The following is a 56,073-nucleotide window of genomic DNA, read 5'->3' as shown; positions in this document are numbered from 1 at the left end:
TGGAAGTTACATAGCATTATGCTACACTGCGAGCCGGTGTTGCCATGAGATCATATTTAGTATGTCGACAGAATTATTAGTAAGCCGGGCTAAAATCATTTGTGATAAGAATGGCGCGCGCTTTACCTCTATCCGGGAAAAAGTGTTTCGGTTAATGGCTGAGACTGACGGCGGCATGGGAGCTTATGACTTGCTGGAGCGATTAAAACTGACCGAGCCAGCCGCAAAACCCGCCACTATTTATCGTGCACTTGAGTTTTTAACCGAACAGGGGTTTATTCATAAAATTGAATCCAGCAACGCCTTTATGTTGTGCCACCACTTTGGCCATCACCATCCGGCTCAGTTACTGATCTGTGACAAATGCGGCAGCGTTAACGAATTACATTCTGACGTCTTGCAACAGGAGTTTGGTACCCTTGCCAAGAAACAGGGTTTTCAAATTAAGCACCAGACCATTGAAGCCCATGGTTTTTGTCATAAATGCCAGCAAGTTTGATAAACTATAGTAAAGTCATCAGCTGGCTTGTAGGATCATTCAATTTCTCCTAATCTTATAATGGCTTGCTGGAATAATCCATCGAACAACTAACAGGCGCGCTCCATGAATGTTGAGTATATAAACCCGTTTCTTTCTTCTCTTGTTAATGTTTTAGCAACGATGGCTAATACCACCATTGTGCCGGGTCAGCCTCGAATAAAGAAAGACGAAATAGCACGTGGAGATGTGTCAGGGTTAATTGGCATGGTTGGTACCGATATAAAAGGCTCTTTTTCAGTCAGTTTTGAAGAAAATCTGGCATTAGAAGTGATGTACCGGATGCTGGGTGAAAAGCCTCAAACCATTAATGCCGATGTTACCGATATGGTGGGTGAGATAACCAATATGGTCACCGGTGGTGCCAAACGTATTTTAGGCGATAAAGGCTACGAGTTTTCGATGGCAACACCGATAGTCGTGTCGGGTAAAGCTCACACTATTACGCATAAATGTGAGGGCCCAACTATTTTAATGCCTTTCGATTCAGAATTTGGCAAAGTGCATATTGAAGTTAGTTTTGATAAATAGCCCCTGTAGCAGACGCCTGTTTCAGTTTGCTACGTTTGTAACATACTGATAATCAACTCGTGGCGTAATATTGCAAAGCAGCTCATAAGGAATAGTATCAGCGCATTCAGCCACTCGCTCAATTGCCAACTCCGGGCCCCATAGTACTGCTTCGGCGCCAAGATTTTCAGTGGGGCTCTGACCTAAATCTACCGTAATCATGTCCATTGATACCCGGCCAACCAGCTTTACTTCCCGCCCTTCCAGCCATACTGGGGTATTGTTTCTGGCATGACGAGGATAACCATCACCATAACCAATGGCAATAACACCGATCCAGGTCGCAGTTGACGCTCGCCAGTGGCCACCATAACCTACGGTTTCGCCTTGCTTAACCTGCCGCATAGCAATCAATCTGCTGCTTAAGCGCATGACAGGTTGCAGTAAATGCAGCTGACCATGTTGTTGTGGCAGCGGCGAAATGCCATGTAGCATTAAGCCTGGCCGCACCCAGTCACCATGGCTTTGTGGCAAGCTGATAATCGCTGCACTATTGGCCAGACTTTGTTGCTCAGCCTTGTCAGCACACAGCTGCTTAAATAATGTTAATTGTTGCACGGTCTCTGCTGAGCCAGGGAAATCAGCACAACTAAAGTGGCTCATTATCCGAATGCCTGGCTGAACTGCAGAGCACTGCCATAAACGACGGTAAAATTCAGCAAATTGTTCCGGCGCAACACCCAGCCGATGCATGCCAGTATCAATTTTTAACCAGATTTTAAGCTGGCCCTCTAATTCGGCTTGCTCCAGTGCTTGCAACTGCAATTCGTTGTGTACCACGGTCTGCAGATTATTAGCCAGCAAAACGGGTAACTCCGCAGCTTCGTAAAAGCCTTCCAGCAATACTATCGGTTTAACAACACCTGCAGTACGCAAGGCCAACGCTTCATCAATTCTCGCCACAGCAAACGCATCGGCTTCAGCTAAGGCCTGAGCCACCCGTACCAGGCCATGTCCATAAGCATTGGCCTTGAGTACTGCCAACACTTTACTGGCCGGTGCCAATTGCTGTACCCGTCGCAAATTATGAGCAAGCGCCGCCAGATTTATCTGGGCTACCGGCCGCCGTGACATTAATACTCATCCTCAAAGCGGGCACTGCCAGCATAGTTATCAAAGCGTGAGAAATGGCCATGGAAGGTTAATCGCACTTTACCGATGGGCCCATTACGCTGCTTACCGATGATAATTTCGGCCAGGCCCTTTTCGGCACTGTCTTCGTGGTACACCTCGTCGCGATAAATGAACATGATTAAATCGGCGTCCTGCTCTATTGAGCCCGACTCCCGTAAATCCGAGTTAACCGGCCGTTTATCGGCCCGTTGTTCCAGACCACGGTTTAGCTGCGATAAGGCAATAACCGGCACTTTCAGCTCTTTGGCCAACGATTTTAACGAGCGGGAAATTTCAGCAATTTCCAGGGTTCGGTTTTCACTTAAGCCCGGCACGGTCATTAACTGTAAATAGTCGACCATGATCATACTCAGGCCACCATGCTCACGCGCGACCCGTCTTGCACGAGACCTCACTTCGGTCGGGGTAAGACCAGAAGCATCATCGATATACATCTTGCCTTTGCTGTTTAACAGCTCAATGGCGGAGGATAACCGCGCCCAGTCTTCATCTTCCAGCTGGCCAGTGCGTACCTTAGTCTGGTTAATCCGGCCAAGTGAGGCCAGCATCCGCATCATAATCTGATCAGAGGGCATCTCGAGGCTGAATATCAGTACCGGCTTGTCGCTGGTAATAGCCGCATGTTCACACAGGTTCATGGCAAAGGTGGTTTTACCCATCGACGGTCGGGCGGCGACGATAATTAAATCGGATGGCTGAAAGCCGTTGGTCATCTTATCCAGATCCATATAGCCGGAAGACAAACCGGTAATACCGGTTTGTGGTGAGCGGAACAAGGCATCAATTTTATCGATAGTTTTTGCCAGAATATTATTAATCGGCTCCGGGCCTTCATTGGCGTTGGCCCGCTGCTCGGCAATTTTAAACACCTTACTCTCGGCAAAATCTAACAGCTCTGCTGACGTGCGACCCTGGGTATCATAACCCGCATCGGCAATGTCATGGGCCACGGCTATCATATCGCGCACCACAGCGCGCTCACGCACGATATCGGCATACGCCATAATATTGGCAGCGCTAGGCGTGTTTTTAGCTATTTCACCTAAATAAGCAAAGCCGCCAATATCGTCTAATTGCTGGTTTGCTTCTAAGGCTTCGGAAACAGTTATTAAATCAATTGGCTGATTCGCTTCGGCAATTCTGGCCATGGCACTGAAAATAAAGCGGTGTGAGCGCAGGTAAAAATCCTGCTCCACCACTTTTTCTGACACCCGGTCCCAGGCCTGATTATCCAGCATTAAACCGCCCAGCACAGATTGCTCAGCTTCGATAGAGTGCGGGGGCATTTTCAGGCCGGCGACCTGCTTGTCTTTATTACTGCTCATAACACCTGACAGAGTTGGAAATAACTGTGCAATGCTACCTTGCAAGCGGCAGAATAAAAAGCAACGTTGAGGATTTTTTTAAAACAAGTGGAGCAGGCTGGAAGAAAAACAAAAAAGAGGGTGTCCGGAATAACAGGATGGCGCACTGCAAGGCAGTGCGCCAATAGCCTTAAGCTTCTGCAATAATAACAACTTTAACGGTCGCTACTACTTCAGCGTGCAACTGCAGATCGATATCGAACTCGCCAGTTTCACGTAAAGTACCATTTGGTAACTTCACTTCAGCTTTAGTCACTTTAACGCCAGCTTCAGTAATGGCATCTGCGATATCGCGGGTACCTACTGAACCGAACAGCTTACCTTCATCACCGGCTTTAGAAGCGATAGTCACTTCAGCCAGCTCTGCCAGCTTAGCAGCGCGGTCGTTAGCGGCAGCTAAATCAGCAGCCAACTTGGCTTCTAATTCAGCGCGACGCTGTTCAAACTTTTCGGTGTTAGCTTTGTTAGCCGGAACTGCTTTACCCTGTGGGAATAAGAAGTTACGAGCATAACCAGACTTAACAGTAACATTGTCACCTAAACCACCAAGGTTTGAGACTTTGTCTAACAGAATTACTTGCATACTTATACCCCTTCTGTATTAGCTGTGTGAGTCGCTGTACGGCAACAAGGCCAGGTAGCGAGCGCGCTTGATAGCACGAGCCAGCTGACGCTGATACTTAGCGCTGGTACCAGTAATACGGCTAGGTACGATTTTGCCGCTTTCTGTAACATAGTTCTTCAGAACAGCGGTATCTTTGTAATCAATCTCTACAGTGCCTTCTGCAGAAAAACGGCAGAATTTACGGCGACGGAAAAAACGTGACATTTGTCTGTCTCCTAACTTATTTGTTCAATCTGCTGGGCGTGCAGTACCAGTTTTGCCTGACCACTGCGGTTCTGGTGCCGGTTTAAAAACCCGCTGACCTTTACCATGCTACCCAACGTCAAAGTTTGAGCTTGCTGATGTAACACTGTGCCACTTAACACTGCTTGCATCCTGACATAAGCCTGACGGTTTAAGCCGGCTTCCTGCTGGTTACTGCGATGTTCAATAGTGATAACAGTGTGCGGGATACCCGCCGGACTCTCACTGCGTTCAGGGTGCCGGCATACGGCACCGCTAAGCACGATGATATTGTCCATCAAACTTACTCTTCGTTTTCTACCTGCTCTTCTGATTCACGAGGAGCACGGTCACGAGGACGCTCGTCACGTGAACGCTCTTCACGTACCTTAGCCATTGGTGATGGCTCAACTACGGCACCGTTAGTGCGCATAATCAGGTTACGTAATACAGCATCGTTGTAACGGAAGTTAGTTTCCAGCTCATCAATCACTGTTTGTGGTGCTTCCACGTTAAGCAACACATAGTGTGCTTTGTGCAGTTTCTGGATTGGGTAAGCCAGTTGACGACGACCCCAATCTTCCAAACGGTGGATAGTACCGCCCGCTTCTTTGATAGAGCCAGTGTAACGCTCAATCATGCCAGGCACTTGTTCACTCTGATCAGGGTGAACCATAAAAACGATTTCGTAATGACGCATTGTAGCTCCTTACGGTTAGTAAGCCTCGGGTGAGCTCGGCCGGGCTCGCATAGAGGCAAGGAACGTGAGTGTATGGCCGAAGGTCGCGTATTTTACGGAGTTAGCGGGTAAATAACAAGCAGAATATACGGCAAAGAATTTATAACCTAAACTAGTTGAAACATTTTAACTGCGCTGGCGTACTGCTTCGAATAGACAGATCCCGGCAGCAACAGACACATTGAGACTGGAAACAGAGCCAAACATCGGAATTTTCACCAGGCTGTCACAGGTTTCCCGGGTTAACCGGCGCAGGCCCTCACCTTCAGCGCCTAATACCAACGCTAATGGCCCTTTAAAGTCTGCCTGATAAATCGTCGTGTCAGTCTCGCCGGCAGCGCCGACTACCCATACCCCGGCGTCCTGTAATTCGCGCAGGGTACGGGCTAAATTAGTTACGGTAATAAAAGGCACGGCTTCGGCCGCACCACAAGCAACTTTACGCACGACCGACGTTAACTTTGCTGAACGGTCTTTGGGTGAGATCACGGCATGCACGCCAGCGGCATCGGCACTGCGTAAAATAGCGCCTAAGTTATGCGGATCGGTGACGCCATCAAGCACTAATAAAAACGGCTTATCTTTTTGCTCCAATAAGGTAGCCAGGTCGCTTTCATTACCGCTGCTGGCTAAGCGGGCTTTGGCAACAATACCCTGATGCTGGCCGCTGACCATGTCATCCAGGGTTCTTCTGTTGCAAAATTGAATAGAGATACCGTTTTGCCGTGCCTGCTGAATAAGGGGTTGCATCCGCTTATCTTCGCGATCCTTCATGATAAACAGCTCTAAAATATCCTGCGGTGCCCGTTCCAGCAGGGCATTAACGGCATGAATACCAAATACAAAATCTGCGTTCATTGTTAATTATTTCTCATTATTATCGTCATCTGCCGCAACTAAGATTTTTTAGCTTTGCGCCGTGGTTTTTTAACCGCACTTTTCGCTGCTTTAGGTTTATCCGCTTTTTTGGCTGCCGGTTTGGCAGAGGACTTAGCAGCACCTTTTGCACTACGCCTGGATGCGCCAGCGGTATTTGCCTCTTTCTCCGCAAAAGCAGCATTACGGCTGGCTTTCACCGCCCGTCCTGAAACATTATGTTTAGGCTCACCCACCACGGCCAGGTCAATTTTGCGTGACTCGAGACTCACCGCCAGTACTTTCACCTTAACCTGATCACCCATCCGGTAACTGACACCGCTGTGTTCGCCAAGTAATACCTGGCGCTGCGCATCAAACCGATAGTAGTCGTTTTGCAAGGAGGTGACGTGTACCAGGCCTTCTATATATAAATCGCTAAGCCGGACAAACAAACCAAAATTGGTGACCGTCGACACAACGCCGTCAAATTCGGTGCCCAGATGGTCCTGCATATATTCGCATTTTAACCAGTCAGATACTTCACGCGTGGCATCGTCGGCACGGCGTTCAGTCATCGAGCACTGCTCGCCAAAATGGCTGATTTCTTTTTCGCTGTAAGCGCGCTCACCGTTTACTTTAAGATTTTGCTTAACCAGAATCGCTTTAATGGCCCGATGCAATACTAAATCCGGATAACGGCGGATAGGTGAGGTAAAGTGAGCATACGCCTCCAGCGCCAGACCAAAGTGGCCCTGATTATCACCCTGATACACAGCCTGTTTCATTGAGCGCAGCATGGTGGTTTCAATCAGTTCCCGATCAGGCCGGTCCGCCAGGCTGGCTAACACCTGCGTTAATTCCAATGGCGTAGGCTCACTGGAAAGATTTGCCTCAATACCTAATTCTGCTAAGAACCGCCTAAAGTTAGCAAAGCGGTCTCCGTCGGGGCGTTCGTGCACCCGAAATAGCGCATGCGCCTCATGTTTCTCAATAAAACGGGCAGAAGCAACGTTAGCCATAATCATACATTCTTCAATGATTTTATGTGCCTCGTTACGATGTACCGGTACTATCTGTTCAATCTTACGGTGGCTGTTGAAAACAAACCGGGTTTCTACCGTTTCAAACTCGATTGCGCCGCGCTGGCCCCGTACTTTAGCCAACTTTTTATACAGACTGTACAAGGTTTCCAGATTGTTCAGGTTTGCGTTATATTGCTTGCGAAGTTCTGGATCGCCTTGCAAAATAGCGTGTACTTTATTGTAGGTAAACCGTGCTGCAGAGTGCATTACGGCTTCATAAAACTGATAACTCTCCAGTTTACCACTGGCACTGATATGCATTTCGGCAACAAAACATAAACGATCAGTATGCGGGTTGAGTGAGCAAAGGCCATTTGACAACGCTTCAGGCAGCATCGGTACCACATGATCAGGGAAATACACCGAATTACCACGCTCCAACGCGCTGCGATCCAGTGGCGTATCAGGTTTGACATAAGCACTGACATCAGCGATTGCAACCCACAGTTTCCAGCCGCCATTTTCTTTGGTTTCTGCATAAACTGCATCGTCAAAATCACGGGCATCTTCACCATCAATGGTAACCAGTGGCAATTTAGTCAAATCAACCCGGCCCAGCTTCGCCTCTGCAGGAACCTGCTCGCCGTATTTAGACACTTGATCTAACACCGCCTGCGGGAATTCATGTGGAATTTGATGATTGCGAATGGCGACTTCAATTTCCATACCGGGCGCCATATGCTCACCCAATACCTCAGTCACTTTACCCACCGCACTAACCCGCTTCGAGGGGCGCTGAGTAATTTCTACCAGTACTATCTGGCCATGGCGTGCGGCACCCTGCTCGCCCTCCGGGATCATAATATCCTGGGTAATACGCGGATCATCCGGCACCACCACACACACAGCATGATCTTTATAATAACGGCCCACCACCGGCTCGGTACGAGGTTCGAGCACCCGTACCACGCGAGCTTCAATTTTATCTTTGCTTTTCATTGCTGCGGCGGTAGCCAGTACCTTGTCTCCCGGCAAAACCCGCTGCATTTCATGATAGGGCAGATACCAATCCGGCCCGCCCTGTTCCAGCTTCAAAAAACCAAACCCTTCCCGATGGCCGATTACTACGCCTTTCACCAAATCCATATGATCTACCAGACCATAGCGTTTACTCTTGGTAAAAATAAGCTGACCGTCACGTTCCATTGCCCGTAAGCGCTTTTTCAGGGCAAAGATGGCGTCGTCATCTGTCAGGCCTAGCTCGGTAACTAATTCATCGAAGTAGGCCGGTTGTTGCCGCTTTTCGATATGTTCCAGGATAAACTCCCGGCTGGGGATGGGGTTGTCGTATTTTTCTTGCTCACGCGCAAGATGCGGATCATTTACCGTCATTAATTAAACTTTAATTTCCTATTTTCATGTAATGAGTGTAACAGCTAAGCAGAAACATGGGATGAATTTCATTTGACAGGTCTTCTGGCGTTGGTCACCACCCGTTCAGGCATCTTCTTGGCAAGCTGTTGCAGCAATTTAGTTATTCTAGCATGAGTGTTGGCGTCTGCACTAATGGCATGATGTAACCAGCGATAACTTTGCTCGTAATCAACCGGCGAACCGTAACCGTCGACCAAAAGCTGGGCATAGCGCAGTTTAGCGTTTAAGTTACCCATCGCCGCGGCTTCATGTAAGTAAACCAGGGCTTTATCAATATCTACCTGGACAAAGCGACCAATATGATAATAGCGTCCTACCTGCTCCAGTGCTTCGGGTAGCCCTTGCGCTGCAGCCTGCAGCATTAAATCCCAGCCTCGCTCAACGTTACGTGGTACACAGACCGCGTACGCCAGCATATCGCCGTACAGAAATTGGTAGGCAGGTAGCTGCATAATATCTGCCCGCGCCTCAATATCCTGCACCAGCTGGCAATCATCTGCACGCACCTGGCGCAGGTGGCTATTGGTTTTAATTAAATCCAATAGTTCGTCCTGACTGTACAACTGAACAGCATCTACTTGCTGCGCCATAACAGGGACAGTGGCCAGTAAGCTCATCAGCAACGCAACGGAGAATATAAAAAACGTTTTCATAGGGCGTCAAATAACCATTTATTTATGCAGACCAATAATTTTTACGTGCAAAAAATACGCCATAGATACTTATTGCTCATGGTAACGCAGCCATTGTGGTTGCACTTGCTCCACAGTTCGCCGCTGCTGCAGGCTCTGACCACTAACCGCTACTGCGGAGCAACTGTCGTTATCCATATAGGCAAGAGCTTCGGCATACAGGGGGTCATCGCTTACCCCCCAGTCACCGGCAACCGAGGCGTTTACCGGACAATTCGGGCTAAGCCCGTTAAAGTAATCACCAAAATCTAACGCATTAATCGTTTGAAAATTAATAGCAAATAGCCGGTAATCGCCGACCCGGTCTGGCACCTGCCCCACCGGCTTACCACAGGTGGTTTCGCCAATTTGTACCACATCGATAAAGGGGTTCAGCGCATTGATGACCAGTTCACTCGATGAGCAACTACCCGCTGTGGTTAACACAAATACCCGCGGCAAATTCAAATTAGTGCGTCCGGCCCCCAGTGCAAAAGCAACTGTACTGTTTTTCCGGGTATTTTTATCGTTGTAGCGATACTTAACGAAAATATTGCCCTGCAATTTAGGTAAGGCAATATGCGAACTCAGCTGATTTGCCACCCGGATTAAGCCGCCGCCGTTGTAGCGTAAATCCAGCACCAATTCGTCAATATTCTGCTGCGCGAAAAAGCTGAATGCCTGTTCCAACTCAGTTTCCGATAATTCAATAAAAGTATTAAATACCAGATAGCCGACTTTTTTATCGCCCACCTGAGCGACCGAGCGGTGCATTACAGTGTTAGTGCTGACAGTGCTCTTTACAAAGTCAGCCTGACGCTGGCTGTTGTCCGGCTTACGCCAGACGAATTGCCGCACCACCCCTTCTTCGTTCGGACCGTAAATGTCATCATTGGTGGCAGTACCGGCATCCAGTCGCGTTAACCACTCAGCAACGCTGATACCATCAATTTCAATTATTTTATCGGCCCGGCGCAAGCCACGCTGGGCGGCAGAGCCGGCATCATAAACATAAAGCACCTGCAGCGCGGTATTGTTATCCGTACGTTGAGTGGCAAAACCATAGCCAAAAAACACCGCATTAATGTAACGGTCCTGATATTGCTGCTCAGTCATGATAAAACTATAACGATCACGCTCAGCAATTACCTGATTTAAGTAAGCCGAGGGGGTATTGAATGCAAGGGGATTAACTCCGCTCTTCAGCTCGTCGTACCACAGATAGTCTGCGGTTAATTTGCAGTACACCTGACTATTAATGTCACTGCGGTCACACTCTGCAATATTAATCGACGCACTGTCATCAGCGCTGTCAGACCCACCACAACCCGCTAGCAGTAAACTTAACATTAATACCAGAAGCTTGTTCATCAGATAACTCCCACCCTCGTAACGGCATCGTATAAAAAAACGCCACCAAATGGCAGCGTTATTTTATACGAGCGACTTAGGCAAACGGATGCGTTAACACTATGGTCTGCACCCGATCCGGCCCGGTAGACACAATGTCAATTGGCACTCCGGTTAGTTGCTCCAACCGGCTGATATAATTGCGCGCTGCCTGAGGTAGTTTTTCTAATTGCTGAATACCAAAGGTATTGTCAGTCCAGCCCGGCATGGTTTCATATACCGGGGTTACCTGTTCATAGCCTTCTGCAGCCAGCGGAGGAGTGTCAAGTACGGTGCCGTCAGGTTGTTGATACCCCACACAAATACTTAGGGTTTCCAGACCGTCCAACACGTCCAGTTTAGTCAAACAAAAACCTGAAATACTGTTCAGCTGCACGGCACGGCGCACCGCCACTGCATCGAACCAGCCGGTGCGGCGTTTACGACCCGTGGTAGCACCAAACTCATGACCTTTAACACCCAAATGTTCACCAACTTCGCAATTAAGTTCAGTAGGGAACGGGCCTGAGCCCACGCGGGTTGTATAGGCTTTGACAATACCCAGCACATAATCCAGGTAGCGCGGGCCAAAACCACAGCCCGTCGCTACACCACCGGCGGTGGTATTAGACGACGTTACATAAGGGTAGGTACCGTGATCAATGTCCAACAGGGTTCCTTGCGCACCTTCGAACATGATTTTGTCACCATTCTTGCGGGCTTTATCCAGCAAATCGGTTACATCTACCACCATCGATTTTAGCAAGTCAGCCATTGCCAGCGCGTTGTCCAGCGTGGTCTGATAATCTACCGCATCGACTTTATAATACTGGGTCAGCGTGAAGTTATGCAGCTCCATTACCACTTTGAGCTTCTCTGCAAACAACTCAGGATTAAATAAATCCCCCACCCGCAAACCACGGCGTGCCACCTTATCTTCATACGCCGGGCCGATACCACGACCGGTAGTGCCGATAGCTTTATCACCACGCGCTTTTTCCCGCGCCACATCAAGGGCAACGTGAAAGGGCAGGATTAAGGGGCAGGCTTCACTGAGCAGTAATCGCTCTTTTACCGGCACGCCACGCTGCTCGAGCATGGTCATTTCTTTTAAAAAAGCTTCAGGGGATAGTACAACACCATTACCGATTACACATTTTACATTCGCGCGTAAAATGCCTGAGGGAATTAAATGTAATACTGTTTTTTCACCGTCAATAACCAACGTATGGCCGGCATTGTGGCCGCCTTGATAACGCACCACATAACTGGCTTTGTCGGTTAATAAGTCAACGATTTTACCTTTTCCTTCGTCACCCCATTGAGTGCCGAGCACAACGACGTTTTTGGCCATGGTTCCTACATCATGGAAAAAATTAGGCGAGGATTCTATCAAATCGCTGACCAACTTACAGCTGTGTTGCGGAAAAAAAGCCGAATTTTTATCCGGCTCCAGTGTTCGATAGTGTTTTAATCATGTTTCAAACAGGATAAGTCAAATGCTTCGCTGTTATGATATAAACCAAACCCAAAGCGTAAACGGTCAGTGCGGTAATCGGTAATTATGCCTTTATTTTTCAAAAATGCTGCTAATTCAGCAACCTCACTGGTACTTGCCAGCTTAAAAGTATAAAAATGGCCATGCTGTTCAGGGTTATGTAACAGCAGGCTTTGCTGATTAAGCAGCGGGTGATGCTGCCGGCCTAATTCCGTCAGGAACGCCTGTTGCAGTTGCTTAACATACTGATGAATTCTACCAACGGTGATACCCTGTTTTTTAAATAGCAACAATACCGCATGTAAACGATACAACGCCGTATAATCCATCGTTGCGCCGGCAAAGCGATTACCATCATTACTGTAAAGCACCAAAGCCGACTTCTCCGCAGCCAGGGTAGCAAACTCAGCGAACCAGCCTGTATACCAGGGCCGTTGATTGTTCCCAGGCGGCACTGCCATAAAACAACATCCCTCACCACCCTGGGCATACTTATAACTACCTGACAGATAAAATATCCGCTCTGCAATTGCTGACAAGTCGGTAGGCAATGCCATAAAGCCGTGATATCCATCGATAACCAGCATGGCGTCGGTAACCTCGGCTACTGCCAAAACAAAAGCGGGCAAATCGGCTATTGCATAACCAGAGTTAAAAAATACCTGGCTGCAAAAGACCATATCCGGCTGTTGCGCCTTTACCTCTGAGATAAACCGTTCGGTGAAACTGGCAAAAGGCTCTGTCGGCACACTAATCAGTTCGATATTATCAAATTCAGCAAGGCGTTTTGCCTGACGTTGAAAGCTATAAAACTCACTGTCTGTACTGATCACTTTGAGTGGTCTGGACAAGTCAAAACAACTAAACAGGCGCATCACTAATTCATGAGTATTACCCGCAAAAACAATTTGCTCTGGTGCTGGCAAGTTCAGAATATCTGCAAGCAGTTGCTGAGTTTGTGGGATCACCTGGCCAAAAATGTGCTGCCATTTGTCATCTACCATACTGGCACTGTCGTCCCAATAGGCAAGGGTGGCGTCACGGGTAACATCAGGCCAGTAATGATGAGAATGACTGGCAAAATGTTGCTTGTCCGGGTTGGCCTGTAAAAAACGCTGGTAAAAATGCTGATACATAGCGGCTCCGCTGTTCTGTAAAAAGAAATTGCTCAGACAAAAAAGGCCCTCCCGGGCCTTTTCAATATAGCTATATTGCTGGTTAGTTTTGCACTTTATCCGACGTCATATATTTAAAGAAGTCGTTATCAGGCTGTACTACCATAATATCTTGCTTGTCATTAAAGCTCTTTTTATAGGCTTCGAGGCTACGAACAAAAGAATAAAATTCAGCATTACGACTGTACACGTCTGCATAAATTTTTGCAGCCTGTGCGTCACCCTGACCACGCACAGCACGTGAATTACGCTCAGCATCTGCCAGCATAATCGTTACCCTGGCATCTACGTCAGCCCGGATAATATCTGATTCTTCCATACCACGAGAACGGTGTTCTCTTGCCACCGCATCACGCTCAGCTCTCATCCTTGCAAAAATCGAACTACTGACTTCTGTTGGCAGATTAATTTGCTTAACCCGGACGTCAATCACTTCAATTCCCAGTTCATTTGCTGCAGCACCTGCTTGTGCCAGTGCACTTTCCATTAACTGAGTCCGCTCACCTGAGACAATTTCCTGAATGGTCCGGGTACCAAACTCTGTCCGTAAACCATTATTGATATACTGTTTTAACAGCACTTCGGCCTGCGATGTAATACCGCCGGTTGACAGAAAATAAGCACCAAAATCTTTAATCCGCCATTTGACATAGCTGTCGACCAACAAATCTTTTTTCTCTGCAGTGACAAAGCGATCTGGCTGGTCATCCAGAGTCTGGATCCGTGAATCCAGTTTGCGTACCACTTCAATCATCGGCATTTTTAAGTGTAAACCTGGCTCGTATACTACTACCTGGCCGGCATCATCCCGCTGGATTTTACCGAACTGAGTAACAATGGCACGCTTACCTTCCGGCACCACAAATAGTGCAGACACTACAATGATTGCGACGACTACAATAATAGCGATAATAAAATTCTTCATAACTTAACCCCTTCCGCTACGTGTCGAACCGCTTCGCAAACTATCCTGCTGTTGCGGCGTACTGTCATTGCTGCGAGCTGGCATTGGTGCCGGGTTAACGGTATTGCTGTTGCTGCTGCCCGATTGATTCATCAACTTATCGAGTGGCAAATACATTATATTGTTGCTGTTTTTAACATCTACAACCACTTTAGACGTATTGCTGTATACCGACTCCATCGTTTCCAGATACAAACGGTCACGGGTCACTTTAGGTGCAGCCAGATACTCTGGTAACAGCTGTTCAAAACGGGCAACTTCACCCTGCGCTTTTAACACAATTTGCTGTTTATACGCTTCTGCTTCTTGCATTACCCGGTTAACCTGGCCACGAGCCCGAGGTTCAATTTCCCGCGCATAAGCCTGCGCTTCCTGCACAAAACGCTCCTGATCTTCCTGTGCTTTAATAGCATCATCGAAAGCATCACGAACTTCTTCCGGAGGCCGTGCATCACGGAAGTTAACATCAACCAGATTTAAACCCATGTTGTATGGTGCAATAATCGACTCTAGTTCCTCACGGGTGTTCTGGCGAACCACTTCACGGCCACGGGTTAATACGTCATCCATAATCGAATGACCAATAACAAACCGCAGCGCGGCGTCGGTTGCTTCACCTAAGCTGCGATCAGCATCTACCACGGAAAATAAATAGTCGCGTGCGTTGTAAATACGATACTGCACCTCAAAGGTTACCCGCACCAGGTTTTGGTCTTGCGTCAGCATAAATCCATCAGAGCGCAATGACTTAACTTCCTGAACGTTGACCGGAGTTACCGTATCGATAAAAGTTGGTTTCCAGTGAATACCAGCACCAACCTCGGTATGGTACTGACCAAAGCGCAGGATAACGCCACGTTCAGCATCTTTAATCGTGTAAAAGCCGCTGATTGCCCAAACTACCGCAGCAATAACCAGGATAAGGATTAACGCCGCAGAGGCACCATTCCCCGAAGATTTATTACCACCACCGAAAATGCCGCCAAACTTTTTACCAAAATTGCGGAATACTTCATCTAAATCGGGTGGACCCTGGTCACGACCGCCCTGTTTCCAAGGGTCGTTGTTTTTACCATTGTTACCCGGCTCATTCCAAGCCATGTTTAACTCCATCTCAAGTTTTAAAATTAACGGTTAATGTATCAAATATCCGGCGCTGTGACGATATAGTTTTCCAGCTCACCATCGCTTTGCTTCACCATGCGTGCCCACTGCGCCACGGAAAGCCTGATATCCAGCCAACAAATGCCTTCATCATCAAATTGCTCAGCACTGATCACCTGCAGTTCATGCAATTTCGCCCGCCAGGCCGGACAATCTGGCGGTAAAGCTAATCGTAACTGCAAATGCTCAGTGGATAGCAAACTGGCAATGGCGTGTTGTAACAACCCCAGACCGTCCCCTGTTAGCGCAGACAGGTAAACGGATCGTGGCAGACCGTCGTCACCATAGTCTATACGCGCCGACTGGCCCATTTGGTCTACTTTATTAAAAACCTGCAATTGCATCACGGTATCGGCGTCAATATCGGTTAACACCTGCTGCACCGACGCCATATTTTCTTCACGGCGATGATCGGCGCCATCAATCACGTGCAGTTGTAAATCGGCGTCGCGGGTTTCTTGTAATGTTGATTTAAAGGCCGCTACCAGATTGTGAGGTAAATGCCGGATGAAACCAACAGTATCGGCCAGAACTATCGGTCCGAAATTCTCAAGTTTAACCTGGCGCAGAGTGGGGTCGAGAGTAGCAAAAAGCTGGTCAGCAGCATACACGCTGGCTTGGGTTAAACGGTTAAATAACGTTGATTTGCCCGCATTAGTGTAACCGACAATAGACACCACCGGAGTGGCACTGCGCTGGCGTGACTTGCGGCCCTGCTCACGCTGCAGACTGATTTTATCGAGCCGTTGCAATAATGCTTTTACCCGCTCCCGTAATAACCGCCGGTCAGTCTCCAGCCTGGTTTCACCCGGCCCCCGTAAACCAATCCCACCTTTTTGGCGCTCAGCATTGTCCCAGCCCCGCACCAGGCGGGACGCCAGATGCTGCAACTGAGCTAACTCAACCTGCAACTTACCTTCATAAGTGCGGGCTCGCTGGGCAAATATATCAAGTATTAACGTAGTTCGGTCAATTACCCTGGCCTGTAATAAATGCTCAAGGTTGCGGGTTTGGCTGGGGCTTAAGATATGGTTAAAGATAACAACCGACGCTGCAAACTGTTCAACAACAGTTTTAATTTCTTCGGCTTTACCTGAACCCACGAACAATCGTGTATCTGGCGCACGACGATTTGCGGTAACAGTATGCATAGCAATCACGTTTGCAGAAGCAACCAACATGGTTAGCTCCTGCAAATCTTCATTGCTATGCTCTTGCGGAAAGTTTACATGAACCAGAATGGCTTGTTCTGCAAGCTCGGCTAAATCAAACAAGCGCTATTGCTCCTGGTTTTTATTCTACGTCCTCGCCTTCACTGTCGCTTTGCCCGGCACCATGGCTAACCATAGTGTTGACGGCGCGGGATGGCACAACGGTAGAAATCGCATGTTTATAAACCATTTGGCTTACGGTGTTTTTCAGTAAAATGACGAATTGATCAAAAGATTCAATCTGCCCCTGAAGTTTAATTCCATTCACCAGGTAAATAGAGACCGGAATGCGCTCTCGTCTTAAGGTGTTTAAAAATGGATCTTGTAAAGATTGGCCCTTTGCCATGTGCCGCTTTCCTTATTTTTATTAGTGACCTGTATATAGGTATTATTTTTTTTATTTCAAGTTGTTAAAACCAACTTTTTTCCATCTTCTTTAGCTTAGCGAAGAAAGTACTGCTTGCAAGTTTTCAGCCGGTTCTGCTTCACTTTTCAGCCAGATAACCTCTGGCCAGCCTCTTAACCAGGTAAGCTGGCGTTTGGCCAGTTGCCGGGTTGCAGCAATGCCTTTGGCCACCATGTCATCATAGCTGAACTCACCGTCCAGATACTGCCAGACCTGACGATAACCAACACATCGCATCGACGGCAAATTTGCATGTAAATGCTCCTGGTCCTTTAACCTAGCCACTTCCTGTTCAAAACCATGCTCAAGCATCAGCTGAAACCTATCAGCAATACGTTGATGCAATAACGAGCGATCTGTCGGCGCTATGGCAAATTGGTGTACTTTAAACGGAAAAGGTTCACCTTTTCGTGCGGTTAATTCTGTCATGGTACTGCCGGTTAGCCGATAAACCTCTAACGCACGATTAATTCGTTGTGGATCATTCGGATGGATACGCGCGGCAGCAACCGGGTCAAGTTGCTGTAACTGTTGGTGCAACGCTTGCCAACCTTCCGTTGCAGCCTCTTGCTCTAATTCAGCCCTTATCTGAGGATTGGCAGGCGGTAACGGTGAAATACCGTCTAGCAACGCTTTAAAATATAACATGGTGCCGCCTACCAATATCGGAATTTTTCGCCGTTGCTGGATCTCGTTGATTAATCTTAGTGCATCATCCCGAAAATCAGCCGCTGAATAACTTTGATATGGCTCCATAATATCCAGCAGATGATGGGGTGCCAACAGCAATTCTTCAGCCGTCGGTTTAGCAGTACCGATATCCATACCACGATAAATCAGGGCACTGTCAACACTGATAAGCTCTGCATCAAGATGCTGCAGCAACTCTATGGCCAATGCCGTTTTACCAGATGCGGTCGGCCCCATAATAAAAATAACGGGTAAGGCGTTTTTCATGGTTGCCCTTGCTGGTTTAGCGCTTGCAAACTGCTACTTAAATCTAACGGCACTGCCAGCCACAGTTCGTTGTCTGTTAACATTGAAGCAAAATAGTCTAGCAGCACAGTCTCGGTCAGCCAATAGGATGAAAGTAGCATAGACAATATTGCCCGACTGCTTTGAACCGGGTTTTCAATTTGTAATAGCGGCAATAATTTTAAAAACCACTGGCTGATAGAGGTTGAACGCAGCCAGGGCGCAACGGCTCTGACAATAGCGGTGCTGTCCTGTACCAGGATATTAAATCCCAGTTGCTGCAACAAACTGGCCGCAGCCAGTAATTGCTGCTTCTCAGTATCTGTTATCGGTAACCGCAATGGTAGTAACAACGGTGCCTGGCTTGAGTCATGCAGCCACGGTGTCGCGAGAGTGGCGGCTAAATCCAGTAATACCAGGCCCTCTGGTCCCTGAGCAATGGCACAGCCCTGCCCTGCTGGCAGGATCTGCAGAGGGGATTTTATCTGAACAGTGGCCTCGGCACTCACAGTCGCATACTGGCCCTGCAAATACTGTAATTGCTGCCTGCTCTGACTCTGGCTTGCAATTTCAGATGTTGCAATTCTGCCAGCCCCCCATTGCCCTGCTTTTGTTTGGTTCCCCGACTGCTTGTCAGAAACGCCTTCAGCACCCTCTGGCATCCGATATACTGCGGCACTATTGGCTACCTGTTGTTGCAGTACCGGTTGTTGCGGAACCTGCTGCTCTGTCAATTGGCTTAACGCATCACTCAGGGCGCTAACCACAAAATCATGCACTAATCTGGCCTGATGAAAACGCACTTCATGTTTCGCCGGGTGAACGTTAACATCAACCTCAGCCGGGACGATCTCCAGGTACAATACGAATCCAGGTTGCTGTTCTGGCGTTAAGCGCTCACCGTAAGCCTGACGGATAGCGTGGTTTAACAGCTTATCTCGCATCATCCGACCGTTAACGTAGCTATACTGGCAGCCAGGCGTGTTCTGACACGCTTGCGGTGCAAGGATCCACCCACTGAGTTTGATCGCGCCACAACTGTTTTCAATATAAGCGGCGTGTTCGGCGAACGCTCTGCCGCACAGTATAGCCACTCTTTTTTGCCTGGCCTGTGCGCTGGTTGCATGAGGCAGGCGACGGATACGTTGACCATTGTGAGTTAATAGCCAGCTTACATCAAACCGGCTGAGCGCCAATCGCTTTACCAGCTCGTCGATATGAGAAAATTCAGTTTTATCAGTACGCAAAAACTTGCGCCTTGCCGGTGTATTGAAGAAAAGATCCACCACCTCGATGCTGGTTCCATCAGGGTGCGCTGCCGGTTTTACCGTTACCGCCATATCACGCCCTTCGGCCTGAGCTTGCCATGCCGCAGCTTGCCCGGCAGGTTTAGACGTTAGGGTCAGACGTGATACCGAGCTGATACTAGCTAGCGCTTCCCCCCTGAAACCGAGGCTGGTTATCTGCGCTAAATCATCCAAATCACTAATTTTGCTGGTGGCATGCCGGCTTAGTGCCAGCACCAGCTCGTGTTCGGCAATACCAGAACCATTATCACGGATCCGAATGAGCTTGCTGCCCCCTTTATCGACATCAATCTCGATTTGGCTGGCGCCGGCATCGAGGCTGTTTTCCACCAGCTCCTTCACCACAGAGGCGGGCCTCTCGACCACTTCACCCGCAGCAATCTGATTCGCCAATTGTGGCGCTAAAATTTTAATGGTCATGTTCAGGGGATCCGTAATACCTGACCAATCCGAATACTGTCATTTGCCAGCTTGTTATGATTGCGTAAGGCATCGACTGACACATCATAGCGCTGCGCCAGCAATGACAAAGACTCACCCGGCTGCACCTTGTGCTCGCGGGCCCGTTGCTGGGCAAACAATGAGTCAGCCGGCGGCGCCAACTCAAAATGACGTTTCAGCGCCCGATGCAGCGACTGTGCTAAGCGGGTCTGATGGCTGGCAGACCTTAACTGCTTCTCCTCTTTAGGGTTAGAAATAAAACCAACCTCTACCAGAATGGAGGGAATATCAGGCGACTTTAATACGCCCAGGCTGGCTGCCTGCGGTTTGGCCTGATGCAATGAGGTCATCTTACCAAGTTCTGCCAGCACCTGATTTGCCGCCTGGTAAGCAGTAACCATCGAATGATTCATCGACAAATCCAGTACAGTTTGCGCCAGATAACGCTCATTGGCCGAGTCGCGGATAATTTCTGCCACTCCGCCAAGTAATTCAGAGTGACGCTCGGTTTGCTCCAGCATCCGGCCCACTTCAGTGGTTGCCCGGCGCAATGATAACACCCATACCGAAGCCCCTTTAGGCTGGGGTGAGGTAAAGGCATCAGCATGAATGGATACCAGCAAATCAGCCTGCTGGCCACGAGCTACTTCAGTGCGTCGGTTGACATGAATAAAATAATCACCGGTGCGCACCATCACCGCTCGCATGCCTGGTTCTTTGTTGATCAGCTCTGCCAGAAGATTAGCAATCGGCAAGGTCAGGTTTTTCTCATAGGTGCCGCTGGGACCGATAGAACCCGGATCTTCACCCCCATGGCCAGCGTCAATAGCGATAATGATATCCCGGGCCGCACGGATACTGACCGGAGGCCGCGCCTCGGCACGTTGGGTGTCCGGTAAATCGATTACCAGCCTGTGACCGTAAGGTGCGGTAGGCGTAAGGGCAAATACCGTCGGTTTTACCCTGCTGGATAAATCCAGCACTATCCGCATACTGTTATTGTCGCCACTGCTGCGAATGGCTTTAATCAGTTGGGAGTCGCCGTCGATCTTCGGTAATGCGCTGCCACCGGCAATATTGCTCAGGTCGATAACCAGGCGGTCGGGATTATCCAGACTAAAGCTGTTGTATTGCGGGGCGGCCTGCAAATCGAAGACCACCCGGGTATTATCAGGCGATGGCCAAATCCGGATACTTTGTACCTGGTTGCTCGCAAAACTTAACGCAGAAAAAAACCATAAAATGGTTAACCCGGCGCAGCTAAGAAACTTATTATTATTTTTCATCATCTCTTATTGCATCTATTATAGCGCGGCCCGCAGCGGTGCCAGCGCCTATCTCTATCTGACGTTGCATGTCCAGATAACGTAAGTGTATGTACAGATCAGGCTCAGGTAAATATCCCTGACCCTGCTCTGGCCATTCCAGCAAACACAAACTCTGATTGTTGAAATAATCACGGAATCCCATAAACTCCAGCTCTTCCGGGTCGGTCAGCCGGTATAAATCAAAATGATACACCATTAAACCAGATAACTGGTAAGGTTCGACCAGAGTGTAAGTCGGGCTTTTCACATTACCCTGATGCCCCAGCGCCTGCAACATACCTCGGCTGAAGGTTGTTTTGCCCGCCCCCAGGCTACCCTGTAAAAAAATGACTTGCCCTCCTTGCATATGCCGCGCCAGCTCGGATGCGAGGTTTAAGGTGGCCGTTTCATCCGCCAGTACTTTAATAAATTTTGGTGCCTGCGCATCAGAGCGCTTAGTTAAATTTTCAGTACCCACGTTTTACCTTGATCTCAGTTAATTTATGCTCAGCTTTAGCATTTATGTTGCTATGTTAACAAACTAAAGCAAAGTGGGGCCAGCAAAACTGCGCGTCGGGCAACAGTGTTACCTGAACACTCTGACCAGAAAATGAATAACCGGTTCCCGAGCGCTGAAACGCCATGATAAAGTGACGTCGATTCTGATTCAGAAACTGCCGGGGAACAACATCAATGGCCATCGATTACCAACAGCTTGCCAGGCGGATAAAACAATGGGCACTGGAACTGGGCTTTCAGAAACTGGGCATCACAGCGCCGGATTTATCCGCAGAAGAGCCCCGGCTGCAAGCCTGGTTGAATAACGAGTACCATGGCGACATGCACTATATGGCAGAGCATGGAATGATGCGCGCCCGCCCTGCTGAATTGTTGCCAGGCACCTTAAGAGTGCTCAGTGTCAGAATGGATTACCTGCCGGCAAAAGCGGGCTTTGCCACTAACCTGGCCGACCCGGCTAAAGCTTATATCAGCCGCTATGCCCTGGGGCGCGACTATCATAAATTAGTGCGAAACCGCTTAAAGCAACTCGCGCTTAAAATCAGGACTGAAATACCAGAGCTCAACTTTCGCCCCTTTGTTGACTCCGCACCGGTACTGGAGCGGCCGCTGGCCCAGCGAGCGGGTTTAGGTTGGATTGGCAAGCACAGTCTATTACTGAACCATGATGGGGGGTCCTGGTTCTTTCTGGGTGAGCTGTTAGTCGATATTCCACTGCCTGTGGATGCACCTCATCAGGGCGACTGCGGCAGTTGTGTCGCGTGTATTACCAGCTGCCCCACCGGCGCTATCGTGGCGCCGTATGTTGTCGATGGCCGACGCTGTATTTCCTATCTGACGATTGAATTGAAAACCGCTATTCCTGAAGCATTGCGCCCATTAATGGGTAATCGGATCTATGGCTGTGACGATTGCCAGCTGGTATGCCCGGAAAACCGAGACGCCCCACTAAGTATTGAGAGCGACTTTCAACGCCGCCCGCAGTGGCTTGAGCAGAGCTTATTACAGCTGTTTGCCTGGGATGAAGCGACCTTTTTACGCTTAACCGAAGGCAGCGCAATCCGCCGTATTGGCTTTGAACGCTGGCAACGTAATATTGCCGTCGCCCTGGGCAACGCCCCCTATCAGGTAGAAATAACCACGGCGCTGACACAGGCAAGAGTACACAGTTCGGACCTGGTCACAGAGCACATCGACTGGGCGCTGGCACAGCAAAAACGCAAAAGCTGGCAGGCAGAGAATTTGTTACCCCGCGCCACCGGGCGCCTGGTAAGAATTATTCAGAAGGGGCTACCGAGGGATGCATAACGGTGGTTTGCCGCAATACCAATCGTTTTTCGGCTTCGACCATCAGGCGTTCACGCTGCGGTGCAGTAAGCTGTTGCCACTGCAGAATTTCAGTCAGCAAGCGGCCGCAACCCAGACAACAGTCTTGCTGATCTAAACAACAATTTCGAACACAGGGAGAAATTATCATAAGCACTCATTTACAGTATGTTACTGAGTGTAGCAAAACTAAAAAAACAAAAAGCCGCTAAAAAGCGGCTTTTTGTTCGAATTTGGAGCGAGTAACGAGGTTCGAACTCGTGACCTCGACCTTGGCAAGGTCGCGCTCTACCAGCTGAGCTATACTCGCATCGGTCAACGCAGCTGCGTTGTGATGGCGCGCATTTTACAAAATCAGCAGGCTTATGCAAGTACTTTATGCCGGTAATTTAAAAAAATATTGGCGATAGGTTACTAATTCAGCAATTGACTCGCGAATGTCGTCCAATGCTAAGTGACTGCCCGCTTTCTGTACTTTGTTAAGCACTTCAGGATGCCAACGTCTTGCCAGCTCTTTAATGGTACTGACATCCAGATTACGGTAATGAAAAAAGTTTTCCAGCTCTGGTGCATACTCAGCTAAAAATCTGCGGTCCTGGCCAATACTGTTACCGCACATCGGCGATTTTCCCTTCGGCACGTATTGGCTTAAAAACTCAATGGTTTGCCTTTCTGCTTCGGCCAGGCTGACTTTACTGGTAAGACAGCGCGCCGTTAAACCACTCTTACCATGTTGTTCGACACACCAGGGATCCATATTATCCAGGATCTGGGCTGAAGTACTGATCGCAAATACCGGGCCTTCGGCCAGAATATTAAGCTGACTGTCGGTAACGACCGTCGCCATCTCTAAAATAACATCGGTTTTTGGTTCCAGCCCGGTCATTTCTAAATCAAGCCAGATTAAATTAGAGTCAGTTGTTGCCATATCTATATCCTTAAGTGCGCGCTGCTTTGTTCAAATTAAGATTGCAGGTATGATACACGTCTTAAGCTTAACACTGAAAGCGCTTGAATGCGCACAACGGTATAACCAGCACGTGACCAAAAAAAAACACCTGACCAAACGCCAGACAGACCGGATTGCCCAGAATGAGCAAAAACGGCTACGTGGTAATAAAAAAATCAAAGCTGAGCACTGGGATGATGACGTTTTACTCGCCGCCGAACCAGGACTGGTGCTAAGCCGCTTTGGCCAGCATGCTGATATTGAGGACAGCCACGGCGACGTGGTGCGGTGCAATATGCGGCGCACCATCAGCTCAGTGGTCACCGGCGATAAGGTGGTGTGGCGCCGTGCCAGACAAAGTACCGGTAGTATTGATGGCGTTATTGAAGCTGTAGAAGACCGAACGTCGGTGCTATTGCGCCCTGATTTTTATGACGGTTTAAAGCCGGTAGCGGCCAACATTGATTTAATGATTATTGTCTCAGCTATCCTGCCCGCTTTATCGCTGAATATCATCGACCGCTACTTAGTCGCAGCAGAAATAACCCATATCAAACCATTGCTGGTGATCAACAAAGTTGATTTGCTTAATGAAGAGCAACGTCAGCAACTGAACGAGCAACTTAGTTTGTATCGCAAAATTGGCTATGATTATCTTCTGGTTAGCGCAAAGTCTGGCCAGGGCATGCCAGAGCTTTTGCAGCAAATTCACAGTGGCACCAGCATTTTTGTTGGCCAGTCAGGGGTCGGTAAATCATCACTGATGAATAACCTGATGCCGGGCCTTAGTGCCGCCACCCGCGAGGTATCAGAAAATTCGGGCTTAGGCCAGCATACCACCACGGTATCCCGGCTTTATCATTTGCCAGAAGGGGGCGAGTTAATTGACTCGCCAGGCATTCGCGAATTTGCTCTGTGGCATTTAAGCGAACAGGAAGTCACTGAAGGGTTTGTTGAATTTCAACCCTGGCTCGGTCGCTGCAAATTCCGGGATTGTAAGCATGTTAACGACCCGGGCTGTGCCATTCAGCATGCTGTGCAGCAGGGTGAGATTAGCAATGAGCGCTATGACAGCTATATAAAAATCCTGGCCAGTATGGCACAGGACAAACCGAATTATTTTTAAGTTAAAGGTTAGTAATGCAATGGATAAAGTGAAAATTACCCTGCAATACCTGATGCCGAAGCATCTGATATCGCGCTTGGCTGGAAAAGTAGCAGCAGCGGAACTGGGCTGGTTCAGTCATTTTCTGATTAACCGCTTTATCAAAGCGTATAAGATTGATATGAGCGAAGCACAACTGGAACGGCCACAAGATTATGCCAGTTTCAATGAGTTTTTTACCCGACCGCTAAAAGACGGTATCAGGCCATTGGCCAGCGAACCACATATTGTTGCCCATCCGGTCGATGGCGCAATAAGCCAGCTCGGGCCCATTGTCGATGGTAAACTGGTTCAGGCTAAACATCATAATTACTCGCTCCAAAACCTGTTAGGTGGTCTGGAACAAACTGCGGCTCCCTTCGCTGGCGGCACTTTTGCTACTATTTACCTGGCACCTAAAGATTACCACCGCATTCATATGCCGGTAAGCGGCACCCTGCGCGAGATGATCTATATCCCCGGCGAGCTGTTCTCGGTAAACCCATTAACGGCTGAATGTGTTAAAGACTTATTTGCTCTCAACGAGCGGGTTGTAACCATCTTTGATACTGAATTTGGCCCGATGGCACTGGTTCTGGTGGGCGCTACCATCGTTGCCAGCATAGAGACTGTCTGGGCAGGGACTATTACCCCGCCCACCGGCAAAAACATTTTCCGCTGGACTTACCCGGCAAACGGCAATACTGCGATAAAGCTGGAAAAAGGCGCCGAAATGGGACGCTTCAAGCTTGGCTCAACTGTGGTGCTGGCTTTCCCTGAGGGTAAAGTAGACTTTCTGGCCGACCAGCAACCCGGCACGGTCACTCGAATGGGTGCGCCTTTTGCAGAGATTAACTAAATAACCCGCTTCGGCAGGACACTTTAGTGTCCTGCTGCTTGCTCCGCAAACGCGATAGCGCCATATATTTTTTCTGCGACACGCCGTAAACCCATCCATGGGGTCACGTTTTCGCCCGTCCAGGGCTACAACGGTCTCTGAAAAAAATACTCTGCTCCCGCTTTATCTGCAGTAAACTAATCCCTAACGGTTCATAGGAGTAATTATGCAAATCATTGCCCACCGTGGTGCCAGTGGCGAATTTCCTGAAAACACCTTACTTGCTATTGAGCAAGCCATCGTTCAGGGTGCTGACGCTGTTGAGATAGACGTGTTTGCCGTGCAGGGCGAGCTGATTGTTATTCACGACCACCACTTACATCGCACCACCAATGGCAGCGGCAGTATTTATCAGTATAGTCTGGCCGAACTGATGCAACTGGACGCCGGCCAGGGCCAACGTATTCCTACCTTATGGCAGGTACTTGAGCTTACCCATGGCAAATGCTGGCTGAATATCGAGCTTAAAGGTGATAACACTGTCGCGCCACTACTGACGCTGCTTGAGAAAGCGAAACAGCAACTTGGGTTTGACTGTCAGCAGCTGCTTATCTCATCGTTTAACCATCATTTACTGGTCACGATAAAGCGCGAGCGGCCTGATTTAAAGCTAGGCGCGCTAACCGCCAGCCTGCCAGTCGATTACGCCGCTTTTGCCAGCCAACTACAGGCTTATTCAATCAATTGTGATGTCAGTTTTATCAACCAGGCGATGGTCGATGATGCCAAAGCAAGGGGCCTGAAAGTGTATGTGTACACCGTAGATCAGCCTGACGAAATTAGACGCTTAAAAAACTATGGCGTGGATGGTATTTTTAGCAATTACCCAGCTAAAAGCCGGGTGGCGGCAAACAAAAAACCCGCTGTTTAAGCGGGCTCGTCGGCGTGATGTTCGGTGTCGCAGCTTTCACATTGACTGCACAATCGCATATTCATCACATGTGCCAGCACCACCAGAGATGCGCCAATTACTAATACTACATGTTCGTACTGATGGCCCCATACATCTCGCTGCCAGTAGATGAAAACACCTAAAAACAATGAATAGAAAGGGTAAAGCTTACGATGATAGCGGTGAAACCCAATAAACAGTGCCACAAAGCCTAGCACCATAGTAAACAACAACATTAGGCGTTCGAAGGCATGGTTGTGACTCACCGTTAAGCCAAGTAGTGGTAGCAACGGTAATAAAACCGGCAGCAGAATACAGTGAATCGCACACAACGACGTCACGGTAATACCTACTTTGTCAAATAACACCCTGGTTTTGGCTAACACAATATGAACCCGCTGTGTTGGAATTACTAAAACGATATAATATAACAAATCAAAACACTTTGAAACGTATTGGCTAAAAATTCTTTAAGCAGCCGGCATCAAGACGGCTTCGCTTGCTGATCCGCCTGCTGGCCTGTGGCATAATAGCGCCATGCTAATTTAACCGGGCCCATTATGGATTCCCTACTATCTCAACTTGATGAAAACTTAAAGGAACTGTACCGCAAAGCGCTGGATGCCGATGCGGTATTAGAACAGCTGCAACAACAAGGTCAGGCAAAACACCAGAGTATATTCCCTGCCAGCAGCGATTTTAGTGTCAACAGTAACCGCTTTATGCCTTATTTAAGTGAAGCCGCCGAACAGGTGGCAGCTATACGGCAAAGCCAGCAATTTAATACCGCTACCCTTGCCAGAGTGGTGAAGCAGCTCCAGGTACTACACCAGACGCTGGCTGATTTTCGCTCAGTCGTGAGCAAGTAGCCATAACTTAACAGGCATCTCATCATAAGCTAACCACGATATTTAATGAAAAGCCCTGCAGTTGCAGGGCTTTTCATTTTGCTCAGATGCTTGCAATACTTATTCAGCCCTAGGGCTTGCTTACTTTGGCCGGTAAGGCGGCATGTTCAGTTAGTTTGGGTTGCAGTTCTGTTTTAAACCAGTCTTGCAGCATTGCCTTTTCGAACGCAAATTCTGGCGCATGGCTGCGTGGCGTCATGCCGGTCATAAAGCTCATATCCCGCAAACGCTCCTCACCGCTGACAACCTCTTCACCATACTGATCGCGCAATAAGTGATTAAAGCGGATCGCTGGCGAATTAACTTCTTTAATTACCCGGATCGCTTGACCTGTATTGGTAGCAAAATAATCAACCTCACCCGCCAGATCAACGTCAGTTACAGTAATTTGCCAGCTATACCCCTTTGGCAATTTATCAGCCATTTCCTGAAAAACTTGTTCAAAATTACGTTGCACCCGCTCCAGAAAGCGGCTGCGTGAATCATTGGCTGTCCGCACATCGGTAAATTTTTCCGGCGCTTGCCAGGACAGCGCTAATTCAGCGCTTGTCTTATCATCACTGCTTGCCGGTGCTGCCCATGCCATTACGATGAACGCTATCCATAATGTTTTCATTACCATCTCCCACGATATTAGCCAGAGTCTGCAGCGCTACTACTGCGCTTATCGGAGTGATTTATGCTGTTCCCCGATGATGCTTTTCATTAATGTTTACCGTCATACTATAAATCACAATCTTGATACTGAGCCGTATGAATTTGTATTGATATTACGCAAATTTTGTATAAAGTTGTAGCGAACCAGCACTCTCTTTTATACATCGCAGCCTGCGCAACCCGGTTGGGTCAATTATCCGGGTGCGCAGGCGTCGCCCCCTGTAGCGGGCTATTTATCAATGGCGGACTTGTGGCTACATTTTAGCGTAATCACTTACCATGGGTTCAATTTCCTTGTGAAACCACTCTGTCAGCATTTGTTTTTCATAACGAAAAGGGTCGTCGTCTTTTATGGAACGGACTGATTGCAGAAACCCCATATCACGTAACTTTTCATCTGCACTCACCACTTCCTCACCTTCATGATCAAGTAAAACGTGGCTGAAACGAATGGCCGGTGCATATATTCCTTTAACAACCCGCAAGGGGTTACCCGCGCCGCCAATGAAATAATCCACATCACCGGCTAAATCAATATCAGTAATCGTGACCATCCAGCTGTAACCTGCTGGCAATTCGCTAGCCATTTTCTGAAAAACTTCTTCAAAGTTATGCTGTACCCGCTCTTTAAACTTACCTCGCGTAGAATTTGCGGGGCGAATATCGGTAAACTTTTCCGGTTCTTGAAATTTAAGCTCAAGCTTCGCACCCGCCTCGTCATTACTCAGCACGGGTGCGGATACTGCCAATGTGAGCAGCGCTATCAGAAATGTTTTCATTCTCGCCTCCTATCGGTTCACTTTTAACGTGTCATTTGAAACGTGAATTTTGAACCTGTGTTGCTATCAAACTTGGTGGATAAATTTACTAGGCTCTTTTTTTCACAGCAAGAGCATACACCTGATTAAGACCCCAGATGCAGTATTAAGTTTAGTACAGTTGCGTTATTACATATAACAGCTCAAGCATTCTAGATAACAACGCTTGATGCGGCGATTGACTGGCCAGGACATAAAAAAAGCCCCCGCTGTTACCCGGGAGCTTTTTTTTAGCGATGGCGCTGAGTTACATCATACCGCCCATACCGCCCATGCCGCCCATATCTGGCATGGCCGGTGCATCATCTTTTGGCAATTCAGTGATCATCGCTTCAGTAGTGATCATCAGCGAACCAATTGAAGCTGCAAACTGCAGTGCTGAACGGGTAACTTTGGTTGGGTCAAGAATACCCATTTCCAGCATGTCGCCGTAAACATCGGTAGCGGCATTGTAACCGTAGTTACCAGAACCTTCTTTAACCTTGTTCACCACTACTGACGGTTCTTCACCGGCGTTAGCCACGATTTGACGCAGTGGCGCTTCCATTGCCCGCAGGGCAATTTTGATACCGTGAGTCTGGTCTTCGTTGTTGCCTGTTAAACTGGTCAGCTTGGCAGCAACCCGCACCAGAGCTACACCACCGCCGGGTACCACGCCCTCTTCGACTGCAGCACGGGTAGCATGCAATGCATCTTCAACCCGGGCCTTTTTCTCTTTCATTTCCATCTCAGTGGTCGCGCCCACTTTGATAACGGCAACTCCGCCAGCTAATTTGGCCAGACGCTCCTGCAGCTTTTCTTTGTCGTAATCAGAAGTGGCTTCTTCGATTTGCTGGCGAATTTGCTTCACCCGGCCATCGATACCACTTTGCTCACCGGCGCCGTCAATAATGGTGGTGTTATCTTTAGTGATAACCACCCGTTTTGCGGTACCTAAATCTTCCAGCGTGGCTTTTTCCAGTTCCATACCAATTTCTTCAGAAATCACGGTACCACCGGTTAGAGTCGCAATATCTTGCAACATCGCTTTGCGACGGTCACCGAATCCTGGCGCTTTAACCGCAGACACTTTAACGATGCCACGCATGTTGTTCACGACCAGCGTAGCCAGTGCTTCACCTTCTAAATCTTCAGCGATAATTAACAACGGCTTGCCTGCTTTGGCAACACCTTCTAATACCGGCAGTAATTCGCGGATATTAGAGATTTTCTTATCTACAGTCAGAATAAACGGGCTATCCAGCTCAACCTGGCCAGCTTCCTGATTGTTGATGAAATACGGAGATAAGTAGCCACGGTCAAACTGCATACCTTCAACCACGTCCAGCTCGTTATTTAAGCCCTGGCCTTCTTCAACAGTAATGACGCCTTCTTTACCTACTTTGTCCATGGCATCAGCAATAATTTTACCAATCTCTTCATCAGAGTTAGCAGAGATAGTACCTACCTGGGCAATGGCTTTGGTATCAGCACAAGGCTGAGATAAGTTCTTCAACTCTTCTACCGCAGCAATAACGGCTTTGTCGATACCGCGCTTTAAATCCATTGGATTCATGCCGGCAGCAACCGCTTTAACGCCTTCGTTGATAATGTTTTGCGCTAACACAGTAGCGGTAGTGGTGCCGTCACCCGCTTCGTCATTGGCTTTAGAGGCAACCTCTTTCACCATTTGTGCGCCCATGTTTTCAAATTTGTCTTCCAGCTCAATTTCTTTGGCAACCGATACACCATCTTTAGTGATCATTGGTGAACCAAATGACTTGTCCAGAATAACGTTGCGCCCTTTAGGGCCCAGCGTTACGCGCACTGCATTTGCCAGAATATTAACGCCCTTGAGCATCTTGTTGCGAGCTTCGTCGCCAAAACGTACGTCTTTTGCAGCCATTTTAAATTCCTTAATTCAATTTCAAGTTAAACGATAATGCCAGGTGCAGCTTACGCATGCTGCTTAATCAAGGATTACACCTAAGATATTGTCTTCTTTGGTGATGACAAACTCCTGGCCGTCTACTTTTTCAGTGCGCTCTACATAAGCACCAAATAATACTTTGTCACCTACTTTTACATCTAAAGGCTTCACATCGCCGTTATCCAGGATACGGCCATTGCCTACCGCAACGATTTCGCCACGGCTCGATTTCTCGGCAGATGCTCCCGTTAGTACGATGCCACCTGCTGACTTGCTTTCTGCTTCTAAGCGTTTGATGATGACACGGTCATGTAATGGACGAATATTCATGCTCTAATCTCCTAAAGCGTTTTTTGAGTTTTAACATGGGTGTTAAAATGTGTGTTCGGTATATGGGGCGGCAGCAAAAAAAATCCAAGGGGCAAACTGAAAAATTCTGTGCCACGGCCCTCGATAGGTTTTGAGCAGGTGGTATTCGTAAGCATTTATTAAGTAACTTTTGAAAAAGTAACAAATGAAATAATTGCGGGGTTCGTCAGGTCTCTTTTGCACAGCGCGCCATCACGGGCAATAAGACCAATTGGCCAATATTGTCGTATAGTAAAATCGGTATTACCCACTAATCGGTAAATTGAAAGAAGGTTCAATTAATGTATCAGGTGTTTTTGCTTCCACTGTTGTTGTTATATTCGTTATTGGCCGTTAATCCTGCCCAGGCCCAACAAAGCTCAGTTTTAGACAGTTTGCTAAAAGGCGACGACAGTTTTTTGCCGGTTGATCAGGCATTTAAAATGGACTTTCGCCAGCAGGACGACCAACTTATCGTCAACTGGACTATAGCTGACGGCTACTACATTTATCGCGATAAATTTAAATATGGCGGAGTCGCAGTCAGTTTCTCCCACCCGACTTACCCGGCAAGCATGCAAATCGAAGATGAGTTTTTTGGGGTTTCTGAAGTATATTTTCATCAACTGACTCTGAAAATACCACTTTCTGATATCAGCGAAGACGCTTTTTTGCGGATCCAGTATATGGGCTGTGCTGAAGCCGGTTTATGTTATCCGCCCATTAATGAAGAAATACCCCTGTCAATTCCGAAGAATTCGGCCACCAGCGGGCAAACCTTCACTGACGATGCCGCGACAACAGAACAATCGGGTACGCCAACATCCAGTCAGTATGGCTTAGCTGAACGCCTTAGCAGCGGCTCGGTGTGGCTTAATATGGGAGGTTTTTTTCTGTTAGGTCTGGGTCTGGCGTTTACTCCCTGTGTGTTTCCTATGTACCCTATTCTAAGCAGTATTATTGTTGGTCAGGGCAAGCAACTGAGCACCCGCCGTGCCTTTGGTTTGTCATTCAGCTATGTACAGGGGATGGCACTGACCTATTCAGCGCTTGGGCTGGTAGTGGCCAGTTTAGGCGTTAAATTTCAGGCATGGATGCAGCACCCTGCCGTATTAATTGCGGCAGCGGTAATATTTGTCGTATTAGCACTGGCCATGTTTGGAGTATTTAACTTTCAATTACCCGCCAGTTGGCAGGCTAAAGTAAGTGCCATCAGTAACAAGCAGCAAGGTGGCAGCTTAAAAGGTGCTTTTGTAATGGGCGCACTGTCAGGTCTGATTGCTTCGCCCTGCACCACTGCACCATTATCGGCGGCGTTACTGTATGTTGCGCAAAGCGGCGATTTAATGCTCGGCGCACTCACTCTTTATATCCTTAGCCTCGGGATGGGCATACCCCTTATTTTACTCGGTACCTCAGGTGGTAAGTTACTGCCTAAAGCGGGCGCCTGGATGAATATCGTCAAATCTGCTTTTGGTTTTGTTCTATTATTAGTCCCTATTATTTTGCTGGAGCGTATTCTGCCGTTCTGGCAGGTTGTGCTGCTGGCATCGCTGCTTGGCTTGTTGGTAAGTGGTTATTTATTTAAGCTGTTATTTGAACAGCAAAGCAGCACGGCTAAAGCCAGCTTGCTGGTATTTGCTCAGGTGTTGCTGCTGGCCACCGTGTTTGTTAACTGGCAGTATTTTGGCCCTTCTCAAAACAACAGCGTTGCAGTCAGTAATGTTGACAGTACAGCAGGCCAGTTTATCGAAGTAGCAGATCTGGCCGGTCTGGAGCAGCAGCTGGCCGAAGCTCAGGCGGCCAACCAATATACGCTGGTCGATCTCTATGCTGAGTGGTGCGTTGCCTGTAAAGAGTTTGAAAAGCTTACTTTCCCGGCAGCCCAAGTGCAGGCCCAGACCCGTAACATGCGGCTGATTAAGATTGATGTGACGAAAATGACCCGCTCTGATGAGAAACTGTTAAATCATTATCAGGTACTGGGTTTACCTACCCTGTTGTTTTTCAGCCCGCAAGGCGAGGAGTTAACCAGCGCCAGAGTCACCGGTTTTATGGCCGCTACCCCTTTTGCACAGCATCTGGCGGCGCTTACCAGCGAACAGTAACCCTATCTAAGCCAGTTCGCCTGCCAACTGCAGACGAACTGGCCTACCGCTTTCAACTGCTTTTAAGCGCTTTACGCCTTACCCCATTTCGCCCCTCTGGCTGATAAGACCAGTATTTTGCTGCCATTTGTCACGAATTCACTATAATAGGCGCTTATCTGGTGATAAAGGGGCGCAGCAATGTAACGAAATAAGCAAGCAGGTGCATTTTCATGCTACCTTTCGTAAGATACGACTTATTCATTACATTTAGCGGAATTACAGTGCAAATGGCGGCAAAATACCGAATTTTATTGATAAATGGTCCAAACCTGAACATGCTCGGCGTCCGCGAGCCCGGGGTGTATGGGGCTGCCAGCCTGAGCGAAATCGTTACTAAGCTGGAATCACAGGCTAGCAAGCTTAATGTCAGTCTTAACCATATTCAGTCAAACGCCGAGCATGTGCTTATTGATGCTATTCAGCAGAGTCTGGGCCAGCAAGATTTTATATTAATTAATCCAGGGGCCTTTACCCATACCAGTGTGGCTATTCGCGATGCCTTGCTGGCCGTAGCGATACCCTTTATTGAAATTCATTTATCCAACGTGCATGCCCGGGAAGCGTTCCGGCGACATTCTTATTTAGCTGATATCGCCCGTGGGGTTATCTGCGGCTTTGGCGCCAAAGGTTATCACTATGCGCTGGACGCAGCGGTATCAGCCTTACAAACAACCGAAAATTAACTCGCAAATTAACTAACATCAGGCGATAGACATGGATATTAGAAAAATTAAAAAATTGATTGAATTGCTGGAAGAGTCAGGCATTTCTGAGCTGGAAATTACCGAAGGTGAAGAGTCAGTTCGGATCAGTCGTAACAGCCCGGTGCAGCATTATGCACCCATGCAACCAATGCAATATGCTCAGCCCCAAATGCAGGCGCCGGTAGCAGCGCCCGCGGCAGTAGCAGCCGAACCAGCGGCTAAACCAGCTGCCAGCGGCCAGGTTGTTAAGTCACCGATGGTAGGTTCATTTTACCGGGCGGCTTCTCCTACTTCAAAAGCCTTTGTTGAAGTAGGTCAGAGTGTCAAAGTGGGTGATACCTTGTGTATTGTTGAAGCCATGAAAATGATGAACCAAATTCAGTCTGATAAAGCAGGCGTAGTAAAAGAAATTCTGGTTGAAAACGGCGATCCGGTCGAATTTGATCAGCCGTTATTTATTCTCGAATAACCGAAAAGGCTGACCGATGCTAGAAAAAGTACTTATTGCCAACCGGGGCGAAATTGCACTGCGTATCTTACGTGCCTGCAAAGAACTCGGTATTAAAACGGTAGCGGTGCACTCCACCGTTGACCGTAACCTGAAACACGTGCTGCTGGCAGACGAGACCATTTGTATTGGCCCGGCGCCGTCACCGCAAAGCTATCTCAATATTCCGGCGTTAATTGCGGCAGCCGAAGTGACCAACGCTCAGGCTATTCACCCGGGTTACGGCTTTTTAGCAGAGCGCGCAGATTTTGCTCAGCAGGTAGAAGAGAGCGGCCTGGTCTTTATTGGTCCGCACCCGGATTCTATCCGCTTAATGGGCGACAAAGTATCTGCCATCGAAGCGATGAAAAAAGCCGGTGTGCCCTGCGTACCGGGTTCAGATGGTGCCGTGGGTGATGACCCGGACACCAGTAAAAAGATTGCCCAACGTATTGGTTACCCGATTATAGTGAAAGCAGCCGGTGGTGGCGGTGGTCGCGGTATGCGGGTCGTGCGCAGCGAAGAAGAACTGATTAGTTCTATCGAGATGACCAAAGCTGAAGCCAAGGCAGCCTTCGGTAATGACATGGTTTATATGGAAAAATTTCTTGAAAATCCACGTCATATCGAAATTCAGGTATTGGCTGATGGTCAGGGCAACGCGATTCATTTAGCTGAGCGTGATTGCTCAATGCAACGTCGCCACCAGAAAGTGGTCGAAGAAGCGCCAGCACCGGGCATTACCCCGGAACTGCGCGCTTTTATCGGTGGCCGTTGTGTCGATGCCTGTAAAGTGATGAATTATCGCGGTGCCGGCACCTTTGAGTTCCTGTTTGAAAATGGCGAGTTCTTCTTTATTGAAATGAACACCCGTATTCAGGTAGAACACCCGGTTACCGAAATGATCAGTGGCGTCGATCTGATTAAAGAGCAATTACGAGTTGCATCCGGCATGCCATTAACGCTGAAGCAGGAAGATATCGTCATTCGTGGCCATGCAGTGGAGTGTCGGATTAATGCTGAAGATCCAGTGACCTTTATGCCATCTCCCGGCAAAATCACCCGTTTTCACCCGGCCGGGGGCAACGGCGTGCGGTGGGATTCGCACATTTATGCCGATTACACGGTACCGCCAAACTACGACTCTATGGTCGGTAAGCTGATTACCTATGGCGAAAGCCGGGAAATCGCTATCGCCCGGATGCGTAATGCGTTGGACGAGTTACTGGTAGAGGGAATTAAAACCAATATTCCGCTGCATAAAGACATTATGCGTGATGTTGAGTTTTGTAAAGGCGGTACCAATATTCATTACCTGGAAAAAAAGCTGGGTATGAAATAAGCGTCGCTTAATCAGCTTAGCAATAGAATAAAGGCCGCAATTGCGGCCTTTTTGCTATAATGCGCCAAAATTAGCGTAAGAGAGTCACCATGCCCTGGATCCAACTACGTATCAGTACCACTGAAGATAAAGCCGAGCAAGTCAGTGATATGCTGCAAGGCTGGGGAGCGCAGGCGGTAAGTTTTGTCGATGCCCACGACACCCCGATTTATGAACCCATGCCAGGCGAAGTGATTTACTGGACCAATACCGTGGTAGTTGGCCTGTTTGATGCAGAACACCCGATGGATAACGTGTTACGCCAGCTGAAAAAAGTCGCATTTTTCAAAGACCATGTGGAATACAAGCTGGAACAACTGGAAGACAAAGACTGGGAACGGGAATGGATGGATAACTTTCATCCGATTAAGTTTGGCAAGCGCCTCTGGGTATGCCCCAGCTGGCGTGACATCCCGGACCCGACCGCCGTTAATGTCATGCTTGACCCGGGTTTGGCCTTTGGTACCGGTACTCACCCTACTACTGCCTTATGCATGCAATGGCTGGATCAGCATATTGAAAGTGAACAAACCGTGGTCGATTTTGGCTGCGGTTCGGGCATTTTAGGCATAGCAGCCCTAAAACTGGGTGCAAAACGAGTGGTTGGTATTGATATTGATCCCCAGGCAATAGAAGCAAGCACCGCCAACGCAGCACGCAATAATGTCAGCGGCCAGATAGAGCTATACCTGCCCAAAGATCAGCCCCAGCTCCAGGCCGATGTGGTGGTCGCCAACATCCTGGCCGGCCCCCTTGCCGATTTAAGTCAGATAATCAGTGGCTATGTTAAACCCGGCGGTTTGCTGGCGTTGTCGGGTATTTTACAAAGTCAGGCTCAGAGTGTCATCGCCGCCTATCAGCACGAATTTAGCTTTGACCCGATAGCCAAGCAAGACGAATGGGTCAGATTAAGCGCTCGGAAAAATGCCAGTTAAGCGATGTGCCAACTGGTGGCAAAATAAACAGCCTTACAATTATCTTTTTAGTCAGGCCGTTGTTTACGGCTTGGCTGCAGCAGGAAAACACGCCTTTTCAGCCTTTTAGCGAATGTCAATCCCTCAAAGGCCATATTAAATACAGTTTTGTTTAAATAATAACCTTTGCTTTGTTGCCAAAAATCCGTAAACTTAGCGCCCCTTACGGGTAGAGCCTTGGAATACATGGTGCGTATAGGTCCTTATCAGTTAGTGAACAAGGTGATTTGCGCACCGATGGCAGGAGTGACAGATCACACTTTTCGGGAGCTTTGCCGGCGGTTTGGTGCTGCTTTAGCTGTATCTGAAATGCTGTCAAGCAATCCTCAGGTCTGGCAGAGCGAAAAGTCGCAAAACCGGATGGGCCACCGTCAGGAATCAGGCATTCGCTCGGTACAAATTGCTGGCAGCGATCCAGAACAAATGGCCGCAGCAGCGCAGTACAATGTTGAAATTGGTGCCGATATTATCGATATCAACATGGGCTGTCCGGCAAAAAAGGTAAATAAGAAACTGGCGGGATCAGCCCTGTTGCAATATCCGCAGCTGGTCGAACAGATTATTCGCGCGGTAGTAAATGCCGTGCGGGTACCGGTAACCCTGAAAATTCGTACGGGCTGGGATCCGCAGCATCGTAACGGTGTACAGATTGCCCGTTTAGCGCAGGACAACGGCATTCAGGCACTGGCGGTGCATGGCCGCACCAAAGCCTGTATGTACAAAGGCGAAGCAGAGTACGACACCATCAAAGCCATTAAGCAGGCGGTGTCATTACCCGTGATTGCCAACGGTGATATTACAACGCCGGAAAAAGCACAATTTGTGCTCGATTATACCGGTGCCGACGCCATTATGATTGGCAGGGCGGCACAAGGGCGCCCCTGGATTTTCAGGGAGGTGGTCCATTACCTGGCGACAGGTGAAAAACTGGCTGCACCAGCAATAGCTGAAGTGCAGCAAATCATGCTGGAACATGTGCAAGGCTTACATCAGTTATATGGCGTGCATTTAGGGCCTCGGATAGCTCGTAAGCACGTTGGCTGGTATTTAGCCGAGCATGATGCCCAGGGTGTGTTTCGCAGCGAATTCAATGCTATTGAGCAGGCAGATCGCCAGTTCGAAGCATTAAATGACTATTTTTATCAACTAGCAGCAACCTAACGTAAAAGAGAAAAGCAATGTTTAATTCGAACGTTACTTCGCCATTTATTACTAATGCCCATGTTCAAACTCAGGAAAAGCCTCAGGCGTTAAGCAACGCGGTACAAAAAGCCGTTGCTAACTACCTGCAACAGTTAAACGGTCAGGATGTTGATGACCTTTACGAGCTGGTACTATCAGAATTAGAGCGGCCGTTACTGGAAGAGGTGATGAAATACACCCGCGGCAATCAAACCCGCGCAGCCAACCTGATGGGCATCAACCGCGGTACCCTGCGTAAGAAGCTGAAACAATACGGCATGAGTTAATGCCACTGCGAGGCTCCGGCCTCGCCACTAAGCACCTTCGGGTGCTTTTTTATTGGTTAGGTTAAAATCTGATTTCTGCAAGCGACAAGAGAATTAAAGCATGACAACATTACGCCCCATTCGTCGCGCACTGTTAAGTGTGTCTGATAAAACCGGTATCATCGAATTTGCCCGTGCCCTGGCTGCCCGGCAAGTGGATATTCTGTCTACCGGCGGCACCGCTAAGCTGTTAGCGGAACACGGTATTAAGGTTACTGAAGTGTCGGACTATACCGGTCATCCCGAAATTATGGACGGTCGGGTAAAAACCCTGCATCCGAAAATTCATGGTGGCATTCTGGCGCGGCGTGGCGTAGACGAAGATGTCATGACAGCGAATAACATAGGTCCGATCGACCTGGTGGTGGTAAACCTGTACCCCTTTGCTGACACAGTGGCTAAAGCGGGTTGCACCCTGGAAGACGCGGTAGAGAACATTGATATCGGCGGCCCGACGATGGTACGCGCGGCAGCGAAAAACCATAAAGATGTCACCATCGTGGTTAACGCCAGCGACTACGACACGGTACTGGCTGATATGGAAGCGAACAATGGTGCTACTACTCATGCTACCCGTTTTAGCCTGGCGATCAGTGCCTTTGAGCATACCGCTCAGTACGATGGCATGATTGCCAACTACTTTGGCGCCATGTTGCCAGCCTACGACGCACCAACCGCGCCGGTAAGTAAGTTCCCACGCACCTTCAATAGTCAGTTTGTGAAGAAACAAGACTTGCGTTACGGCGAAAACAGCCATCAGAGCGCCGCGTTTTATGTGCAGGAGGGTGCCACTGAAGCGTCAGTCGCAACCGCTACTCAGCTGCAAGGCAAGGCATTATCGTATAACAATATTGCTGATACCGATGCAGCACTGGAGTGTGTAAAGGAATTTGCTGAACCCGCCTGCGTTATCGTCAAACACGCTAACCCGTGTGGCGTTGCGATTGGTGACTCTATTCTTGCCGCTTACAATCGCGCCTATCAGACTGACCCTACCTCGGCCTTTGGCGGCATTATCGCCTTTAACCGTGAGCTGGATGAAACCACAGCGAAGGAAATTGTCAGCCGTCAATTTGTTGAAGTGATTATCGCGCCAGCTGCTTCAGATGCCGCTGTTGCGGTAATAGGCACTAAGCCCAATGTCCGGCTACTGGTATGTGGCGAGTTCAGCCAGGCCGCTAACGCCCTGGATATGAAACAGGTAAACGGCGGTATGCTGCTGCAGGACCGTGACCAGGCTAAAATAACAGCCGATGATTTAAAAGTGGTGACTAAGCGCCAACCCACTGAGCAGGAATTAACAGACTTACTGTTCTGCTGGAAAGTGGCCAAGTTTGTGAAATCAAACGCCATTGTTTATGTCAAAGACAGCATGACCATCGGCGTTGGCGCCGGCCAGATGAGCCGGGTGTACAGCGCGAAAATCGCCGGTATCAAAGCGGCCGATGAAAACCTGGAAGTGAAGGGTTCAGTCATGGCATCTGATGCCTTCTTCCCGTTCCGCGACGGGATCGACGCCGCCGCTGCTGCAGGCATTACCGCGGTCATCCAGCCAGGTGGCTCGATGCGCGACGCCGAAGTAATTGCCGCCGCCGACGAGCACGGTATGGCGATGGTGTTTACCGGCGTGCGCCACTTCCGTCATTAAATAGCTGCTTCAACATTGCAATAGGCCGCGCTGCGGCCTTTTGGCCTTTTTTATCTGCAACTAATTGCATCAACATGCTCACAACGTCTGCCCGTTCCTCAACTTCAGGCTGCGCTGTTTAATACTAATTTTTCAACTACAGGCTGTTCGCCATGTTCGGCCTGCCATGCATCATAATTTGCCTGCAGGTTTATCCATAGAGCCACATTGCTGTCGGTTGCCAGGGCAATTCGCTGCGCCAAATCTGCGGAGCAAGGTATATGACCGTGACAAAAATTACTCATAGTAGTACGGGATATACCTAACGCTTTGGCAGCTTTAGTCACCGAGATACCATGTTCTTCCAGGATCTGGCTCCGAAAAATCAGCCCCGGATGATTGGGACAACGTGTCATTTTTTCCATAACAACCTCCAGATTATTATCTACTCCAGGCATACTATTTCTGTGCCCTTATTTGTTTACCGTGATAATCCCGGTAATCCAACAGCACAGCGCCATCGTCCTCAAGCTCGAACGTCACCCGCCAGTTACCATTCACTTCAATTGAATATACCCCGGCACCAGAACCCACTTTTTCAGCAAACTTTGTTTGAAACAGTGCACGTAAATCTTTCGGCTGATGAGAGGCGGCAATCGAATCAAGAATTATGGTGAGTTTCACCGCATGTTTCGGCTGCACACCACTGTGATCGCCGTGCAAAAATAGCTTCTTTAGTCCTTTATGCTTAAAGTTCTTAATTGCCATGTTGATCCCTCATCAATGTCCAAAGTGTAAAGCATTGCTTTACACTTATCAAATATTGCGAGGTAAACAGGATAGTTTTAAAGGCAGTGCAGAAAATCACCCGACATTATCTGCTGCAGGCCATCAGTTGGGTGGTTATAACAATACACCCAGGCGCTAATCTTTTCGCTGTTCTCGAGGGTGACCTGTTGTTTAAGCCGCAGGTATTCGGTGGGGCTGGCAAAGCCGGAGCCGCACTCTTCGTACTGGTCCAGTTCTGTCAGCAATAACGCGGGTTGCTTAAGCTGATACACCTCACCCGTTACCTGCCACTTCGGGTTGTTACATGCAACGGCACCAGGGTAATAATCGACCAGATACAACTTTGCCTGCAACCAGCCCAACCCACGCAGACTGGCATGCTGCTGTAGTAATTGATAACAATGCTGGCCGGCGGCGCGGCGCTCGGCATGTTTACGAAGGGTACCGTATACAAATAAGTAGTCTGACATTGGTACAACCCGCGAGACCTAAAACCATATATTCTACATAAATTTAGCCGGAACTGACCATTCCAGCTGCAAGCTGTTGCTGATTTCGCAGTATGCCAGTGCCGTTAATGAAGCTTTTCTGATTCTAAGTGCCGGCTGATGACAGCCCAGCAGTAAACTAATCAGAGCTGAAATATCCGGCTCATGGCCGACCAGCAAGGTGTGCTGTGGCAATTCGGGCAGCTGCTGATACAACTGGCTTAAGGCGCTCTGACTGTCGGTAGCCAGCGCCAGCCAGTCAAGCTCGCGGGCCGGTGTCAGTTCTGCCTCTTTGCAAACTATCGCTGCGGTTTGAATAGCTCTTGGATAAGGGCTGGTTAGCACCAGCTCAGGTTCAATAGTGTGGCGCTGCATAAAATGGGCGACCCGACGGGCCTGCAAGCGACCCTTTTCCACCAGGCAGCGGTCAATATCCAACTGATTGGGCCTGACAACCTCTGCGGTAGCATGACGAAGAAAATATAAGTATTTATTCATAGCGGCCGCAGTTATAGCACGGTGTTAAGGCAAATTTATGACACTTACTTGCTGTGAAACACGCTATCATTTTGGCAGATAAACGTATTTATTGGTTAAATGCTTATTAAATAAATCTGCGAACAAATGCAGGTTATTGATTTTTATATGGTTATAGGGTGGCCTTATTTTTGCTCTGTCAACGCTGCAGGCGTTAACGCCGCTATTGAGCAATACTTAATAACAAAAACAAGGAGCAACTATGTTAAAACAACTTTGGCTGGCCACGGCATTATGCTGCGTCAGCAGCGCAGTAATCGCCGCTGAGCCGTTACCTGACGCCCAGGCTGTAAGCCGCTATGCCGATCAGCTGCTGCTGCAGCAACCGATAGATAACACCAGCCCCGGCGTGGCAGTGTTGGTAGCACGCGGCGACAAATTACTGTTTAAGCAGGCGTATGGCCAGGCAAATATAGAGCTTGGTGTACCATTAAGCCCGGAGCATAAATTCAGGATAGGTTCGGTTACCAAGCAGTTTGCGGCGACGGCGCTGTTAAAGCTGATTGATGAAGGTAAGGCGACACTGACCGATCCACTGAGTAAATACCTGCCGGATTATCCTGAAGGTCAGGCCATTACGCTGTTACAACTACTAAACCATACATCCGGTGTCAAAAGTTACACCGGCATTCCCGGCTATATGCATAATCAGATCCGCCGGGAGTTAACTACCGCCAAGCTGATTGAAGAGTTTAAGGATTTGCCAGTCGACTTTGCACCCGGCACAGACTTTCAATACAACAACTCGGGTTATGTGTTGCTTGGCGCGGTAATTGAAGCTATCAGCGGCCAGAGCTGGCATCAATATATTAATGATGCGCTGCTGCAACCCAATAAACTGACCACGATTGTTTACCCTGGCGAGCAAATTATTGTTCCGGGTATGGCCAGCGGTTACAGCCTGCGCCCCGGACAGGATGTGCAAAAGGCATCGTTGCTGAGTATGACTCAACCTCATGCCGCCGGCGCCCTGGTTGCAGATTTAAATGCCTTATGGCAGTGGAACCGGCTGCTACATGGTGGCAAGTTGCTCAAAGCTGAGACGTATCAGCAGATGATCACACCTTTGGATGCTGCAGCACAAAGTGACCGTAATTATGGTTTTGGCATCAGCCGTGGCCAGCTGCGTGGCATGCAGGAGCTGCAGCATGGCGGAGGTATTAATGGCTTTGTTTCATTGTTAGTTTACTTGCCACAGCAGCAAGTGACAGTAGCAATGCTGCGTAACAGCGATGGGCCAGGGCCGGATTTAAATTACTTAAGCCGCAAAATCGCTGCTTTTGCCAGCGGTAACCCATACCCGGAGTACCAGCCAGTTTCGCTGACAGAGGCCCAGTTAGATGAAATTACCGGGGTTTATAACAAAGGCGACGACAGCCGCACTCTGGAAGTCCGGGATGGTAAACTTTTCTCTACCCGTGCCGGTGGCAGGCCATTTGAATTAATAGCGCAAGGCAATGACAGTTTTGGCTTTATTGACAGCGTAACCCGCCTGGTGATCGAGCGTGACCAGAAAGGCAACGCGACCGCGCTGCGGATGTTTTATGATGGCGACGGCGAAGGCGAAATCTGGCAGCGAACCGGCGATATTGCCGTAAAGGCCGATATTAACTTAACCCAACCACAACAACAGGCGCTGATCGGCAATTATGCCTCAGATCAGTTGCAACTGAAAATTTTCCAGAATGATGAAAATGGTTTAATGGTGCAGGTAGCCGGTCAGCCTGCGCTGGCACTAAAAGCTGCCAATCCACGTAGTCTGTATCTTACGGTAATAGACGCGAAACTGGACTTTGCGCCAGCCACCGGGCAGGCAACGCAGCTTACCCTGACTCAGGGCCCGGGCAGCTTTGTGTTAAGTCGCCAGTAGCCTACTGCAGTTAAGCGCCAGACTGAAAGGCTGGCGCTTTATCACAGCGTGCTGCTGACATCAACCCAACTTAGCGCCATTGGGTACCGGGCTGTCGACCCCGACCAGCACAATGGCACCGTCTTCGCGGGCAAAGCCGGTTACCAGACACTCTGACTTAGTGGGGCCGATTTGCTTGGGCGGAAAATTAACCACCGCCATTATCTGGCGCCCCAGTAATTGCTCTCTGCTGTACAAGGTAGTGATCTGAGCACTGGACTTTTTGATGCCTATGTCGCTGCCAAAGTCGACCTGTAGTTTATAAGCAGGCTTGCGGGCCTCGGGGAAATCTTCCACGCCAATAATGGTGCCTACCCTAAGTTCTACTTTGGCAAAGTCTTGCCAGCTGATAGTTTCCATTTTGTCTCCTGCACTAAACTGGTAAGCTGCTATGCTACTATCCTGAACATAAAGCATAACTTAAACCGGAGAACCCTATGGCGCAATGGTTAAACGCAACGGTTTCTGAAACAATTTATTGGACCAGCAGCTTATTCAGTATTAAAGCCAAAACCGGACCGCTGCCTTTTATTGCCGGTCAGTTTGTCAGGTTGGCTATCGAGGGCCCTGAGGGTCGCATCCAGCGCGCTTATTCGCTGGTTAACCCCCCTGACAGCGAATATCAGGAGTTTTTAGTCAGTACGGTAGCCGATGGTTTGTTGTCGCCATTATTACAGCAATTAACCCCGGGAGATACGGTAGGAATAAGTCAGCCAGCCAGTGGTTTTTTTATTCTGGATGAAGTGCCTGAAGGTGATAACCTGTGGCTTATTGCTACCGGCACCGGCATTGGCCCCTATTTGTCGATGCTGGCCACCACTGAGCCTTATAAGCGTTTTAAGCATATTATACTGGTGCATAGTGTCAGAAACTCTGCTGATCTGGCGTATAAAGAATTAATTGAAAGTTTTGTAGCAAAGCACCCGGGGCAATTACGTTATCAGCCGGTAGTTACCCGCGAACCGCATCCCGGCGCACTGCAAGACCGCATTCCTAATTTAATCAGCAACCATCAATTACAGCAGCAATGTGGCCAGTTGCTGAATTCTAAATCACAAGTCATGTTATGCGGTAACCCGCAAATGATCACGGACACCAAAGCCCTACTAATCGAGATGGGCTTGAGCAAAAACCTGCGCCGTAATCCAGGCAATATTACCGTAGAACAATATTGGTAACCTTGTTACCGTTTACTTGAACAGGCTAGAAAATCCCTGCCAACGAACGAAGCAGCCCCTGATGCAGCGGTTGCTCGGCATCGTCCCAACTCAGGTTTGCTTTATTGGCAAAGCTTACTACTTTTACCTGATATTTGCGCCGGTCAGTCGCCAGCTCCCACATTAATTCATTGTTGCCACTATCGCCTTGTTGCAGCCGTTGCCTGCTCACCTCCTGCACCAGACCAATACTATCCGGAGCTATCCGTTCAGCCAGTTGGATATCGGTCAGCATAGTGTAGTATTTATCCTTTACCAGCTGATTGCCTACATATTCGGCCCCCGCCCAGGCCGCCAAGACTACCAGCGCTCTGGCAATATCTTTACCGTCAATATCTGCGCCATAGCTGGCATCGGCATAGAGCGCAACATTGCTGGCGCGGCGCGACGAAGCGATCTGCTCAGATTCAGCGGTGGGTAATGCTATCCCAGGGTACAACAGCTGATGAATTTGCTCCGGGCTCATATTGTATTCGCCACTGGCCAGCACCACTTCTGGTCGCTCTTTTAACACGGTACGAACATTAACCTGCAACCAATACTGCGCTTGCCGCGGCGAGTTTACCAATTGGTAGCCACGGCTGAGCAGCAGTTCACGTACATCGTCGGCCAGCGGCAGCTGATATTCGGCCGCGGTCTGGCGGATATCGATAAAAATAGTGCGAAGCTCAGGTTCAACCGGATCCAGATAAATGGTTTCACTCATCCGGGTTTGAACATCAAGCTTGCCCTTGGCCACTGACGTATGCAGCGCCATACAGCCGGTTAATGGCAAAAGCAGCAGCAGGCACAGCAGCAAACGCATTTAGAACAAGCCTGCCAGTGAACGGGCCACGCCATCAGTAAGCTGTGGTGCTGCCTCTGGCCACTTCAAATTGGCCTGGTTAGCATAGCTCATTACCCGGCTCTGATATTTACGCATATCAGTCTGCCGCTGATAGCTTGAGCTGGTGCTGCCACTATCGCCCTGCAATAGCTGATGGTCTGAACGCTCGCTGACGCTGCCAGCAAACCGCTCCATTACCTGTATGTCAGTTATCGCGGTGTAGTACACATCTTCCACCAGCGCATCAACAATGGTACCGGCAGCAGCACCCGCTACCGCCGCACCTAAACCGGCAGCGCCAGAGCCGCCTGTTGCCCGGTGAATGGCATAACCGGTCACCGCGCCGCCAGCCATACCAGGGCCCGCCGCAAAGGCCCGGTTCGCATCCCGGCCATTAGTTCGCCCTACCTGCAACACATTAGCCTGCAACCAATAATGGGCCTGCCCCGGGCTATCGATTACCTGGTAACCTCTGGCGCGCAAATTGGCAACAACCTGGGGTTTAATATCAAACTCTGGTTTATCTGAAGTATTTCTGACATCGACAAAAATGGTGCGTTGGCCAGGTTCAACCGGATCAAGAAAAATGCTGGAGGACATCTTGGTCTGAACATCAAGATTGCGTTTGGCTACCGATGTATGCAAAGCGCCGCAGCCTGCCAGGCTAAACAATACCGCCGCTGTCAGCGCAAGCTTAATAATATTCATAGAAACCTCATAAATTAGGAGCTAATGCTTTTGAAGCATTGTGCAGAATTAAACTGAATATTATCTGAATCGTTAGTATAGCGTTAATAAACAAGCGTAAAACAATGTAACTGAATATGTAAGACGCCCTCGGCTTTTTTGCCGTCAATTATCTTTACTTTTTAGCTGTAGCCGCTACAATACGCGCCGCTCTTTTGTTTGTTCTTTATACAGCTTTTATAACGCTCTTTATAAAATAAGGTAATCGCTATGCATCCGATGTTAAACATCGCCATTCGTGCTGCCCGTAGTGCAGGTAATATTATCGCCCGTGCCTGTGGTCAGTTAGACATGGTGCAAAAGCTGCAAAAAGGCAGCAACGACTTTGTCACCAATGTCGATAAAGAGGCCGAGCAGGCTATCGTGGCAATCTTGAAAAAGTCCTTCCCAACGCACGGTATCGTGGGTGAAGAGCATGGCGATTACGGCAATAGTGATAGCGAATTCCAGTGGATCATTGATCCGCTTGATGGCACCAGTAACTTCATCAAAGGCATTCCGCATTTTGCGGTATCGATCGCCTTAAAACACAACGGTAAATTAGATCAGGCGGTCATTTTTGATCCCCTGCGCGGCGAGTTATTTACTGCCTCACGTGGCCGTGGCGCTCAACTTAACGGCACCCGGATCCGGGTCACTGCGCTGCCAGATATGACGGGCGCGATTTTAGCCACTGGCTTTCCGTTTAAAGCCAAACATCACCTGGACAGCTACAGCAAAATTTTCAATAGCTTTTTTGCCGACTGTGCCGATATGCGCCGCACGGGTTCAGCAGCACTGGACTTAGCTTACGTTGCCGCGGGCCGGTTCGATGGCTTCTTTGAAATTGGCTTAAAGCCATGGGATATCGCCGCAGGTGAGCTGATCGTGCGCGAAGCCGGTGGTATGGTCTGCGACTTTGTTGGCGGTTCCAACCATATGAAAACCGGCAATACCGTTGCGGCCAGTCCGAAAGTGTTGCAAGCGATGGTTAAAGGCATGCGGCCACATCTGTCAGAAACTCTGGCTAAATAAACCGCTTACCCGTTCCGGCTTAGCGCTCAGGCCTAAGCCGGCACTTCTACTGCCAGTCCCTGCTCCTTCCACTCTCTGTAGCCACCTGCCAGACTCAATACCTGCTGATACCCCATCTGCTGCAGAGTTTGCGCCGCGAGCGCTGAGCGATAACCACCGCCACAATACAACACAATTTTTTGTTTTTTGTCCTGCACCATCTGTTCAATATCGCGTTCAATAATCCCTTTGCCTAAATGCATCGCTTCCGGTAAATGGCCTTTAACCCATTCATGATCCTCGCGAATATCCAGTAATACATAAGGCTGGTTATGTTGTTGTAGTTCAGCAATGGTTATTTCGTTTATTTCAGCCTTCGCCTGATTAACCAGGGCAATAAAACCCGGGGCATGTTGCGTCGTCATAGAAACCTCACCTAAAAAAAATGCCAGTCACAGACTGGCATTTTTAACACATAAACAGCTGTTTTACAGCAATGGTTCCGTACCTTCACCTTCTTTTTCAGGTGGTGGAGGTGGCAACATATCTTCGCGGCTAATGCCAAGTTGTACCGCCAGCGCACTGGCCACAAATACCGAAGAATAGGTACCAATAGCAATACCGAACAACAGCGCCGTTGCAAAGTTATGGATCAGCGCCCCCCCCATAGTGAACAACACAATTAACACGATGATCGTGGTTAATGACGTTACCACAGTCCGATTTAAGGTAGAGGTGACGGCATCGTTGATGGTTTCATGTACCGTTGAATCGCGTAACTTGCGAAAGCTCTCCCGGATCCGATCGAATACCACGATGGTATCGTTTATCGAATAACCAATCAGTGCCAGAATTGCGGCCAGTACCGTTAAGTCAAACTCCAGCTGCAGCAACGAGAACAACCCCAGGGTAATGATCACGTCGTGGCCCAGTGACAGCACCGCACCTACTGACAAGCGCCATTCAAAGCGCATGGTTACGTACAACAAAATACCAATTAGCGCTGCCAGCATGGCTAAGCCGCCCTGCTCTTTTAGCTCATCCCCGACGCTTGGGCCAACAAACTCCACCCGACGCATTTCAATCGGCTCGCTGGATGTCACCGTCAGTGCACTAAGCACCTGATTTGAGATAGTAGACTGGTCCACACCTTCACGCGGCGATATTCTTATCGCCACATCTTCGCTGGAACCAAAATACTGCACCACGGCATCGGGGTAACCGCTGTCGGCCAATACCTGACGCACCTGAGATAAATCGGCACCACCGCTATAACCTACCTCAATAACGGTGCCCCCGGTAAAGTCCAGGCCCCAGTTCATACCTTTGACAGTAATAGTGGCTAGTGAAGCAATAACCAGCAAACCCGATAAGATCAGAGCTGGTATCTTTAACCGCATAAAATTCAGCGGTTCCGTAAAGCGAAATATTCTCACACCGCCTCCTTACATTGGCAGTGACTGCACGCGGCGGCCACCCCAGAATAAATTAACCAGTAACCGGGTACCGACTACTGAAGTGAAGATCGAAGTCAGAATACCGATCGCCAGCGTAATGGCGAAGCCTTTAACCGGACCGGTACCGATGCCAAACAAAATCAAGGCCACCAACAGCGTGGTAATGTTGGAGTCGGCAATGGTGGCAAAAGCGCGGTCATAACCGTGATGAATGGCTTGTTGTACACTGCGTCCTTCAGCCAGTTCCTCCCGGATCCGCTCAAAGATAAGAACGTTAGCATCCACCGCCATCCCCACTGTTAACACGATACCCGCCATACCCGGCAGGGTCAGCGTAGCCCCCGGGATCATTGACATAAAACCGGTAATCAGGATTAGGTTAGCCAGCAGCGCTACGTTGGCAACTAAACCAAACGCTTTGTAATACAACACCATAAAGATCAGTACTACCACCATACCCCACATAATCGCGGTCATACCTAAATCAATATTTTCCTTACCAAGGCTTGGGCCTATCGTCCGCTCTTCAATGATTTGGGTTGGCGCAATTAACGCACCTGCGCGCAGCAGCAATGCCAGATTCTGCGCTTCGGCCGGGTTATCAATACCCGTGATCCGGAAACTACGGCCTAAACGGGCCTGAATTGTCGCGGCGTTGATGACCTCTTCGTACTTCACCAGCACCGGGGTACCATCTTCATTGCGCTCTTCACCTGGCTTATATTCAATAAATACCGTAGCCATCTGGCGGCCAATGGTGCTGCGGGTGGCATTAGACAGTAAATTGCCGCCCTGTGCATCCAGTGAAATACTCACTTGCGGCCGCGAGTATTCATCGTAGCCCGAGGTCGCCCCGGTAATATGATCACCGGTTAACATTGTGCGGTTTTCCAGTAGGTAAGGCTGGCCGTTACGGTCGCGATACAGGCTGGAACCTGCTGGCAAACGGCCGTCTAAGGCGGCGCCCAAATCAGAGTCGTTATCAACCAGGCGGAATTCCAGGGTAGCGGTCGCACCCAGAATTTCTTTAGCCTGCGCCGGGTCTTGTACTCCTGGCAGCTGAACAATAATCCGATCCGCCCCCTGGCGCTGCACCAAGGGTTCAGCGACACCAATTTCATTTACCCGGTTACGGATAATAGTGATGTTCTGCTCTAGTGCATATTCACGAATTTCCCGTACCCGGTTTTCACTTAAACTGACTATCAGGCTATGCTCGGTATCGCCTTCACTGAAAATAAGTTCCTGATCGGTTTTACCAAGGGCGCTGCGTGCTGCGGCTAAGTCTTCTGCACTACGCAGTAAAATTTGCACCTGGCCACGCTCTAGATCCGCTTGTACAGCCCGGTACCGAACCCGTTCTTCGCGCAAGTCAGCGCGAAACGCCTGCACCATATCGTTAATATTTTTATCAATGGCGGCTTTCATATCAACCGCCATCAAAAAGTGCACACCACCGCGTAAGTCCAGTCCCAGTTTCATTGGGCTGGCGCCAATAGCACGCAACCACGCCGGCGTGGTAGGTACCATATTCAAGGCCGTGATATAACTGCCCCCTAACTGGCGCTCCGCCACTTCGCGGGCCCGCAGCTGGTCTTCAGCACTGCTGAAACGGGCCAGGATCTGGCCTTCAGTTAGCGTGACCGCTTTCGCTGAAATGTTAGCAGCAGTAAATGCCTGTTCAAGTGCAGCACGAGTGGTCTCACTGACTACACCGCCACGGCTGGCATTAATATTTAATGCCGGATCTTCTGGGTACACATTGGGCAAGGCATATAGAAATGCTGCAAGCAACAAACCTAACACCACCAAATACCGCCAGAGAGGATTTTTGTTTAACACAAGATGATCCTTTTTTATTCGCTTTGCCGCTTACAGCGACTTTAACGTGCCTTTTGGTAACACGGCACTAATCGCTGATTTCTGTACGGTAACTTCAGTGCTGTCATTTAACGCAACCGTGACGAAATCTTTGTCATCCGCAATTTTACTGATTTTGCCAACGATACCACCCTGGGTTAACACTTCATCACCTTTGCCAAGAGCTGACATCAGGTTGCGGTGCTCTTTAACCCGTTTTGCTTGTGGCCGGTAAATTAAAAAATAAAAAATCAGGCCAAAGGCCAGCAACATAATAATCAAATCCCAGCCACCACCTTGTGGTGCCGCTGCGGCGCTGTCAGCATAAGCATTGCTAATAAATAAACTCATGGTTTTCCCCTTAAAATTAATAAAATAGTGAAGTTTTAATTCTTAATTAGTATTCGCCGGTATTTCAGTGTTATCTAAAATTTCAGTAACCGCTTCTAACGCCGGTACAGGTAACCCCCGCTTCGCGTAAAACTCGCTGACAAACTGCTCCAAGGTACCAGTGGCTATGGCCTCGCGCAATCCCTGCATCAGTTTTTGATAATGATGCAAATTATGGATGGTGTTCAGCCTGGCACCCAGTATTTCGTTACAGCGGTCCAGATGGTGTAAATATGACCTGGAATAATTTTTACAAGTGTAGCAATCGCATTCAGGATCCAGCGCCGAAGTGTCTTCTTTGTGTTTCGCGTTACGAATTTTCACTACGCCGGTACCGATAAACAAATGACCGTTACGGGCATTGCGGGTTGGCATAACACAATCGAACATATCAATGCCGCGACGCACCGCTTCGACGATATCTTCCGGCTTGCCGACACCCATTAAGTAGCGCGGCTTATGGCTTGGCATCTGGCCAGTGGTATGGTTCAGGATATTAATCATATCCTGTTTCGGTTCACCCACCGATAAACCGCCAATGGCATAGCCGTCAAAACCAATTTCTTCCAGGCCCTGCAGCGATACATCACGCAGATTTGGATACATGCCGCCCTGAATAATGCCAAATAACGCTGCAGGGTTATCCCCATGCGCGTCTTTCGAGCGTTTCGCCCAGCGCAATGACATCTCCATCGATTTTTTCGCCTGTTGCTCGGTCGCAGGATACGGCGTGCATTCGTCAAAAATCATCACAATATCAGAGCCTAAATCGCGCTGCACTTCCATCGAGCGCTCCGGGGTCAGCATTATCCGCTCGCCATTTAAAGGAGAGCGAAACTTTACGCCTTCTTCGGTAATTTTGCGCAATTCACCCAGGCTGAATACCTGAAAACCACCCGAGTCGGTCAGAATAGGCTTATGCCAGTGCATAAAATCGTGTAAATCACCGTGTTTTTTGATGATGTCGGTGCCGGGGCGCAGCATCAAGTGGAAGGTATTGCCTAAACAAATCTGAGCGCCGGTCGCATCCAGCTCTTCCGGGGTCATACCTTTAACGGTGCCGTAAGTGCCCACCGGCATAAAGGCCGGGGTTTCAACAATGCCGCGCTCAAAAATCAGCCGGCCCCGACGGGCCCGGCCGTCGGTGGTATCTAATTCAAATTTCATTACTATCCTCGTATGCCAGAAAGACAGTCTGGCTTTTTCGCGCCGCGATTATAACAGCTAAATCCAGATTAACTAAGCAGGAACCTGCAAGAAGGTAGTAAGGTGTTCCTGTGTAGCAGCGGCATGGATGCCGCGGAGGCTGAGACAGCAAAGGGATGTGCTGTCGAAGGCGGCGAAACAGGAATTTCCTTACTACCTGATCTTACTTAGAAGTTAGCCAATAAACATTGCATCACCATAAGAGTAAAAACGATATTGTTCACGAATCGCCGTATCATAGGCATTTATCACGTTTTCGCGACTGCTGAATGCTGATACCAGCATAATCAACGTCGATTCTGGCAGGTGAAAGTTGGTGATTAGGGCATCAATCACTTTAAAGTCATAGCCGGGGTAGATAAATATCTGGGTATCACCATAGTAGCTAATCAGCTCACCCTCCCCCTGCATGGCCGCAGATTCGAGTGAACGTACCGAGGTGGTGCCTACCGCTACTACTTTGTTGCCACGGGCTTTACAGCGGGCCACCGCATCTACTACCTGCTCTGGTACCTCGATATATTCTGCGTGCATCTTGTGCTCCAGCACATTGTCGACCCGCACCGGCTGAAACGTGCCAGCGCCAACATGCAAGGTTACATAAGCAAACTCCACGCCTTTAGCTTGCAGCTTATCCAGTAACGGCTGGTCAAAATGCAGGCCGGCAGTCGGTGCGGCAACGGCACCAGGCTTTTCGTTATAAACCGTTTGATAACGCGCTTTATCTTCTTCGGTGTCAGGTCGGTCGATATAGGGCGGCAGTGGCATATGGCCTAACCGCTCCAGCATCACTAAAACCGGCTCGTCGCTAAGCACTTCCAGTTCAAACAGCTCGTCATGGCGCTGATTCATCCGCACTTCAGCAGCGTTTTCCAGCAGCAACACCGTGCCGGGTTTAGGCGCCTTGCTGGCCCGGACATGCGCTAAAAAACGCTTGTCATCCAGCATTCGCTCAACCAATACCTCAACTTTGCCGCCTGAGGCTTTCTGACCAAACAGCCGGGCCGGTATCACTTTGGTGTTGTTAAACACCAGTAAGTCGCCGGGCTGCAAAAAGTCAGTTAGCTCTTTAAAAATATGGTGGCTTAATGCTCCGCTTTGCTTGTCCATCGCCAACAGGCGGCTGCTCGAGCGTTCGGCTTTGGGAAAACGGGCAATAAGTTGCTCAGGCAACTCGAATGAGAAGTCTTTAACTTGCATACAAAAATTTCCTTGGCTTTACCGACCAGAGGCACGGCTGTAAAAAAACAGCCGCTATTCTAGCAGAAGCCCGCTTAGATTTACTGGCATTTTTGCGCCAGTACTTCGCTGATCAGGCTGGTCATTAAGCGATAACTGCGGGCCTTACTGGAGGTCGGCCGCCAGGCGACACCAATATCCCGGTACGCATTGCCGCTGGTTGGCGGTTGGGTGATGAGTTCAGTGCTGTCCAGCAGACCGCTGTTAATGGCCATTTGCGGAATAAAAGTGACACCCAGTTTGTTGTTCACCATCTGGGTTAGAGTGTGCAGGCTGGTGGCAAAAAACGGGTTTACTTTACGGCTGTCTTCCAGCTCGCAGGCTTTGACCGCATGGCCGGTCAGACAATGCTCCCGCTCCAGTAAAAAAATACTTTCGTCAGGCCATTGACTGATATCCTGATTAAAACCACGGCCGAGCCAGTCTTTATGCAGTACCAGCTTAAAGCCATCCTGTGCCAGTACTTCGGTATGAAACGCCCCCGTTTCATAAGGCAGTGCTAGCAAAACCATATCTAAACGTCCCTCGGCTAATGCATGCAGCGAATTGTCTGAGGTATCTTCGCGCAGCAGCAATTGTAAGTCGGGATAGCGCTCACGACACAAACTCATCACTTCACTGAGCACAAAGGGCGCTATGGTTGGAATACAGCCAAGCCGGAATGGCCCGGCCATCGGTTTACCCTGCGACTTCGCGAATTCAGTCAGCTCTTCGCACTGCTCAATAATGTGTCTGGCCTGGCGCACCACATCCTCACCTAACGAGGTAAAAATAAAGGTTTTGTGATCCCGTTCCAGCAATTGGGTTTGCATGGTCTCTTCCAGGTTAGCGATGGCAGCGCTAAGCGTGGACTGTCCGACGAAACACGCCTCAGCAGCCCGGCCAAAGTGTTGATGTTCGTGTAGTGCCAGCAAATATTGCAGCTGTTTTACACTGGGAAGTCGTTTCATTGCCTATTCCGATTAAAATACTAAGTCTGTTCGATTATACAAATCAATATAAAGTATTGCCGGCTTAAGGTCGAGCGCAGCAAATATTAACATATTTAAACCTTTTCGTTAAAAGCACCAGGTTTAAAGGGTTTTATATTTTTTAATAAGCAATATTTCAGTCACTTACATTTATAATTTGTATTTATTGTAAATTACAAATTGAAACAATTGCTTATTTGTTATAGCTTGAGATTATCATTGTATGTATCTGTAACCGTGTCACAGCAGTACCCTGGAATATTATCCATTTAGATACAAACGAGTGTTACATACCTTGACCTCTGGTTGCGAGTTGGGCAGTCCGCAGCCCGTTTGAAGGAACGATCTATTATAAAAAATCACCTCAGGAGGGTGAAATATGTCCAAATTGACCAAACCACTGGCCATCGCCAGCTGCAGCCTATTGGCACTGGCAGTAAATAGCGCTCTGGCAACCACTGATAACAGCACTGCTGAAGACAATCGTTACATCATCAAATATAAGGACAGCAGCTTAGGACTGAACAAGCAACACGACTATGTTTTAAGCCATCACAAACGCGCCAAAGATGTCATTCTGGCCCGGCTTAACGACAACAGCAGTAAATTAAAACGCCAGGGTGCCAAAATACATCATTTATTGGCAGAACAAGGTGCTATTGCAGTAGAGCTGCGTCCCGGCATGGTTAACTTAATTAAAGCCGATCCTGCCATTGAACGGATTGAAGTTGATCAACGTCGTTATCCGATGATGCAACAAATACCTTACGGCTATCCGATGGTGCAGGCTGATTTAGTAAGCGATGAATTCGCCAGTAATCAGACTGTTTGTGTAATTGACTCAGGTCTCGATTTACCACATGAAGACTTTGCATCTGGCAACATTAACGGCACCAATGATGTTGGCACCGGCAACTGGTTTGATGCCGGTGGCCCGCACGGTACTCATGTCGCCGGCACTATCGGTGCCCTGAATAACGATACCGGAGTTGTGGGTGTTATGCCCAATGGCCAGCTTAACATGCACATTATTAAAGTATTTAATGCCGCTGGCTGGGGTTATTCTTCCACCCTGGCCAGTGCTGTAAATGCCTGTGCTGACGCGGGTGCCACCGTGGTTAACATGAGCCTTGGCGGCGGTGGTCCTAACGCTACTGAAAACAACGCCATGCAGGCAGCTTTTGACGCTGGTTTATTATTAATCGCCGCGGCAGGTAACGATGGCAATACC

60 protein-coding genes and 1 tRNA gene (1 of these 61 running past the window's edge) are annotated in these 56,073 nt (G+C 48.9%); 19 read left to right on the top strand and 42 right to left on the bottom strand.

What is annotated here, in order from left to right:
• Positions 1-61 precede the first annotated feature (61 nt).
• Positions 62-499, top strand: a complete 438-nt coding sequence (gene zur / locus B2Q61_RS03700) for a zinc uptake transcriptional repressor Zur (RefSeq protein ID WP_290621433.1) — start codon at positions 62-64, stop codon at positions 497-499.
• A gap of 105 nt (positions 500-604) precedes the next feature.
• A complete protein-coding gene (locus B2Q61_RS03695; RefSeq protein WP_290621432.1) occupies positions 605-1,069 on the top strand; it encodes a chemotaxis protein CheX in 465 nt (154 codons plus the stop codon).
• Positions 1,070-1,090: 21 nt separating this feature from the next.
• On the opposite strand, the gene alr is transcribed toward B2Q61_RS03695, so the two are convergent.
• The 20 genes from alr to tsaE all read right to left on the bottom strand — a co-directional run bounded on the left by alr (position 1,091) and on the right by tsaE (position 21,492).
• Positions 1,091-2,182 carry an alanine racemase gene (gene alr / locus B2Q61_RS03690; RefSeq protein ID WP_290621431.1) on the bottom strand — a complete coding sequence of 364 codons (1,092 nt, stop codon included), beginning with the start codon at positions 2,180-2,182 and terminating at the stop codon, positions 1,091-1,093.
• Positions 2,182-3,567 (bottom strand): replicative DNA helicase, encoded by a 1,386-nt coding sequence (gene dnaB, locus B2Q61_RS03685; protein ID WP_019675939.1) that lies wholly within the window; start codon positions 3,565-3,567, stop codon positions 2,182-2,184. The genes alr and dnaB overlap by 1 nt, the downstream gene beginning before the upstream one ends.
• Before the next feature lie 169 nt (positions 3,568-3,736).
• Positions 3,737-4,189 carry a 50S ribosomal protein L9 gene (gene rplI / locus B2Q61_RS03680; protein ID WP_290621430.1) on the bottom strand — a complete coding sequence of 151 codons (453 nt, stop codon included), beginning with the start codon at positions 4,187-4,189 and terminating at the stop codon, positions 3,737-3,739.
• Positions 4,190-4,207: 18 nt separating this feature from the next.
• Positions 4,208-4,435, bottom strand: a complete 228-nt coding sequence (gene rpsR, locus B2Q61_RS03675; protein ID WP_008218940.1) for a 30S ribosomal protein S18 — start codon at positions 4,433-4,435, stop codon at positions 4,208-4,210.
• Between the two features lie 11 nt (positions 4,436-4,446).
• Complete coding sequence (gene priB / locus B2Q61_RS03670) at positions 4,447-4,752, bottom strand: primosomal replication protein N (RefSeq protein WP_019675937.1); 306 nt, start codon at positions 4,750-4,752, stop codon at positions 4,447-4,449.
• Between the two features lie 5 nt (positions 4,753-4,757).
• A complete protein-coding gene (gene rpsF / locus B2Q61_RS03665) occupies positions 4,758-5,153 on the bottom strand; it encodes a 30S ribosomal protein S6 (RefSeq protein WP_290621429.1) in 396 nt (131 codons plus the stop codon).
• Between the two features lie 165 nt (positions 5,154-5,318).
• Positions 5,319-6,050: a 23S rRNA (guanosine(2251)-2'-O)-methyltransferase RlmB gene (gene rlmB, locus B2Q61_RS03660; RefSeq protein ID WP_290621428.1), complete on the bottom strand. Its 732-nt coding sequence runs from the start codon at positions 6,048-6,050 to the stop codon at positions 5,319-5,321.
• Positions 6,051-6,088: 38 nt separating this feature from the next.
• Complete coding sequence (gene rnr, locus B2Q61_RS03655) at positions 6,089-8,464, bottom strand: ribonuclease R (protein WP_290621427.1); 2,376 nt, start codon at positions 8,462-8,464, stop codon at positions 6,089-6,091.
• Positions 8,465-8,532: 68 nt separating this feature from the next.
• Complete coding sequence (locus B2Q61_RS03650) at positions 8,533-9,159, bottom strand: tetratricopeptide repeat protein (protein ID WP_290621426.1); 627 nt, start codon at positions 9,157-9,159, stop codon at positions 8,533-8,535.
• Positions 9,160-9,228: 69 nt separating this feature from the next.
• Positions 9,229-10,548 carry a S41 family peptidase gene (locus B2Q61_RS03645; RefSeq protein ID WP_290621425.1) on the bottom strand — a complete coding sequence of 440 codons (1,320 nt, stop codon included), beginning with the start codon at positions 10,546-10,548 and terminating at the stop codon, positions 9,229-9,231.
• A gap of 76 nt (positions 10,549-10,624) precedes the next feature.
• Positions 10,625-11,920 (bottom strand): adenylosuccinate synthase, encoded by a 1,296-nt coding sequence (locus B2Q61_RS03640; protein WP_290621424.1) that lies wholly within the window; start codon positions 11,918-11,920, stop codon positions 10,625-10,627.
• Between the two features lie 116 nt (positions 11,921-12,036).
• Positions 12,037-13,200, bottom strand: a complete 1,164-nt coding sequence (locus B2Q61_RS03635) for an aminotransferase class V-fold PLP-dependent enzyme (protein WP_290621423.1) — start codon at positions 13,198-13,200, stop codon at positions 12,037-12,039.
• A gap of 82 nt (positions 13,201-13,282) precedes the next feature.
• Entirely contained in the window at positions 13,283-14,164 is an 882-nt protein-coding gene (hflC, locus tag B2Q61_RS03630) for a protease modulator HflC (protein ID WP_290621422.1), read from the bottom strand.
• Positions 14,165-14,167: 3 nt separating this feature from the next.
• A complete protein-coding gene (gene hflK / locus B2Q61_RS03625) occupies positions 14,168-15,304 on the bottom strand; it encodes an FtsH protease activity modulator HflK (protein ID WP_290621421.1) in 1,137 nt (378 codons plus the stop codon).
• A 41-nt stretch (positions 15,305-15,345) separates the two neighbouring features.
• Positions 15,346-16,641 (bottom strand): ribosome rescue GTPase HflX, encoded by a 1,296-nt coding sequence (hflX, locus tag B2Q61_RS03620; protein WP_290621420.1) that lies wholly within the window; start codon positions 16,639-16,641, stop codon positions 15,346-15,348.
• 19 nt (positions 16,642-16,660) lie between these two features.
• Positions 16,661-16,924 (bottom strand): RNA chaperone Hfq, encoded by a 264-nt coding sequence (gene hfq, locus B2Q61_RS03615; protein WP_019675926.1) that lies wholly within the window; start codon positions 16,922-16,924, stop codon positions 16,661-16,663.
• A 90-nt stretch (positions 16,925-17,014) separates the two neighbouring features.
• Positions 17,015-17,941 carry a tRNA (adenosine(37)-N6)-dimethylallyltransferase MiaA gene (gene miaA / locus B2Q61_RS03610; RefSeq protein WP_290621419.1) on the bottom strand — a complete coding sequence of 309 codons (927 nt, stop codon included), beginning with the start codon at positions 17,939-17,941 and terminating at the stop codon, positions 17,015-17,017.
• On the bottom strand, positions 17,938-19,686 hold the full coding sequence (mutL, locus tag B2Q61_RS03605) for a DNA mismatch repair endonuclease MutL (protein ID WP_290621418.1): 1,749 nt from the start codon (positions 19,684-19,686) through the stop codon (positions 17,938-17,940). Before mutL ends, miaA begins: the two co-directional genes overlap by 4 nt.
• Before the next feature lie 2 nt (positions 19,687-19,688).
• Positions 19,689-20,996, bottom strand: a complete 1,308-nt coding sequence (locus B2Q61_RS03600; protein WP_290621417.1) for an N-acetylmuramoyl-L-alanine amidase — start codon at positions 20,994-20,996, stop codon at positions 19,689-19,691.
• Entirely contained in the window at positions 20,983-21,492 is a 510-nt protein-coding gene (gene tsaE, locus B2Q61_RS03595; RefSeq protein WP_349678789.1) for a tRNA (adenosine(37)-N6)-threonylcarbamoyltransferase complex ATPase subunit type 1 TsaE, read from the bottom strand. The genes B2Q61_RS03600 and tsaE overlap by 14 nt, the downstream gene beginning before the upstream one ends.
• Before the next feature lie 215 nt (positions 21,493-21,707).
• On the opposite strand from tsaE, the gene queG reads away from it, so the two are divergent.
• Positions 21,708-22,841, top strand: coding sequence for a tRNA epoxyqueuosine(34) reductase QueG (queG, locus tag B2Q61_RS03590; protein ID WP_290621416.1), 1,134 nt, complete (start codon positions 21,708-21,710; stop codon positions 22,839-22,841).
• Here the strand turns inward: queG and B2Q61_RS03585 are convergent.
• From B2Q61_RS03585 to orn, 3 genes are all read right to left on the bottom strand, one after another.
• Positions 22,810-23,010, bottom strand: a complete 201-nt coding sequence (locus tag B2Q61_RS03585) for a DUF1289 domain-containing protein (RefSeq protein WP_290621415.1) — start codon at positions 23,008-23,010, stop codon at positions 22,810-22,812. The genes queG and B2Q61_RS03585 overlap by 32 nt on opposite strands.
• Before the next feature lie 83 nt (positions 23,011-23,093).
• Positions 23,094-23,169: transfer RNA gene (locus B2Q61_RS03580), tRNA-Gly, on the bottom strand.
• Between the two features lie 66 nt (positions 23,170-23,235).
• Positions 23,236-23,787, bottom strand: a complete 552-nt coding sequence (gene orn, locus B2Q61_RS03575; protein WP_290621414.1) for an oligoribonuclease — start codon at positions 23,785-23,787, stop codon at positions 23,236-23,238.
• A gap of 112 nt (positions 23,788-23,899) precedes the next feature.
• On the opposite strand from orn, the gene rsgA reads away from it, so the two are divergent.
• From rsgA to B2Q61_RS03560, 3 genes are all read left to right on the top strand, one after another.
• Entirely contained in the window at positions 23,900-24,934 is a 1,035-nt protein-coding gene (gene rsgA / locus B2Q61_RS03570) for a small ribosomal subunit biogenesis GTPase RsgA (protein WP_290621413.1), read from the top strand.
• Between the two features lie 19 nt (positions 24,935-24,953).
• Positions 24,954-25,811: an archaetidylserine decarboxylase gene (asd, locus tag B2Q61_RS03565; RefSeq protein ID WP_290621412.1), complete on the top strand. Its 858-nt coding sequence runs from the start codon at positions 24,954-24,956 to the stop codon at positions 25,809-25,811.
• 205 nt (positions 25,812-26,016) lie between these two features.
• A complete protein-coding gene (locus tag B2Q61_RS03560; RefSeq protein ID WP_290621411.1) occupies positions 26,017-26,721 on the top strand; it encodes a glycerophosphodiester phosphodiesterase in 705 nt (234 codons plus the stop codon).
• Here B2Q61_RS03560 and B2Q61_RS03555 read toward each other — a convergent pair.
• The gene (locus B2Q61_RS03555) at positions 26,718-27,128 is read right to left on the bottom strand and encodes a MerC domain-containing protein (protein WP_290614231.1); all 411 of its coding nucleotides are present in this window, start codon (positions 27,126-27,128) and stop codon (positions 26,718-26,720) included. The two genes, B2Q61_RS03560 and B2Q61_RS03555, sit on opposite strands and share 4 nt — an antisense overlap.
• 174 nt (positions 27,129-27,302) lie before the next feature.
• Between B2Q61_RS03555 and B2Q61_RS03550 the strand changes: the two genes are divergently transcribed.
• On the top strand, positions 27,303-27,611 hold the full coding sequence (locus B2Q61_RS03550; RefSeq protein WP_290621410.1) for a prephenate dehydrogenase: 309 nt from the start codon (positions 27,303-27,305) through the stop codon (positions 27,609-27,611).
• A 109-nt stretch (positions 27,612-27,720) separates the two neighbouring features.
• Here B2Q61_RS03550 and B2Q61_RS03545 read toward each other — a convergent pair whose 3' ends face one another.
• The 4 genes from B2Q61_RS03545 to B2Q61_RS03530 form a co-directional block, all read right to left on the bottom strand.
• Complete coding sequence (locus tag B2Q61_RS03545; protein ID WP_290621409.1) at positions 27,721-28,266, bottom strand: DUF3016 domain-containing protein; 546 nt, start codon at positions 28,264-28,266, stop codon at positions 27,721-27,723.
• A gap of 295 nt (positions 28,267-28,561) precedes the next feature.
• Complete coding sequence (locus tag B2Q61_RS03540) at positions 28,562-29,086, bottom strand: DUF3016 domain-containing protein (protein ID WP_290621408.1); 525 nt, start codon at positions 29,084-29,086, stop codon at positions 28,562-28,564.
• 286 nt (positions 29,087-29,372) lie between these two features.
• Positions 29,373-31,010, bottom strand: coding sequence for a chaperonin GroEL (gene groL, locus B2Q61_RS03535; protein WP_290621407.1), 1,638 nt, complete (start codon positions 31,008-31,010; stop codon positions 29,373-29,375).
• A 63-nt stretch (positions 31,011-31,073) separates the two neighbouring features.
• Positions 31,074-31,364: a co-chaperone GroES gene (locus B2Q61_RS03530; RefSeq protein ID WP_290621406.1), complete on the bottom strand. Its 291-nt coding sequence runs from the start codon at positions 31,362-31,364 to the stop codon at positions 31,074-31,076.
• Positions 31,365-31,684: 320 nt separating this feature from the next.
• Between B2Q61_RS03530 and B2Q61_RS03525 the strand changes: the two genes are divergently transcribed.
• From B2Q61_RS03525 to purH, 8 genes are all read left to right on the top strand, one after another.
• The gene (locus tag B2Q61_RS03525) at positions 31,685-33,490 is read left to right on the top strand and encodes a protein-disulfide reductase DsbD (protein WP_290621405.1); all 1,806 of its coding nucleotides are present in this window, start codon (positions 31,685-31,687) and stop codon (positions 33,488-33,490) included.
• Positions 33,491-33,759: 269 nt separating this feature from the next.
• A complete protein-coding gene (gene aroQ, locus B2Q61_RS03520; RefSeq protein WP_290621404.1) occupies positions 33,760-34,215 on the top strand; it encodes a type II 3-dehydroquinate dehydratase in 456 nt (151 codons plus the stop codon).
• A 31-nt stretch (positions 34,216-34,246) separates the two neighbouring features.
• Positions 34,247-34,705 carry an acetyl-CoA carboxylase biotin carboxyl carrier protein gene (gene accB, locus B2Q61_RS03515; protein ID WP_290621403.1) on the top strand — a complete coding sequence of 153 codons (459 nt, stop codon included), beginning with the start codon at positions 34,247-34,249 and terminating at the stop codon, positions 34,703-34,705.
• A gap of 16 nt (positions 34,706-34,721) precedes the next feature.
• Positions 34,722-36,065 (top strand): acetyl-CoA carboxylase biotin carboxylase subunit, encoded by a 1,344-nt coding sequence (gene accC / locus B2Q61_RS03510; RefSeq protein WP_290621402.1) that lies wholly within the window; start codon positions 34,722-34,724, stop codon positions 36,063-36,065.
• Between the two features lie 89 nt (positions 36,066-36,154).
• Positions 36,155-37,039, top strand: a complete 885-nt coding sequence (prmA, locus tag B2Q61_RS03505; RefSeq protein ID WP_290621401.1) for a 50S ribosomal protein L11 methyltransferase — start codon at positions 36,155-36,157, stop codon at positions 37,037-37,039.
• Between the two features lie 225 nt (positions 37,040-37,264).
• Positions 37,265-38,239 (top strand): tRNA dihydrouridine synthase DusB, encoded by a 975-nt coding sequence (dusB, locus tag B2Q61_RS03500; protein WP_349678790.1) that lies wholly within the window; start codon positions 37,265-37,267, stop codon positions 38,237-38,239.
• A 17-nt stretch (positions 38,240-38,256) separates the two neighbouring features.
• Positions 38,257-38,547 carry a DNA-binding transcriptional regulator Fis gene (gene fis / locus B2Q61_RS03495; RefSeq protein WP_046557682.1) on the top strand — a complete coding sequence of 97 codons (291 nt, stop codon included), beginning with the start codon at positions 38,257-38,259 and terminating at the stop codon, positions 38,545-38,547.
• A gap of 100 nt (positions 38,548-38,647) precedes the next feature.
• Positions 38,648-40,234 carry a bifunctional phosphoribosylaminoimidazolecarboxamide formyltransferase/IMP cyclohydrolase gene (gene purH / locus B2Q61_RS03490; protein WP_290621400.1) on the top strand — a complete coding sequence of 529 codons (1,587 nt, stop codon included), beginning with the start codon at positions 38,648-38,650 and terminating at the stop codon, positions 40,232-40,234.
• 104 nt (positions 40,235-40,338) lie between these two features.
• Here purH and B2Q61_RS03485 read toward each other — a convergent pair whose 3' ends face one another.
• The 4 genes from B2Q61_RS03485 to B2Q61_RS03470 all read right to left on the bottom strand — a co-directional run bounded on the left by B2Q61_RS03485 (position 40,339) and on the right by B2Q61_RS03470 (position 41,988).
• On the bottom strand, positions 40,339-40,638 hold the full coding sequence (locus tag B2Q61_RS03485; protein ID WP_290621399.1) for a HigA family addiction module antitoxin: 300 nt from the start codon (positions 40,636-40,638) through the stop codon (positions 40,339-40,341).
• A gap of 34 nt (positions 40,639-40,672) precedes the next feature.
• On the bottom strand, positions 40,673-40,981 hold the full coding sequence (locus tag B2Q61_RS03480; RefSeq protein ID WP_290621398.1) for a type II toxin-antitoxin system RelE/ParE family toxin: 309 nt from the start codon (positions 40,979-40,981) through the stop codon (positions 40,673-40,675).
• A gap of 77 nt (positions 40,982-41,058) precedes the next feature.
• Positions 41,059-41,472: a gamma-glutamylcyclotransferase family protein gene (locus B2Q61_RS03475; protein ID WP_290621397.1), complete on the bottom strand. Its 414-nt coding sequence runs from the start codon at positions 41,470-41,472 to the stop codon at positions 41,059-41,061.
• 33 nt (positions 41,473-41,505) lie between these two features.
• Positions 41,506-41,988: a SixA phosphatase family protein gene (locus tag B2Q61_RS03470; RefSeq protein ID WP_290621396.1), complete on the bottom strand. Its 483-nt coding sequence runs from the start codon at positions 41,986-41,988 to the stop codon at positions 41,506-41,508.
• A gap of 241 nt (positions 41,989-42,229) precedes the next feature.
• On the opposite strand from B2Q61_RS03470, the gene B2Q61_RS03465 reads away from it, so the two are divergent.
• Positions 42,230-43,897 carry a serine hydrolase domain-containing protein gene (locus B2Q61_RS03465; RefSeq protein ID WP_290621395.1) on the top strand — a complete coding sequence of 556 codons (1,668 nt, stop codon included), beginning with the start codon at positions 42,230-42,232 and terminating at the stop codon, positions 43,895-43,897.
• Between the two features lie 60 nt (positions 43,898-43,957).
• Here B2Q61_RS03465 and B2Q61_RS03460 read toward each other — a convergent pair whose 3' ends face one another.
• Positions 43,958-44,296 (bottom strand): tRNA-binding protein, encoded by a 339-nt coding sequence (locus B2Q61_RS03460; RefSeq protein WP_290621394.1) that lies wholly within the window; start codon positions 44,294-44,296, stop codon positions 43,958-43,960.
• A gap of 77 nt (positions 44,297-44,373) precedes the next feature.
• On the opposite strand from B2Q61_RS03460, the gene B2Q61_RS03455 reads away from it, so the two are divergent.
• Positions 44,374-45,114, top strand: coding sequence for a ferredoxin--NADP reductase (locus tag B2Q61_RS03455; protein ID WP_290621393.1), 741 nt, complete (start codon positions 44,374-44,376; stop codon positions 45,112-45,114).
• Between the two features lie 25 nt (positions 45,115-45,139).
• Here B2Q61_RS03455 and traT read toward each other — a convergent pair whose 3' ends face one another.
• Entirely contained in the window at positions 45,140-45,958 is an 819-nt protein-coding gene (gene traT, locus B2Q61_RS03450; RefSeq protein WP_290621392.1) for a complement resistance protein TraT, read from the bottom strand.
• The gene (locus tag B2Q61_RS03445) at positions 45,959-46,687 is read right to left on the bottom strand and encodes a complement resistance protein TraT (protein WP_290621391.1); all 729 of its coding nucleotides are present in this window, start codon (positions 46,685-46,687) and stop codon (positions 45,959-45,961) included.
• Between the two features lie 249 nt (positions 46,688-46,936).
• Here B2Q61_RS03445 and suhB point away from each other — a divergent pair, with 249 nt between their 5' ends.
• Positions 46,937-47,740, top strand: coding sequence for an inositol-1-monophosphatase (gene suhB / locus B2Q61_RS03440; protein WP_290614259.1), 804 nt, complete (start codon positions 46,937-46,939; stop codon positions 47,738-47,740).
• Between the two features lie 32 nt (positions 47,741-47,772).
• Here the strand turns inward: suhB and B2Q61_RS03435 are convergent, their stop codons facing one another.
• The 7 genes from B2Q61_RS03435 to B2Q61_RS03405 all read right to left on the bottom strand — a co-directional run bounded on the left by B2Q61_RS03435 (position 47,773) and on the right by B2Q61_RS03405 (position 54,821).
• Positions 47,773-48,144: a rhodanese-like domain-containing protein gene (locus tag B2Q61_RS03435; protein WP_290621390.1), complete on the bottom strand. Its 372-nt coding sequence runs from the start codon at positions 48,142-48,144 to the stop codon at positions 47,773-47,775.
• A 63-nt stretch (positions 48,145-48,207) separates the two neighbouring features.
• Positions 48,208-49,155 carry a protein translocase subunit SecF gene (gene secF / locus B2Q61_RS03430; RefSeq protein ID WP_290621389.1) on the bottom strand — a complete coding sequence of 316 codons (948 nt, stop codon included), beginning with the start codon at positions 49,153-49,155 and terminating at the stop codon, positions 48,208-48,210.
• Between the two features lie 9 nt (positions 49,156-49,164).
• The gene (gene secD / locus B2Q61_RS03425; protein WP_290621388.1) at positions 49,165-51,018 is read right to left on the bottom strand and encodes a protein translocase subunit SecD; all 1,854 of its coding nucleotides are present in this window, start codon (positions 51,016-51,018) and stop codon (positions 49,165-49,167) included.
• 30 nt (positions 51,019-51,048) lie between these two features.
• Positions 51,049-51,387, bottom strand: coding sequence for a preprotein translocase subunit YajC (gene yajC / locus B2Q61_RS03420; RefSeq protein WP_290621387.1), 339 nt, complete (start codon positions 51,385-51,387; stop codon positions 51,049-51,051).
• Between the two features lie 42 nt (positions 51,388-51,429).
• Complete coding sequence (gene tgt / locus B2Q61_RS03415) at positions 51,430-52,593, bottom strand: tRNA guanosine(34) transglycosylase Tgt (RefSeq protein WP_290621386.1); 1,164 nt, start codon at positions 52,591-52,593, stop codon at positions 51,430-51,432.
• Between the two features lie 213 nt (positions 52,594-52,806).
• Complete coding sequence (gene queA, locus B2Q61_RS03410) at positions 52,807-53,832, bottom strand: tRNA preQ1(34) S-adenosylmethionine ribosyltransferase-isomerase QueA (RefSeq protein WP_290621385.1); 1,026 nt, start codon at positions 53,830-53,832, stop codon at positions 52,807-52,809.
• Positions 53,833-53,912: 80 nt separating this feature from the next.
• Entirely contained in the window at positions 53,913-54,821 is a 909-nt protein-coding gene (locus B2Q61_RS03405) for a hydrogen peroxide-inducible genes activator (RefSeq protein ID WP_290621384.1), read from the bottom strand.
• Positions 54,822-55,221: 400 nt separating this feature from the next.
• Here B2Q61_RS03405 and B2Q61_RS03400 point away from each other — a divergent pair, with 400 nt between their 5' ends.
• Positions 55,222-56,073, top strand: the 5' end (the start) of a protein-coding gene (locus B2Q61_RS03400; protein WP_290621383.1) for a S8 family serine peptidase. Its footprint extends 1,422 nt past the window's final position; the window shows 852 of its 2,274 coding nt (coding positions 1-852); it begins with the start codon at positions 55,222-55,224; the stop codon falls past the right edge of the window.

Source organism: Arsukibacterium sp. UBA5043, from assembly GCA_002415085.1.
GTDB lineage: Bacteria > Pseudomonadota > Gammaproteobacteria > Enterobacterales > Alteromonadaceae > Alishewanella.
The sequence above is the reverse complement of the archived record's forward strand: the minus strand, read 5'-3'. Positions and strand labels throughout refer to the sequence as shown.

Excerpts from the sequence above, each read along its gene's own strand:
- zur (WP_290621433.1), top strand. The coding sequence starts at position 62 with ATGTCGACAGAATTATTAGTAAGCCGGGCTAAAATCATTTGTGATAAG.
- B2Q61_RS03695 (WP_290621432.1), top strand. The coding sequence starts at position 605 with ATGAATGTTGAGTATATAAACCCGTTTCTTTCTTCTCTTGTTAATGTT.
- alr (WP_290621431.1), bottom strand. The coding sequence starts at position 2,182 with ATGTCACGGCGGCCGGTAGCCCAGATAAATCTGGCGGCGCTTGCTCAT.
- dnaB (WP_019675939.1), bottom strand. The coding sequence starts at position 3,567 with ATGAGCAGTAATAAAGACAAGCAGGTCGCCGGCCTGAAAATGCCCCCG.
- rplI (WP_290621430.1), bottom strand. The coding sequence starts at position 4,189 with ATGCAAGTAATTCTGTTAGACAAAGTCTCAAACCTTGGTGGTTTAGGT.
- rpsR (WP_008218940.1), bottom strand. The coding sequence starts at position 4,435 with ATGTCACGTTTTTTCCGTCGCCGTAAATTCTGCCGTTTTTCTGCAGAA.
- priB (WP_019675937.1), bottom strand. The coding sequence starts at position 4,752 with ATGGACAATATCATCGTGCTTAGCGGTGCCGTATGCCGGCACCCTGAA.
- rpsF (WP_290621429.1), bottom strand. The coding sequence starts at position 5,153 with ATGCGTCATTACGAAATCGTTTTTATGGTTCACCCTGATCAGAGTGAA.
- rlmB (WP_290621428.1), bottom strand. The coding sequence starts at position 6,050 with ATGAACGCAGATTTTGTATTTGGTATTCATGCCGTTAATGCCCTGCTG.
- rnr (WP_290621427.1), bottom strand. The coding sequence starts at position 8,464 with ATGACGGTAAATGATCCGCATCTTGCGCGTGAGCAAGAAAAATACGAC.
- B2Q61_RS03650 (WP_290621426.1), bottom strand. The coding sequence starts at position 9,159 with ATGAAAACGTTTTTTATATTCTCCGTTGCGTTGCTGATGAGCTTACTG.
- B2Q61_RS03645 (WP_290621425.1), bottom strand. The coding sequence starts at position 10,548 with ATGAACAAGCTTCTGGTATTAATGTTAAGTTTACTGCTAGCGGGTTGT.
- B2Q61_RS03640 (WP_290621424.1), bottom strand. The coding sequence starts at position 11,920 with ATGGCCAAAAACGTCGTTGTGCTCGGCACTCAATGGGGTGACGAAGGA.
- B2Q61_RS03635 (WP_290621423.1), bottom strand. The coding sequence starts at position 13,200 with ATGTATCAGCATTTTTACCAGCGTTTTTTACAGGCCAACCCGGACAAG.
- hflC (WP_290621422.1), bottom strand. The coding sequence starts at position 14,164 with ATGAAGAATTTTATTATCGCTATTATTGTAGTCGTCGCAATCATTGTA.
- hflK (WP_290621421.1), bottom strand. The coding sequence starts at position 15,304 with ATGGCTTGGAATGAGCCGGGTAACAATGGTAAAAACAACGACCCTTGG.
- hfq (WP_019675926.1), bottom strand. The coding sequence starts at position 16,924 with ATGGCAAAGGGCCAATCTTTACAAGATCCATTTTTAAACACCTTAAGA.
- miaA (WP_290621419.1), bottom strand. The coding sequence starts at position 17,941 with ATGAAAAACGCCTTACCCGTTATTTTTATTATGGGGCCGACCGCATCT.
- mutL (WP_290621418.1), bottom strand. The coding sequence starts at position 19,686 with ATGACCATTAAAATTTTAGCGCCACAATTGGCGAATCAGATTGCTGCG.
- B2Q61_RS03600 (WP_290621417.1), bottom strand. The coding sequence starts at position 20,996 with ATGATGAAAAATAATAATAAGTTTCTTAGCTGCGCCGGGTTAACCATT.
- queG (WP_290621416.1), top strand. The coding sequence starts at position 21,708 with ATGGCCATCGATTACCAACAGCTTGCCAGGCGGATAAAACAATGGGCA.
- B2Q61_RS03585 (WP_290621415.1), bottom strand. The coding sequence starts at position 23,010 with ATGATAATTTCTCCCTGTGTTCGAAATTGTTGTTTAGATCAGCAAGAC.
- orn (WP_290621414.1), bottom strand. The coding sequence starts at position 23,787 with ATGGCAACAACTGACTCTAATTTAATCTGGCTTGATTTAGAAATGACC.
- asd (WP_290621412.1), top strand. The coding sequence starts at position 24,954 with ATGGATAAAGTGAAAATTACCCTGCAATACCTGATGCCGAAGCATCTG.
- B2Q61_RS03560 (WP_290621411.1), top strand. The coding sequence starts at position 26,017 with ATGCAAATCATTGCCCACCGTGGTGCCAGTGGCGAATTTCCTGAAAAC.
- B2Q61_RS03550 (WP_290621410.1), top strand. The coding sequence starts at position 27,303 with ATGGATTCCCTACTATCTCAACTTGATGAAAACTTAAAGGAACTGTAC.
- B2Q61_RS03545 (WP_290621409.1), bottom strand. The coding sequence starts at position 28,266 with ATGAAAACATTATGGATAGCGTTCATCGTAATGGCATGGGCAGCACCG.
- B2Q61_RS03540 (WP_290621408.1), bottom strand. The coding sequence starts at position 29,086 with ATGAAAACATTTCTGATAGCGCTGCTCACATTGGCAGTATCCGCACCC.
- groL (WP_290621407.1), bottom strand. The coding sequence starts at position 31,010 with ATGGCTGCAAAAGACGTACGTTTTGGCGACGAAGCTCGCAACAAGATG.
- B2Q61_RS03530 (WP_290621406.1), bottom strand. The coding sequence starts at position 31,364 with ATGAATATTCGTCCATTACATGACCGTGTCATCATCAAACGCTTAGAA.
- B2Q61_RS03525 (WP_290621405.1), top strand. The coding sequence starts at position 31,685 with ATGTATCAGGTGTTTTTGCTTCCACTGTTGTTGTTATATTCGTTATTG.
- aroQ (WP_290621404.1), top strand. The coding sequence starts at position 33,760 with ATGGCGGCAAAATACCGAATTTTATTGATAAATGGTCCAAACCTGAAC.
- accB (WP_290621403.1), top strand. The coding sequence starts at position 34,247 with ATGGATATTAGAAAAATTAAAAAATTGATTGAATTGCTGGAAGAGTCA.
- accC (WP_290621402.1), top strand. The coding sequence starts at position 34,722 with ATGCTAGAAAAAGTACTTATTGCCAACCGGGGCGAAATTGCACTGCGT.
- prmA (WP_290621401.1), top strand. The coding sequence starts at position 36,155 with ATGCCCTGGATCCAACTACGTATCAGTACCACTGAAGATAAAGCCGAG.
- dusB (WP_349678790.1), top strand. The coding sequence starts at position 37,265 with ATGGTGCGTATAGGTCCTTATCAGTTAGTGAACAAGGTGATTTGCGCA.
- fis (WP_046557682.1), top strand. The coding sequence starts at position 38,257 with ATGTTTAATTCGAACGTTACTTCGCCATTTATTACTAATGCCCATGTT.
- purH (WP_290621400.1), top strand. The coding sequence starts at position 38,648 with ATGACAACATTACGCCCCATTCGTCGCGCACTGTTAAGTGTGTCTGAT.
- B2Q61_RS03485 (WP_290621399.1), bottom strand. The coding sequence starts at position 40,638 with ATGGAAAAAATGACACGTTGTCCCAATCATCCGGGGCTGATTTTTCGG.
- B2Q61_RS03480 (WP_290621398.1), bottom strand. The coding sequence starts at position 40,981 with ATGGCAATTAAGAACTTTAAGCATAAAGGACTAAAGAAGCTATTTTTG.
- B2Q61_RS03475 (WP_290621397.1), bottom strand. The coding sequence starts at position 41,472 with ATGTCAGACTACTTATTTGTATACGGTACCCTTCGTAAACATGCCGAG.
- B2Q61_RS03470 (WP_290621396.1), bottom strand. The coding sequence starts at position 41,988 with ATGAATAAATACTTATATTTTCTTCGTCATGCTACCGCAGAGGTTGTC.
- B2Q61_RS03465 (WP_290621395.1), top strand. The coding sequence starts at position 42,230 with ATGTTAAAACAACTTTGGCTGGCCACGGCATTATGCTGCGTCAGCAGC.
- B2Q61_RS03460 (WP_290621394.1), bottom strand. The coding sequence starts at position 44,296 with ATGGAAACTATCAGCTGGCAAGACTTTGCCAAAGTAGAACTTAGGGTA.
- B2Q61_RS03455 (WP_290621393.1), top strand. The coding sequence starts at position 44,374 with ATGGCGCAATGGTTAAACGCAACGGTTTCTGAAACAATTTATTGGACC.
- traT (WP_290621392.1), bottom strand. The coding sequence starts at position 45,958 with ATGCGTTTGCTGCTGTGCCTGCTGCTGCTTTTGCCATTAACCGGCTGT.
- B2Q61_RS03445 (WP_290621391.1), bottom strand. The coding sequence starts at position 46,687 with ATGAATATTATTAAGCTTGCGCTGACAGCGGCGGTATTGTTTAGCCTG.
- suhB (WP_290614259.1), top strand. The coding sequence starts at position 46,937 with ATGCATCCGATGTTAAACATCGCCATTCGTGCTGCCCGTAGTGCAGGT.
- B2Q61_RS03435 (WP_290621390.1), bottom strand. The coding sequence starts at position 48,144 with ATGACGACGCAACATGCCCCGGGTTTTATTGCCCTGGTTAATCAGGCG.
- yajC (WP_290621387.1), bottom strand. The coding sequence starts at position 51,387 with ATGAGTTTATTTATTAGCAATGCTTATGCTGACAGCGCCGCAGCGGCA.
- tgt (WP_290621386.1), bottom strand. The coding sequence starts at position 52,593 with ATGAAATTTGAATTAGATACCACCGACGGCCGGGCCCGTCGGGGCCGG.
- queA (WP_290621385.1), bottom strand. The coding sequence starts at position 53,832 with ATGCAAGTTAAAGACTTCTCATTCGAGTTGCCTGAGCAACTTATTGCC.
- B2Q61_RS03405 (WP_290621384.1), bottom strand. The coding sequence starts at position 54,821 with ATGAAACGACTTCCCAGTGTAAAACAGCTGCAATATTTGCTGGCACTA.